The following is a 50,940-nucleotide window of genomic DNA, read 5'->3' on the forward strand; positions in this document are numbered from 1 at the left end:
CGAAACCCTAGCGGGCCGGTCCGCCGAGAGCGCGCAGCCGCGAGGTGTGGGCTGCGCGTAGGCTGTCCCGGTGGCTGATCTCCTCGTCTGGATCGACTGTGAGATGACTGGGTTGGACCTCGGCAGGGACAAACTGATCGAGGTTGCGGCACTGGTCACCGACCCCGACCTCAACGTGCTGGGTGACGGTGTCGACGTGGTCATCCACGCCGACGAGGCGGCACTGGAGGGGATGCCGGAGATCGTGCAGACCATGCACGCCAAGTCCGGCCTCACCGAGGAGGTCCGTCGTTCGGCGGTCACCCTCGCCGAGGCCGAGGACCTGGTCCTGGACTACGTCCGCACCTTCGTCAAGGACCCGCGTACGGCTCCGCTCTGCGGCAACTCGATCGCCACCGACCGTGGCTTCATCGCACGGGACATGCCCCGCCTCGACGCGCACCTGCACTACCGCATGATCGACGTGTCGTCGATCAAGGAACTCTGCCGCCGCTGGTACCCCCGGGTGTACTTCGGTCAGCCGCAGAAGGGTCTCGCGCACCGGGCACTGGCCGACATCCGGGAGAGCATCCGCGAGTTGGAGTACTACCGGCGCACCGTCTTCGTTCCGCTGCCCGGCCCGGATGTCGAGACCGCCAAGGCCATCGCCGCCGAACTCTGACCGCGGCCGCGCTGACCGGCAACCCGCTGGACGTGCCTGGCTGTGGTGTGGCTATTATTGGTCCGCACCCCGCCCGGAGCGATCGACCGGGCGACGGCGGCATGGTGGCTGTAGCTCAGTTGGCAGAGCACCGGGTTGTGGTCCCGGTTGTCGGGGGTTCAATTCCCCTCAGTCACCCAGTTGGTTTCACTGCTCAGGCCCCCTCCTCGGAGGGGGCCTGAGTCGTTGTGGGGGCGAAACCCTGGAGCACGCGAAAGCCCCCTCCGAGGAGGGGGCTTTCGTCGGCTGGCTCAGGCGGTCGGCGTGGGGGACGGGGTGACCGTCCCGTCCGGCGTCGGGGTGGTGGCGTCCGGGTCGGCCGGAGGCTCGTACGGAAGGGCGCTGCCCTTGACGTACGCGTCCCAGCTCATGTTCCAGTCGGTCCAGCCGTTGCCGTTCTGCAGCTTGCGCTCGGTGCCCTTGACCGTGATCGGGTCGCCGATCTGGGTGTTCTTGAAGAGCCAGTCGCCGTTGGCCATCGACACGTTCACGCAGCCGTGCGACACGTTCGTGGTGCCCTGCTGGCCCTCGGACCAGGGTGCCGCGTGGATGAACTCCCCGCCCCAGGTGAGGCGCTGAGCGAAGTCGATCTTGGTGCGGTAGCCCTCCTCCGGACCCAGCTCCTCGAACGTGTCGAAGACCGTCTTGCGCAGCTTCTCGATCACGACCATGGTGCCGCTGGACGACGGGGTGCTCTTCTTGCCCAGACTGACCGGGATGGTCTTGATCACAGAGCCGTTGCGGGTCACCGTCATCCGCTTGGTCTTGTTGTCCACCGTCATGACCACCGCCGCGCCGATCTTGACGTCCACCGAGAGGTCGGCGCGGCCGTACCAACCCGCGCCCATCGGCAGGCCGCCGGCCTGCACCCGGTAGGAGACCTTGCTGTCGGGCTTCCAGAATTCCTTCGGCCGGTACCGGATCTCGGTGGGGCTGACCCAGTGCCAGATCCCCTCCTGCGCCGGGGTCGAGGTGACGGTCATCCGGCGCTGCACGTCGTCGCGGTAGTCCTCCGGGATGGCGCGGCTGAACTTCACGATCAGCGGCATGCCCACCCCGACCACCTGGTTGTCGCCGAGGAAGCTGCTCACCCGTACCTGATTGCCGGGCTTGGCCATGGTGGTGAAGGTGCTCGTCGCGGTGGCCGGACGTCCGTCGTCGCCCTTGGCGGTCACGGTGGCCGTGTAGCTCGTGCCGTAGGCCAGCGCGCCGGTCGGCAGCCACGACTTGCCGTCCTTGGCGAGGGCGCCCTCGACCGCCTTGCCGGCGGCGTCCTTCAGCTCGACCGCGGTCTCCACGGCGTCCTTCGTGGTGAAGGTGATGCCGGTGGACGCCGGCACGTCCTTGGCGTCGGCTGCCGGCTCACTGATCGTCGCGGCGGCCTTCGGTGCCGGGTTCTCGCCGCCGCCGTGCCACGAGGACGGCTTGCCGCCGTTGCCGTCGGTGCAGGCCGAGGTGAAGGCCAGCGCCACGGCGAGAAGCCCCGCCGCGAACACGCGGCGTCGCCCACCGGGCCTGATCAGCTGGTCCTGGCTAGCTCGCATGAATTCCCTCACAGTTGTGGTCGCTGCCCCATCGTCTCTTACTGACGCGCCAGAGCCGGCCCCGGTTGCCGAGGGTGAACCGAAACACGCCATCAATAGTGGCCGGATCCTGCTAGCATCCGGCGTTTCGTGAGCCTGGTTCGTCTACATACCGGGATTGCGGGGGTCGCCGCGCTGTCATCGAGCGGCGGGAGTGCAAGGGTACGCCGGCCCGGCCAACGGCCGAGCCGGCGCAACGAGGTCGACGGCTCAGACCGCCGGGCCGGCCCCACCACTGGGCACCGGCAGCGCGCTGCCCTTGACGAACTCCGACCAGCTCACGCTCCACGCCGTCCAGCCGTTACCGGCGGCGATCCTGCGCTCGGTGCCCTTGATCGTGATCGGGTCACCGATCCGGGTCTTGTCGAACAACCACCTGGCGTTCGCCATCGACACGTTCACGCACCCGTGCGAGACGTTCTGCCGCCCCTGCACGTGCTCCGACCAGGGCGCGGCGTGGATGTACTCGCCACCCCAGGTGAGCCGCTGGGCGAACTGGATGTCGGTCACGTAGCGGTTGGCCGGATCCGGGTCGTCGCGGGTGTCGAAGACAGTGGCTTCCTTCTTCTCCATCACCACCATCGTGCCGCTCGACGACGGTGTGCTCTTCTTGCCCAGGCTCACCGGGATGGTGCGCACCGGCGCGCCGTTCTCGTACACCGTCATCTTCTTGTTGGCGTTGTCGACCTTCATCTCGAACGACCGGCCGATCTTGGCGGTGGCCTTGCGGTCGACGTCGCCGTACTTGCCGTTGCTCAGCGGCACCCCCGCCAGGGCGATCCGCACGGTGATGGTGGTGCCCGGCTTCCAGTACTCCGGGGCCCGGTAGTAGGCCTGGGTGCCATTGCTGACCCAGTGCCACGCGCCCGGCTGCGGCGGGTCGGTCCGGACGAACATCCGCTTCTGCACCGCCGCCCGGTCCTTCTTCGGGATACCCGGGTGGAACTCGGTGACCACCGGCATGGCCACCCCGTAACTCTTGTCGTCGAAGAGGTACAGGCCCGAACCGATCGTCGACTTCGGCTTGGCCATCGTGGTGAAGCTGCTGGTGCCCTGGCTGCTCGTGCCGTCCGACGCGCTCGCCGTCACCGTGGCCGTGTAGCGGGTGCCCCACTTCAGCGGAGCGGACGGCACCCAGGCCGAGCCATCGGTACGCAGCTTGCCCTCGACCGAGCCACCGCCGTCCGCCGTCAGGGTGACCGCCGAAACCTTCCCGCCGTCCGGGAGTTTCGCGCTGATCTCCGTGCTCACCGGCCGGCTCTTCGTGCCGTTGGCCGGGCTCAGTGTGAGCGGCGGCCCGCTCGGTGTGCTCGGCGTCGAAGGTGCGGCTGAGCCAGGGGTGGCGCTCGCGTCCGAGGACGCCCCGCCAACGAATTCCGGCTTCTTCTCGCCGCCGCCGCATCCGGTCAGTGCGAGCGACGCCGCCAGAGTCAGGGCGCCCACCACCGCCCCGGCTCGCGTGAACCGTGCCATGCCCACCTCTGTTCTCGCGTACCTGGCGGACATCGTGCCGTATCACCGCCCCAACCCACGCCCCGATCTTGGCGGCGGTGGCTGGTTTGGGGCTTTTTGCCGGCAAAGCTCGACCGAAGGGGGGACCCGGGTAACCGAATTGGAACGCGCCTTCCGGGGGTGCTAATGTTCTCTCCGTTGCCGACGAGCGCCGCTAGCTCAACTGGCAGAGCAGCGGACTCTTAATCCGCGGGTTCGGGGTTCGAGTCCCTGGCGGCGCACCAACGATGAAGGCCCTGACTGGCAGAGATCTGCCAGTCAGGGCCTTTTTCGCGTACGCCGGTGCGACGAGGTGCGGTGCCAGCGGCTAGAGGCGGAGTGCGGCTCGCACCAGATCAGCGACGGCTCGGGAACGGCTGTGCGGGGGCCAGGCGATGACCGTGGTGACTTCCGGCGCGTCCACGATCGGCACGGCGACGAGATCATCGTTCAACTGGGATCGGGCCGAGTCAGGCACGACCAGCAAGGTCCGGCCAAGCGCGATCAGCTGGAAAAGTTGTGAGTGGCTCCGTGCCTCAGGACCTGGGCCGTCGGGATAGGTGCCGTCATTCCCGGGCCAGCGCGGTAGAGGCAGGTCGGGCAGCTCGGTCACCTCGCTCAGCTGCAAACTCCTGCGAGTGGTGAGGGGATGGCCGGCCGGGAGGATGGCGACCTGGCCCTCGGTGAGCAGTTCCTCGGTGTCCAACCCTGTCAGGTCGTCGAACGGGTGGTGAAGGATCGCGACATCGGCACGGCCGGTCCGCAACAGCCGTTCTTGTTCGCCGGGGCCACACAGCGCCACGTCGACGTCGACCGATCCCGGTTCGGTGGCGTAGGCGTGTAGCAGCTTCGCGAGCAACTCGCTGGACGCTCCAGCCTTGGTCGCGAGGACGACGCTGGCGCGACCAGTGACGGCGAGAGCTGCGCGGCGGGTGCGATGTTCGGCAGCTTCCACAGCGTCCAGCGCTGCTCGTCCTTCGTGCAGCAGGACCGCACCGGCCTCGGTCAGGGTCACCGAGCGGCTGTCACGCTTCAGCAAGGCGGCACCCAGACGGCGTTCGAGCTGACTGATCGCCCGCGACAATGGCGGCTGGGCTATGCCCAGGCGTTGCGCCGCTCGGCCGAAGTGCAGCTCCTCGGCCACGGCGACGAAGTACCGCAGCTCCCGTGTCTCCACGTGTCGAGCCTAGCCGGGAACCGAGGCGCGACGATACCTTGAGGGTATCGCCCATGACTCAGGTGGTCTTGGACGGCTTGCGGGCCGTGACTCACAGTCGAAGACATGAGTGACACGAAGATCGCCCTGGTCACCGGGGCCAACAAGGGCATTGGGTACGAGATCGCGGCAGGCCTGGGTGCGCTGGGCTGGAGCGTGGGTGTCGGGGCCCGCGAGCAGATTCGGCGGGACGCGGCGGTGGCACGGCTGCGGGACGCCGGCGTCGACGCCTTCGGTGTTCCGTTGGATGTCACCGACGACAGCAGTGTCGCCGCCGCAGCCGATCTGATCGCCGAACGCGCCGGACGCCTCGATGCCCTGGTCAACAACGCCGGAATCACCGGCGGCGGGCCGCAGCAGCCGAGCAGCGTCGACGCTGCCGTCATCCGCACGGTGGTGGAAACCAACGTCATCGGCGTCATCAGGGTGACGAACGCCATGCTGCCGTTGCTTGGCAGGTCGGCCTCGCCGCGCATCGTGAACATGTCCAGCAGCGTCGGTTCTCTGGCCCGGCAGTCGGGCCCCGGTGGTGAGACCTCCACAGGTCCGGTCGCTGTGGCCTACGCGCCCTCCAAGTCGTTCCTGAACGCGGTGACCCTTCAGTACGTCCGGGAACTGGCAGACACGAACATCCTCATCAACTGCGCCTGCCCGGGCTTCGTCGCCACCGACCTCAACGGCTTCCGTGGCGTGCGTACTCCCCAGGAGGGCGCAGCAACCGCCATCCGCCTGGCCACACTGCCCGACGGGGGCCCCACCGGCGGATTCTTCGAGGACGCCGGTGTGGTGCCCTGGTGACGGCTCGCGGCTCGCGGCTCGCGGCTCTCGCGCCGGCCCGACGCCGCTCGGCGTCGGGCCGGTCGCGCCATTGGCGCTGCACCCACTCCTGCATCCGGAAGCCTCAGTAGTCGATATTGATGGCCGCGATCTGCCGGGTGCCGTTGGAGACGATGGCAGGGCCGGCGAAGCGCGAGCTGGAGTAGGTCAGTGCCGTCTTGTGACCGGGACTGTTGAACCAGGCCGCGATCATCTGCTCGGGTGTGGCGGTGCCCGAAGACGCGAAGAGGACCTCATGGCCGCAGTGCTCAAACGTGCCCGCATCAAGGTTCTGCTTCACGCAGGCTTCCCCGGCGCGTTGCTCCGTGGCGCGCAACGCGACCTCCGGCAGTCCGAGCGCGCGGCGTCGCTCGTTGAGCAGCACCAGCAGACGTTGTTCGGCGGCGGAGACACCGGATGCCGCATTGGCAGACTTGGGTGCCGACCTGGTCGGTGACGTGGTCGGCGCCGGCGACCTGGTCGGCTTCGCTGATCTGGTGGGCGTGGAGGTCGCCCGCGAGGTGGACGGCGACGCCTTGAGCGCCGTCGGGGAGGGCGACGCGAACGCGGGTTCGGTGGTCTCGTAGCCGGGTTCGATGATCGCGGTTGGGGGCTGGGCGCCGGTCGCGCTCGCCGGTCGTTGCGTCGGCCTGTCCGCGTAACTGGCGATGAGGAACCCGCCGCCTCCGATCAGGGCGACGGCCGCGAAGGCGCCGACCAGGGTCTTGGACAGAGACAGTGCCGTGACGCCGGCCTGATGCGACACGCCGCCGGTCTTCGCGGACGCGCCGGTCGGCGCGACGTCCCGCAACGCCCCGGCGGTCTTCACGGGGGCGCCGGCGGGCGCGACTCCCTGCGACGTGCCGGACACGGTGTACGCGTTCTGCGTGACGTCCGACGCGAGGCCGGCCGGGAGCGGTGTGAGCGCCAGGCCGGCCAGCAGCCGTTCGGCCGGAACCAGGTCCGACGTGGCGTTCGGGCACTGCGCGCAGGTGCGAATGTGCCGCGCCAATCGCTTGCGCCACACCTGCGCGGGCTGGCCGTCCCAATCGGACGCAGTGTCGATCAGGCCTGCGCAGCCGGGCCGGGCGGAGAGGGCTCGCACCACCAGCCGAGCGGTGTCCAACTGTGCCTTCATCCGGGCCACCCGGACGGTCACGTGGTGCGGGTCCAGCTGTAGGGCATCGACCAGGTCGGCGCGGGAAAGGTGACCGGCCTCGACCAGCCACCACAGGGACAGCAGGTGGCGGTGGTCGTCGTCCAGCCAGCGCGTGGCCAGGACCACCTCCCTGCGCTCATTGGACAGGCGAAGCTTGGTCAGGGTCAGGTCCTCGAAGTCGGAGCCCGGGACGACCAGATTGTCGATGTCCTCCGGCGGCGCCGGGGTGGTGTGCTGGTACTGCCGGTAGGCACGGATCTCGTTCATGGTGACGGCCACCAGCCACGACCGGAAGAGCCGCGGATCGCGTACGCCCGCCAGCCCGCGCACGACGCTCAACATCGTGTTTTGCACCACGTCGTCGACATCCGCCGACCGATTCAGTGCCCGGCCCACGATGTTGTACACCAGTGGCAGGTAATGCGAGACCAACGCGTCCATCGCCGCCTGGTCGCCGCGGCGTGCCGCGTCCACCGCCGCCGACATGTCGGTCCTGTTCGGGTACGCGTGCTCGGTCACGCTCACAACCTCATCTTCACGGGACATCTTCGTACACCGTGGAGATCGGTTGGCACCCGTCCAGGTCACACAAACTGACGTTGTCATCGTCCACCGCCGGTGACGACGTCCAGGCCGAAGTCCCCTCAGTGCGGTGCCGGCCAGCCTTCAGCTGAGAGACACCAACAGGCTCATCTGTTGCTGTTGAGGCGGACGATGGTGCCGTTGAGAACGGTGGCGAAGAGCGTCCATGCAGCGTACGGGGCCAGTGCGGCCGCCGCGACGCGGTCGGCCTGCGAGGCTCGGCGGAGCAGCACGAGGTTGGAGGCGTTGAGCGCGGCGATTTCGGCCAGCGCGATGGTGGGTCTGTGGGCCTTGAAGAACAGCGCGCTCCAACCAAAGTTGAGGGCCAGGTTGAGCCCGTAGGCACGGGTGAACGCGGCGCGGTCGGTTTCGCTGGTGCGGTCCAGCACGCGGGCACCGGCCACCGCGATCAGGGCGTACAGCGGCGTCCATACCAGCGGGAACGCCACGGGCGGGGGTTGCCAGGTCGGCTTGCGTAGCCGTTGGTACCAGCGTGAGGAGGCGTCGGTGGCCGTCGCCCCGGCGGCGGCGGTCGCGGTGACCGCCGCCGCGGTCTTGACCAAAGTTGGTACTCGCATGCTGTTCAGCTACCCGACCTGCGACGGATCAATCGCGCCCCGTTCACCGGTCGGCGGGCGGTGGAACGAGAGCGAAACGCTGTCGGAGTGTTCAGTTAGCCTCTGCGCCATGCCGATGATCACAATCGCCGATGAAGTGACCGGAGCGCCGAGTGGTCCTGAGTGGACAATGGACGTCTTCGAGGAAGAGGTACGCCTCGGCGAGTTGATTCGACGGCGTGTCTTTCTGGAGGTGGCGGAGTCCGGCGGGCACGTCGATCCGGAGGAGCGGACCCGGGCGACGCTCGAGGCGTTCGGCCGCAACGGCTTCGTGGTGCTGGTCGACGACCGGCAGGTGACGGCCCTGGACGACAAGGTCCACCTGCACGCGGGGTCCCGGATCACGTTCCTCAAGCTCGTCCCGCTGGTGGGTGGCTGATGAGCGACTCCGATCCGGAGCTGGCGCTACGCGAGGTGATCGCCACCGCCACCGGGTGGTGCGAGCAAGGCGACGGCACCATCTCGTGGTACGACCGTCGGGAGTACGCCAGGCAGGTGGCGGCGCTGTGTGCGTTGGCGCCAGCCGGCAGGGGCCCGGTGCTGCTCGCCGCGCTCAACGACCCGGACGGCCCGTACGATCTCGCACCCGCCCAGCGGGAGCTGCTGCCGGAGGCCACCGAACATGTCCAGGTGCTCGGCGCCGCCCTGGCAGACCTTGATGATGCCGACGCGGATCCGGATCGGTGGGTCGCCGCGGCGCTGACGCTGATCAAGTACCGGCCGCAACGGCCGTACATCGGCGAACCGTGGGACGGTGCCCGTCGGGAAACGTGGGCCCGGGCGGAGAAGTTCCTGGCCGGGCGGCCGGTGTCGGTGCGGCAGGCGGTGTTCGACGCGTTGACGGTGCCCGGGGAGGACAGCGACGGGCGGATCAAGCTGATCAAAATTGTGCTCTCGGGCGGCGGGCTGGACAGTGCCGGATGGCTCGACCGGCTGAGCGGTCAAGCGTGGCTGGGATTCAACTGGTGGAGCTGGCACCTCAACGACCTGACCTGGGAGTCCATCCAGGCCGAGGCGCGGGCCGGACGTACCCACCCGGCGGCACTGGCGACCTGGCGTCGGACGCGGATCGAGCGCAGCATGTCCGACCTGAGCGACGAAGGCGATCGGATGTGGCCGATCCCCAACGTCGGCGAGCGGTGGGCGGACCGCGCCGTCGCCGACATCGAGGCGATGCCGGAGGAGTGTCGGGCCGCCTGGCACGCGCTGTTGGTCCACTGCCCGCTCGGCGCGGACAAGGCCAAGCCGACGACCGCCTGGCGCAAGACCGCCCGGTCCCTGCTCGACGCGGTCGGCGGCGACGAGTTCACCGCGCGTCTCGACGACTGGCTCCCGCTGGTGGGTCAGGCGCGCACCCTGCCGCTGCGCATGACGACGTGTTGCCCAGGCCACCTGGCGGATGCCTCACCAAGGACGATCGACCGCTACAACGTCGGGCTGCTGTGGGGGCTGATCTGGATGCGGGCGATGCTCCCGCCCTCGGAGGAGACCCTGCGCAGCCTCGGCCACATCGCGGAACGGGCCGCCCGCAAGATTCCCGGGCACGGCCCGGCGAGCCCGAAGCTGGCGAACCTCGCCGCTGCGGCGCTCGTCGACACCGATCACCCCGCCGCCCTCGCGCAACTGGCTCGGCTGGCCTCGCGGTTGACCTACAAGAGCACGCTCCGCATCGTCGAGAAGGGCCTGACCAAGCACGCCGAGGCGCGCGGCATCGGCCGGGAGGACGTCGAGGAGATGGCGCTGCCCGGCTTCGGGCTGCCGCTCGCGGACAAGCTGGGTGACAGCTCGTACGAGGTCGAGGTGCGCGGCATCGATGCCACCGTGGTGTGGCGCAACTCCGACGGCAAGGTGGTCAAAGCTCCGCCGGCCCAGGTGCGCAAGGACCACGGCGAGGAGTTGAAGGAGCTGAAGGCGACAGTCGCGGACATCGGCGCGACGCTGATCGGGACCCGCGACCGCCTGGAAGGGCTGCTGCGGCGCGACCGCGCGTGGACCGTCGAGCAGTGGCGGGAGCGGTTCCTGGACCACCCGCTGGCCCGGACCCTGGCCCGACGGCTGATCTGGACCGTCGACGGCGTCGCCTGCTGCTGGGGCGGCGACGCCCTGCGGACCGTGGACGGCACGGTGTTCGAGCCCGCCGGCGACGCCACGGTACGGCTGTGGCACCCGGTCGACGATCCGGCGGCGGTCCCGGCCTGGCGGGACTTCCTGGCCCGGCACACGATCACCCAGCCGTTCAAGCAGGCGCACCGCGAGCAGTACCTGCTGACCGACGCGGAGCGGGCCACCGGCACGTACTCCAACCGGTTCGCCGCGCACATCGTGCGCCAGCACCGTCTCATCGCGCTGCTGTCCCGGCGGGGCTGGTCGCACGTTCGACACCGCAACGACGGCGCCACCTACCAGGACCCCCGGCTTGCCCTTCCGGACTGGGAGATGCGCGCCGTGCTGCACATCGCCGGGATCGAGGATCAGGGCGACGACCTGATGTTCGACACGATGGGGACCGACCAACTGGTGTTCCTCCGGGGGGAACGCACGCCGGTGCCGCTGGAGGAGGTTCCGGCTGTCGTGCTGAGCGAGGTGATGCGCGACGTCGACCTGTTTGTTGCCGCGTCCGGGGTGGGCAACGACCCGAACTGGTACGACGGTGGTCCCCAGGGCCGGTACCGCGACTACTGGTCGCAGAACAGCTTCGGCGACCTCAATCCGCCCGCCAGGACTCGTCGGGAGGTGCTGGCCGAGGTGATTCCCCGGCTGGCGATCGCCAGCCGGTGCACGTTCACCGACCGGTTCCTCGAAGTGCGGGGTGACCTGCACACGTACCGCATCCACTGCGGCTCGGGCAACATCCTGATCGCCCCGGACGACCGGTACCTGTGCATCATTCCCGACTCGGCCAAGGCGAAGGAGCCGGAGATGTACCTGCCCTTCGAGGGCGACAGCCGGCTCGGCGAAATCATCAGCAAGGCGTTGCTGCTGGCCGCCGACAAGAAGATCAAGGACTCGGTGATCCTGCGCCAACTGTAAGGCGCCGAGTGACGGCGCCGGGCTGAGGCCACGGCGCCGTCACCCGGCAGGTCAGCTGGAGGTCCGCCTCGGGAGCAGCAGCTCCTCGTGATCGAGTTCACGTTCCAGGACGCGGAGTTCCTCGTCCGGCAGTCGGCCGGAGTCGCGCCAGCGCACCAGTTCCTCGCGCTGCGCGTCGATGGCTGTCCGTCGGACCCGAAGCGCCGTCTCGTACGCCGGTGAGGTGGGCAGCTCGGATGAGCCGCTCTGCTCCAGAAGGTCCAGCCGCCCGCGGTAGCGCGCCAGTCGGGCCAGCAGTTGCGTACGGGTGGTGTTGACGGCCACCGCACTGTCCGGTTCCATGGCGGCGACCTCGTCGAGGCGGGCCAGGGCGGCCTCGACCGCCGCCGAGCGGGCCTCGTTGCGTACGCGGGCCTGGTCGGTTTCGTTGGCGCGCAGGCCCAGCATCCGCACGAGCGGCGCGAACGTCAGGCCCTGCCCGACGAGTGTCACCAGGACGACCACGAAGGTGCAGAACAGCAGGAGGTCACGGTCGGGAAAGGGTGCGCCGCTGTTGGTGGTCAGCGGCAGGGTGAAGATCGCGGCCAGGCTGATCACGCCACGGGTGCCGGACCAGCTCAGTGCCACCACTTCCCGGGATGTGAGTCGGCGGGCGTTGCGGTCAGCGCGCTCGATCTGCCGGGCACTCGCGGGTTCGTCGGGGTCGTCCTGCTCGGAAATGCCGCCCAGCCGGGTGTGCAGCGACCGGGGAAGGGACTGGGTCATCACCAGCCACGCGGGGCGCAGCAGGAGCACCACGCCGACCGATATGGCGACAGCGGTGACGATGGTCGACGTGTCGTACTGACGTAGGCCCTTGACGACTTCGGGAAGCTGCTGGCCGATGAGCAGGAAGACGAAGCCTTCGAGGAGGAAGTCGACCAGCCGCCACACCGCGCTGGTCTGCAGCCGGGCGGCCCCCGAGGTGAGCTGCGGCGTCTTGTGACCGACGATCAGCCCGGCGACCACCACGGCGAGCACCCCGGAGACGTGCAGTTCCTCGCCCAACAGGTAGGCCACGAACGGTGTCGCGAGCGAGATGGCATTCGACAACAGTGGGTCCGCGGTGAACGGTCGGGCCAGACGTACCAGCCAGGCCACGGCCGCTCCCACGGCGACCCCGCCGACCGCCGCCAGCACGAACTGGGCAACGGCGGACGGGAACGAGAACTCACCACCCACCGCGGCGGCCACCGCGACGCTGAGCATCGTCAGCGCGGTGGCGTCGTTGAGCAGCCCCTCGCCCTGAATGATCGTGACCATCTTCGGTGGCAGGTTCACCCGGCGGCCCACCGCCAGGGCGGCCACCGGGTCGGGCGGCGCGATGGCGGCGCCGACCGCGATCCCGGCAGCGAGCGTCGCCCCGGCGACGAACAGGTGGAAACCGATGCCGACCAGTACCCCGGTGAGGAGCACCAGCAGCACGGACAGGCTGACCACGATGCGGAGGTTCCGGCGGATGTCCAACAGCGAGGAGTCCAGTGCGGCGCTGTAGAGCAACGGCGGCAGCACGATCATGAGCACGAGGTCGGGATCAAGGCCGACGTTGGGGCCGGGTAGCAGCGCGTACACGATGCCGATGAGCGGCAGAAGCGCCGCGGCCGGCAGCCCGGTGCGGGCCGCCACCCACCGCACGACGACGATGACCGCGACAGCGGCGAGCACGAACAACAACATCGAGTGGGTGCTCACCTGGTTACTTCCCCCTGGAGCGGCGCGAGGTTCTTCGTTTCCGCTGCGGGCTCGCGGCCGAGCCGGCCATTCGGCGCCGTTGGCGCGGCATGCAGCGGTAACGAGCGTACCCGCTTGATCAACCGGACCTGGTCGACTGCTGGCCCGGCCAGCACCGGCGACGACCACCGGTACGTCAACGTCACGGACGGGACCGGTCCCCAGGCCCGGCCGGCCTGCTGCCGTGCCTGCCGGGCAAGCGGTCTCCCCTGGTGCGGATCATGCCGACCTCCGTCGACCCGCACCGCGACGGCGTGTCCCGGGACCGTGCTAACGTCTCGTCCCGTTGCCGACGAGCGCCGCTAGCTCAACTGGCAGAGCAGCGGACTCTTAATCCGCGGGTTCGGGGTTCGAGTCCCTGGCGGCGCACCAGCGATATTTCAGGGGGCATGGCCAACGGGCCACGCCCCCTGAATTGCGTTCTCCGTCGGGGCGACGCGGATCACGAGTGGACCACGACGTCCCAGCGCCCACACGATGAGCGCGAAGCAGCAGAGCGCCGTTCCCGCGGCCGAGGCCAGCAGCATGATCGGGACGAACCGGCGGCGGTCCAGGACGTCACCGAGCGGTACGAGCAGCAGCACGCCGACGGCGTACCCGAGTTGCGTCGCGGTGACCAGCCAGCCAGCCGGCCGTCGCGGTCGTGACGCGTAGATCGCCTGCGATGAAGCCGAGCAGTGGCTGGGCCCAGTACAGGTTGCCGACGGCCACACCCGCCGCCAACGCGAACAGGAACGTCAGCCGGCGGCTCATCCCTGACGGCGGTGCCATGCGGGGTGCTGCCACCCTGCCACGCTACGACGCGGGGGCAAAGCGTGCGCCTGAGCGTGCGGGACCGGTCCGATGCCCAGGTTCCCGGGGTCGAACTGCCGGGGGACTTCGGGGCCGCTGGTCTTCGTGGCGATCAGGAGCCGCCTGCCGAACGTGGCGCGTACATGATCAGGGCGACGCCGATCAGGCAGATGCCGGCGCCGATGATGTCCCACCGGTCGGGCCGGAACTTGTCGACGATCACGCCCCAGGCGAGGGATCCGGCGACGAACACGCCGCCGTAGGCGGCGAGGATGCGCCCGAAGTTCGGGTCGGGTTGGAAGGTGGCGACGAATCCGTACGCGCCGAGGGCGATGACGCCGGCGGCGATCCACCACAGGCCGCGGTGCTCGCGCCAGCCCTGCCAGATCAGCCACGCCCCGCCGATCTCGAACAGGGCGGCGACGACGAACAGCAGGATCGAGCGGACGACGGTCATCCGTGGACCGTACCGATCGTGGTGAAGGGGATGGGGCAGCATGGCTGCTCGGCGCACTCGACGAGGTCATCGCAGCCGGCCTTCACCGCGGCGCGCAGTGTGCCGGCGATGACCTGCAAATCGGCGATCTTCGCCTCGACCTCGGCGAGCTTTGCCTGGGCACGCACCCGCAGGCCGGCGTCGGGGTGGCGACCGTGACGGTGCTGGCCCGCGTCGAGGAGTTCGGCGACCTCGTCGAGGGTGAACCCGAGCCGCTGTGCCGCTTTGATCACCCTCAGCACGGTGACCGTTTCGGTTGGGTAGAGGCGGTGCCCGCCCAGGCTTCGGTCTGGTTCGGCGAGCAGTCCGCGGCGTTCGTAGTAGCGCAGCGTCTGAGGGTTCACCCCGGCTGCGGCGGCGACCTGGCCGCTGCGCAAACCGCTCATGCCGTCATCCCGGCGGCGGCCCGCAGCGCGAGCGCGTCGAGGACGTCGACGTGCGCGGCCGGCACCCGCACGTCCAGGCGCAGCGTGCCGGTGTCGGCGGCGAGGGTGAACGAGAAGAACGAGCAGCAGGAGCTTTCCCGGCCGATCAGGTCCCGTGCGGTCGCCTCGGCGGTCGGGTCGAGACGCCACAGCAGTTCGGTGGGGGACAGCCGCTGCTGCGCCAGCAGGGCGGTGGCGAACAGGTCGTCGAACTCGGCCAGCCGCAGCGGCCGTTGTCCGCTCGGCAAGGTGCACGACTCGGGCACCCACGCCTGGGAGTCAGTGGTCATACCGACGACGGTAAGCGTGTACCTGGGTACCGGATGCAAGTCCGACGGTCACGACAGACGGCGTTGCCGGCGCCCGAAGACGCCGGCAACGCCCCTGGGTCAGCTGGCGTGGGTCAGGCGGGTCGTGATGCGCAGGCCCAGAAGGGTGTCGTTCATCCACGGCACCCGCTCGCGGTGCAGACCGGCGGTCATCTGGTCCGCCCACACCTCGTACCGCTGCATGAGCGCGTTGGCGCGGGACCGCGCGCTGGTGATCAGGCAGTCGCCCAGTGGGTCACCGGGCAGGTTCGACGAGTCGACAGCGGGCTCGCAGGGCACCTTGAGGCTGACCTGGTCGCGCAGTGGGCGGCTGGGGTCGAGCGAGCACGGCGACGATCCGCAGGTCGCGTAGTTCCCGCTCGCCTTGGCGTAGGCATTACCGATCTTGGCGTCCGTCGGCATGTTCACCGGGATCTGGTACTGCCCGAACAGGTTCGCGGACAGCACGTCGTCCGAGTCGAGCGCGTTGGGCAGACCCAACCGGGTGTACGCCTGGAGCAGCCGCGCCGCCGTGTTCACCTTCTTCAGGGCGGTGGGCACCGGCCCGCTGACCTGGGTGCTCTGGTCCTGTACCCGGTCGTACATGGACTTCTGCCGGGCCTGGAGGAAGCTGCGCAGGGTCGGGGTCAGCGTGGCGTCCAGCGCCGTGTTGTTGGTGGCCGTCGCGCCGCTCGCGAAGGCGTACCGGCCGGACGGCCACTTCTGGGTCAGGCCCTGCTCGGGCGTGGTCTGGCTGTTACAGCTGAAGAACTCGCAGTAGACCTGGTAGACCTGCTCGTCCGGCCAGGTGTAGTCGGCGGTGCGCGAGTTCTGCCAGGCCGCGGACGAGTTCAGCCGGAACCGGCTGTGGATCTGCAACCGCAGCTTGCCGTAGGAGCGGATCACTCCACCGTTGTCCGTCAGCCGGGTGTGGACCCAACTCGGCGTGTAGCAGTAGCCGACCTCGGGCAACTCCCGTACGCCGGCCGGCGGCTCGTCGTGGCGCGGCGAGTACGTGTACTGGAGTGCCCGCACCATGTTCGACATCAGGTCGTAGCGGACGTTGCTGGGCCGGTCGATCTGCCTGCTGCCCTCACACGCGGGCACCGTCGCCTCGTCGGCCTTCGCCGGCGCCGGGGCGAGCGGCTTGTCGGTGTCCCAGAACAGGTCGTAGTTCTTGGGCACCTTCACCTGTACGCCGTTGGCGTCCGGCTCATAGCGAACCTGGACCTCGTTGGTCCGGAAGGCGGCCAGCGCGGTCGACAGCTCATTGGTGGCGGCGACGTACTCGTTGACCAGCCCGGTGATCAGGCTGTTGGCGTTGCCGTTGGCCGGTCGACCGAAGCTGGCCGCGAGGTCGGCGATGCGGGTGCCCTCCGCCTCGATCTGCGCGGCGCGGCCGGCGCTGACCTGGGCGGCGTACGTCGGGTTCTGCAGCATCAACATGGCGTACGCCTGCGCGCCGAGGTTCCACACCGTCGGGTTGCCGACCGGCGTCGACGGTTCGACCATCGACGGGTCACGTCCGTTGGCGACCCGGGCCAGGTAGTTGATCGACCGGGCTTCGCCGAAGCTGTTCAGCACGGTGGTCGGGTCGACCGCCGGGTTGTCGGCGTCGGTCCGGGGCACCACGAAGGCGGCGCCGCTGGCCAGCTGTGTCGAGGTCAGGTGGAACTCGTTCTCCGGACCGATGAACTCGCCGTACGTCGGGATCGGTTGACCAAAGTTCTCCCGGTAACCGATGTACTTGTTGATGTCGGCGCGGGCGTCGTGCAGGGTGACGTCGCCGATCGCGGCCAGCACGGTGGCGGCGATGTCCTCCAGGCGCAGGCCGAGCTGGGCGACCTGCTGCTGGACGAGGGTGATCTGCGCGGTGTTGCCGGCGATTGCGGCGTTCAACTTGTCGAACTGGGCCATCATGTTCGCGTACACCGTGTTGATCTGGGCCTCGACCCGCGCGAAGCTGGCGCGCATCTCGTCGCCGAGGGCCCGCACCTCGTCGCGCAACGCTTTGACCTGGGCCAGGATCTGTGCGTCCAGCGACGGTCCGCTGGTGCCGAAGAGCCCGACGACCGACATCACCGCACCGAAGACGTTGCCGGTCATCGCCAACGTCGCGGTGCTGAAGATCGAGCCCGCGAGGCCGCGGCCGGTGATCGCCGCCGCGTACTTGGAGATCGCGCTGATCGTGGTGAGGACCGCCTCCCCGATCACCTTGGACTTCTTGCCGGCGTCGGGGTCGGCGAACCCGATGATGGTGGAGACCATGCCCACCCCGGCCTTGACGTCGGAGAGCGTCTGCTGCCGAGCCTTGTCCCGGTCCTCGGCGGCCTTCTTGGCCGCCGCGGTGCACGCGGCGCTCGGCGGCCCTTCCGGCGGGCACTTCTGGTTGTTCTCGCCGATCTCGAGACGGATCTCCAGGCTCAGGCCGAGCAACTCCGCGTGCAGGGAGGCCAGCTGTTGCTTGGCCGCCGCGACGTACGCCACCGAGTCGTCCCGCAGGGCCAGGATCGCGTCGAGGTCGACATGCGAGAGTCCGGGATCCTGCCGGAGCTCCTCGTAGGTGTTGGTGACGTCCACCCCGATCGGCTCGCCGAGGACGGCGTTCCAGGCGGTGGCGACGGGCGCGCTGGCTGCCGCCGCCTGTCGGACCGCGGACCACACCGCGGCGAGAGCGTCGTCACGGCCGCGCAGCCACTGGGCGGTCCGCAGCGCGCCGGAGGCGAGTTCCTCGCGGGTGTCCCACGGCTCGACCGTCTTGCCGATCACGGCCCCGATCAGGCCGGTGATCTCCGGCGAGGTCGAGGTGTCGCCGCCGGGCGTGCCGAGCAGGATGTCGACGGACTTGAGCAGCAGGTCCTGTTCCGGCAGTAGGAGGTCGAACGTGGTCAGCGACTCGTTGAGCAGCTGCTGGCGCGCGGTGAGCTCGGTCTGTGCCTGTTCGGCCGTGGCGTTCGGGTGCAGCCGGTGCCACTGGACGAACTCGGCCGACAGCACGACGGTAGTGATCCGAGCGGCGCCCTGGAGATGGATCTCGGCGACCTGGCCGAAGGCCCGGTCGGTGAGCGCTGCCTGCGGGACGGGGACGGGGACGGGATCGGCTGACGCGGGCTCACCGAAGAGCACGCTCGCCGCGGTGACCGCGACCATCGCCAGCACGGCGGTCCCGCGCCTGGTGCGCGTGGAACGTGTGAATGTCATGCCGCGAACGTATTGAGCTGCCTGAAAGGGCGCTGAAACCGCGCTGACTCGCGCTCAGCCGCCGGCGGGTGACGCGGCAGGCGCGTCGAGGGCCGGTGCCACGACGGCGAACGCCTGGTCCATCAGCTCGGCGCAGGCAGCCGTCACATTCCGTTGCGCCAGATCGTCCAGGAGGCGAGCAAACACAACGGAGGAAAGAATGTTCGCTGCCTATGTCACTGTCACCATTCTCGCGTCGATCTTCACCGGCATCGCCGCCGTCACCTACCTGATCGGCCACGACTATCCCAAGGCCCAGGCGGACATGAAGCGCGTGCCACGGTCGTGGGTGCCGCGATTGGGCATGGCGCTGGCGGCCGGCTCGTTAGGGCTGCTGGCCGGCTTCGCCGTACCGGTGCTGGGCACCCTCGCCGCCGCCGGGCTGGTGCTGTATTTCATCGGCGCGCTCATCGCACACCTGCGCGTCGGCTCCCGCCAGTTGGTGGGATGGGCCGTGTTCTTCGTCGCCGTGGTGGCCGCACTGACAGTGAACGTGCTCTACCACTGGTGAATCGTCAGCTCCGACGTGAGAAGCGCCGTGGGCGTCGGCATCGCGAGGTGAGCCGGTATTGCCCTGTCATAGGCGGGCATCTATAGTTGCGCGGATCACAACAATCATGGCCGTGGTGACGCGGCCGGGTCGTCGAAGCGCTTCGACGATTCGTCGTTCAGGCCCGTCAGCCGGGTGTCGAGCCTGGTCACGCCGGTCTCGGCGCCCCGCTGGGCGTCTGTCGTACGACATGAGGAGAACCGCATGCGGAACTGGCGCCTTCGGCGCGGAATCACCGCGCTCGCGCTTGCCCTGCTAGCCCTACCGGCCGTTCCCGGCACCGCGCTCGCCGAACCCACCTACCCGTTCCGAGATCCCCACCTACCCGTGAACGTCCGGGTCGACGACCTGCTCGGCCGGCTCACCCAGGACGAGAAGATCTCCTGGCTGCACCAGTACCAGCCGGCCATTCCCCGACTGGGCATCGGTCTGTTCAAGACCGGCACCGAGGCGCTGCACGGGGTGGCCTGGTCCACGGACATCGACAACAACGGCGCGGTGGTCAAGGCTCGCGGCACCGTCTTCCCACAGCCGGTGGGCATGGCGAGCACCTGGAACACCGAGCTGATCCGGCAGGTCGGATCGGCCGTGGGCGACGAGGCACGGGGCTACCACGCGCAGAACCCCCGGGTCTGGGGGCTCAACCTGTGGGCGCCGGTGGTCAACCTGCTCCGCGACCCCCGGTGGGGCCGCAACGAGGAGGGCTACTCCGAGGACCCGCTGCTCACCGCCGAGATCTCCACCGCGTACGGGTCGGGGATGACCGGCGGTGACCCCAACCACCTGAAGAGCGCCCCGACCCTCAAGCACTACCTGGCCTACAACAACGAGGTCCGACGCGACGTGACCTCCTCGAACGTGCCGCCTCGGGTGCTCAACGAGTACGACCGCGCCGCTTTCAAGCCGGCCATCGCCGCCGACGCGGCGACCGGGATGATGGCCGCGTACAACCTGGTCAACGGCCGTCCGGCCACCGTGGACCCGGACCTGGCCACCGTGGTACGCGACTGGACCGACCAGCCGCTGATGAACGTCACGGACGCCTGGGCGCCGAACAACCTCGTCGCCTCGCAGGGGTACTACGCCACCCAGGCAGAGGGCAACGCCGCGATCATCAAGGCCGGCCTCAACAGCTTCATCACCGACGACACCAACGCCCAGCCCACCATCACCGCCATCAAGCAGGCGCTGGCGACCGACCTGCTCTCCGAGGCGGACATCGACGCCCGGATCCGCGAGATCCTGAACGTCCGGTTCCGGTTGGGTGAGTTCGACCCGGGCGGCGGCCCGTTCGGCGGCATCACCCCGGACGTCATCAACAGCCCGGAACACCAGCGACTGGCCCGGCAGGCCGCCGGCGAGGCGATGGTGCTGCTGAAGAACGAGCGGCAGGCGCTACCGCTGGACCCGGCCCGGACCCGCAAGGTGGCGGTGCTCGGCCCGCTGGCCGACACCCTCTACTCGGACTGGTACGGCGGCGACCTGCCGTACCAGGTGACGGCGCTCGGCGGCATCCGCGAACGGCTGGGCAGCTCGGCCAGTGTGAGCGGGCTCGACGGGGCGGACCGGATCGCGCTGAAGGACGTGTCGACCGGCCGGTATGTCTCGGCCACCGGCACCACCGACGCCGACCGCGTCCTCGGGACCGGCGCCACCCCGGCGCTGGTCGCCCAGTTCGACGTGGTCGACTGGGGGCAGGATGTGGTGACGCTGCGCAACGCCGCCAACGGCCGTTACCTCGGCTACAACTGGGGGCCGTTCCTCACCCGCGACGAGCAGCCGAACGGTTGGTACGTCCAGCAGCAGTTCAAGCTGGAGCCGCAGACCGACGGAACAGTGGTGCTGCGCTACGTCGGCTACGAGACCAAGGAGAGCTGGTTCGGCGCCGACACGTACGTGACCATCGGTGACGACGGCGCCCTCAAGCTCGGCGCATCGACCCCGGCCGCCGCGACCCACTTCAGTCGCGAGGTGATCAGCAGCGGAATCGACCGGGCCGTGGCGGCGGCCAAGGCGGCCGACACCGCCGTGCTTGTGGTCGGCAGCAACCCGTTCATCAACGGCCGCGAGGCGCACGACCGGACCTCAACGGCGCTGAGTGCCGGCCAGGAGGCGCTGGTCAAGGCCGTGGCCAGGGCCAACCCGCGGACCGTGCTCGTGCTCCAGACCAGCTACCCGGTCACCATCCGATGGGAGCAGGAACACGTTCCGGCCATCGTCTGGACCACCCACGCGGGCGCGGAGACCGGTCACGCCGTCGCCGACGTCCTCTTCGGTGACCGCAACCCGTCCGGCCGGCTCACCCAGACCTGGTACCGCTCGGACTCGCAACTACCGCCGGACCTGCTTGAATACGACATCATCTCGTCCGGGCAGACCTACCTGTACAGCCGCGCGAAGCCGCTCTACCCGTTCGGCCACGGGCTGTCGTACACCCGCTTCCGGTACGGCCAGCTGCGTGCCGGTGCGCAGTCGGTCGCGGCCGACGGCACCATCACGGCCAGTGTCGACGTGACAAACGTCGGCAGCCGGGCCGGGACCGAGGTCGTTCAGCTCTACACCCACCAGCGCACCTCGCGGGACACCACCCCGATCCGCCAGCTCAAGGCATTCCAGCAGGTGAAACTCGCGCCCGGGCAGACCCGTACGGTGACCTTGCGCCTGCCCGCCGCCGACCTGGCGCACTGGGACGTCACCCGCAGTCGGTGGGTGGTCGAGTCGTCCGTCCACGACCTGATGGTCGGGGCGTCCGTCGAGGACATCCGGGCCCGCGCCGCGGTCCGGGTCCGCGGTGAGACCATCCCGGCCCGCGACCTGTCCCGGCCCACCAGGGCGGAGAACTTCGACCGGTACGCGGGCGTCCGGCTCGTCGACGAGACGAAACCCAGCGGTACGGCGGTCGGTGCCACCGCCCCCGGTCAGTGGATCTCCTTCGACGGTTCCGCGCTGCGTGCCGGCGCGCGCACCTTCACCGCGAAGGTCGCCAAGGCCGGTGCGGGTGTCGGCACGATCCAGATCCGGATGGGGTCGCCCACCGGCCGGCTGCTCGGCACTGCCACCGTGCCCAGCACCGGTGACGACTACCGGTACGTCAGCACCCGCACCGAGTTGGCCCGGGCCGTCGGCACCCGCAACGTGTACCTGGTGTTCGACTCCCCGCTGCGGCTGGCGGAATTCTCCATCAGTTGACCGGAGCCCGGGCCGGGTCGATCGTCGACCCGGCCCGGGCCATTGGTGGGGTCAGCTCGCCGTGCAGGTCAGCGCCGGTGTACTGGGCGTGCCGCTCGACGAACCGAGGAACCCGAACGCAGTGCTCGCGCCGGCGCCCAGTGCCCCGTTGTAGGCGACGTTGCGGGCGGTGACCGCCGACCCCTGGCTCGTGACGGTCGCGTTCCAGGCCTGGGCGACGCTCTGGCCACCGGCGAAGGTCCACGTCACGGTCCAGTTGCTGATCGCCGAGGGGCCGGCGGTGACCCGTACCTCGCCCTGGAAGCCGCCGGTCCACTGGCTGGTCACCGCGTACGTCGCGGTGCAGCCGGCCGTCGGCGGCGGGGTGGTGGGCGGTGGCGTGGTGGGCGGTGGCGTGGTGGGCGGTGGGGTGGTGACGGAACCACCCCAGCCGGCGGTGGAGTCCAGCCAGGCGGCGCGTCGCAGCATCCAGTCCCGCATGACCTGGACCTGCCCCTGCCAGGTGGGCGAGGTCGGGGTGCGGAAGAAGCTGACCGTCGGTGCCGTGAGGTTGGGCCAGCGTTGGAAGTTGCGCTGGGCCGCGTTGGTCAGCGGGGTCGCGAGAGCATTGATCCGGGTCTGGAGCGCGGCGTCGGAGAGCAGGCCCCGTCGTAGCGTCTGCCAGCGCGATCGGGCCTGGTTGACGAACGCGGGGTCGCGCAGCAACTGGGCGAACCAGTCGTTGGCCGAGGGTTGCCGGGTCTGCTGGTGCTGCCAGCCCGACACCTGGTCGTTGGCGAAGAATCCACCGACGCCGAAGCTGAGGTCGAAGTCCCACAGCGGACCCGCGAAGATCTTGCTGTCCCGGTCCTTGTAGAAGTGCGAGCTGCGGACGTAGGCGTCCATCTCCCGGCTCAGCTCGTTGACGATCATGAGGTCGATGAAGGAGTCGACGTCGATGTACTTGCGGTATCCGGTGGTCGGGTCGGCGAAGTTCGACGAGTGCAGCACGTCGTTGAACTCCTGGAGGTGACCGCGCAGCCAGTCCCGTTGCTGCGGTTGCAGGGGCGACGGGTCGGCGACCTCAAGGTAGTTCCAGCAGGTGGCCGCCGGCCCGGTGCACGGCAACGTCGGCTCCTCGGCCGCCATCCACTCGAATTTCCAGATGTACCCGCCCTGGATCTTCGGCAGGGTCACGTCGTCGGAGTCCAACTGCTTGAGGTCGAGGCGGTCCTTGGAGTTCTTGATCGTCTCCATGAACATGTAGACGCCCATGTAGTCGCCGGCACCCACCGGTGCGGCGTCCGTGTTGAGGTAGAACTCGGCGAACGCGTAGCGCGGGGCGGGCAGCCCCATCTCGCGCCCGAGGTCGTAGACGAGCGCCTCACGGATCAGCGCCTTGTCGGGGAACGGGCCGCGCAACACCCAGTCGGAGTCGGCGGGCATGCCCAGCACCGGGTAGTCGGCGTCGTCGTTCTCGTTGTCCCAGAACTCGACGCGGAACGGCGTCTTCTCGAATGTCGCCGACGAGTTGCCGCGCAGCCGGAATCCGGCTCGGGTGCTGAGCGTCGGGGCGGCCGCCAACGATGTGGTACCGCCGCCCGTCGGTTCGAAGATCATGGTGGTGGCGTCGAAGTACTCACGGTCTGGCCGGCCGGCACCGTACGAGTCGATCAGTACCACCGGCAGGTCGTGGGCGGTGGTGACGTTCTGGGCGGCGTACATGGCGGTGCCGGGCGCACCCGTCGCTGTCTGGCCGACGAACGCCTGTGCCCGCAACTGGGTGGTGCGGGTGAAGCGCAGCGCCGAGCCCGAATAGAGCGACGACTGGGCGGTGGGCGGCTGGCCGTTGGTGGTGTAGCGGATCTGGGCACCGCTGACCGTGCTGCTCAGCGTCACCGCCACCTCCCCCTGGAAGGTGCCGCTGGGCACCGAGAAGGTGATGTCGCCGACCAGGTCTTCTGCCGCGGCCGGTGCTGCGGCGGCATCGGCGGCCGGGGTGCCGGCGAGGAGTTCGGTGACCGGTTGGGCGGTCTGGGCAGCGGCGACGGGTTCGGCGCCGGCCGGTGGCGAAGACACCACGAGGAGGCCTGCGACCAACACGGCGGTGGCGGCGATCCCGGCGGCACGAAGGGCCACCACCGGAAGACCGGTGTTGCGGGTGTTCATGCGCACGATGCCTCCTGTTCTGATCGGGTGGGAACGGGCAACTCCAGGAGCGCCGAGGACGGGTCGGCGCGGAAATGGCGGCGTAGCGTCCGACGCCACGGCACATCGGGAAGGTCCAGGCGGAGAGCCGCGAGACCGGTGGCGTACTTCGAGATGCGTACGGGCCGGGTGCCGCGCTGCCACAGCGCACGATCGACCAGCGAGGGGGCCGAGCTGGTCTTGGTCTCGACCACGGCGATGCCGGGCAGTCGCAGGGTTTGGTCACCGTCCTGCCAGGTGAGCCCGGTGTCGATGGTGACCCGGCTCGCGGTTGCGGGCAGCAGCAGAGTGGAGCGACGGTAGCTGGTGACCAGCACCGGCTCGAGCGGGCTGCCGCTGAGATTGGACAGGATCGACTCCCGGTCGAGCACATCGTCGACGAACCCTCGCCCGGACCGGACGGTGCGGCGGTCCTCGGCGAGATACGGCAGTCGGTGTTTGGTGACCCGTCCGCGCGCCCCGCTGATCTTCACTTCCAGCCAGCACTGCGCGGAGTCGAGGTAGGTCCGGGTCCGTACCTTGAAGCGCCTGCGCCGCCGGTACGCGGCGCAGTGGTAACTGGCCAGGCAGGGCGTGTCGAAGTACACGGACTCGTACCGGAAGCTGCGCTCACCATCGATGTCCAGCACCCGGGCGTACGGGGTGAGCTGGTCCAGCAGATGCGGCAACTCGTCCACCGTGATGACGTACTTGCGGTCCACCCTGCACTGCAGCGCTGCCCGGTCGATCACCTCGGCGAGTGCGATCGGCGCCAGGGTCGCCAGCGGTGGCGCGCTCATCGGAGCGCTCCGGCCCGTACCGCCTTGCCGGTGCCGGCCGCGGCGCTGCGCCGGGCGACCGAGTATCGGACGTCGACCACTGTGGTCTCGTTGACCATGTCGAGCCGCTGGACGATGGCGTTGTGCACCCGGGCGTTGAGCAGTTGCTCCAGCTGGGCGACGAGAGCGACGTGATCGGTGACGGCGGAGTCGAGCACCATGATCTGGTGCCGGTAGTGCCGGAGCAGCCGTCGGTGATCGCCGACGAACATCACCGCGACGATGAGTGCCATCAGGCCTCCGCTGAGCCAGACCGAGGTGGTGCTGAGTGCGCCGAGAATGCCCAGTGCGAGAGCGGAGAAGTAGTACGCGACCTCGTGCTGGTCGAGCTCCGTCGACCGGAGTCGGATGATGGAGAGCACTCCGAACAGCGCCAGCCCCAGCCCGAGCCCGGCCCCGACGTCGCTGGCGCTCAGCGCGCTCGCCACCGCGAGGACGCCGACGTTGACCCCCAGATAGGCGACGACCAGGTCGCGCCGACGGTGCCGGGGGAAGTAGAGCCCGAAGACGAGCAGCGCCACCGCGCAGATGTCGATCGCGAACAGGACGAGCTGCGACATCGCTGGGGTTCCTCCTGGTTCACGCCGGAGCGGACCGACGCCAGGCCGCAGTCGCTGCGTGGCGACCTGCGGAAGGTGGCCGGACCTCCAGGCTACTTTTCGGTAAACTTTCGGTATTTCGTTGGTGACTGTAAGCAGAACATCAATGTAAGTCAATGTGTGATCCGTGCGCGCAGGCAGGTCCCTGGGCCAGCTGGCGAGGTGCGGTGTGCTTGACGTGGGCATGCCCGGGACGCCACCTCGGCTCGCGTGACCGCCGAAACTTTCGGAGTCTTTCGGGCGTCACGGCGTCTCGATTGATCGGTCCTGGGGTCGGTTCCTGGGGCGGGATGATCGTCGGTCCGACCCGGGGTGGCCGCTGAGCCTCTCGTGCCCGTTGGCCGGTGGCGCCCGGTGGGGCGGGCACCGCCAGCGTCGGCGGGGTTCAGTGACTTCGGTGCCTATAGAGCTGATGCCGCAAACGAATCAGGCAAGGGAATCCGTGGCGGGTGTGTCGCGACGAACCGTGCTGGCGAACTGCCTGGTGGTGGGCGCGACGAACCGCGGGCGAACCGCCTGGCAGTGGGATCGCGACGACCGCGGGCGAACCGCCTGGCAGTGGGATCGCGACGAACCGGGCGGGCGAAACCGCCCCGCGGCGGGATCGCGGGGATCGCGCGGGGGACCGACTGGCGTCGCGGGGATCGCGAGGGGATCGCGCGGAGCGTCGCGTGAGGGCTTTGTCGCGGGGCGGTTCGAGGGGGCCGGCTGTCGGTGATGTCGTAGACGATTCAGCTCCAAAGGAAGGCCGGACCGCCGGCGGCCCCTGGCCTGGCGGTCCCTGGCCTGGCGGTCCCTGGCCTGGCGGTCCCTGGCCTGGCGGCGGGGCGCCCTCATGGCTCACGACGTTCAGCGCCGCGCTGCGGACCAAAGGTCTACGCCGCCGTTCAGCTGCCGATCGCCGAGGTGCGTGCGAGTGGTCGCGGGCAGCGACGACGAGCCCCGTGTCGTCGCTGTGGATTCGTCGGACGACGTCAGCAGGGACGCACGGTTGGCAGGGTTGATCTGCCCGATCCGAGGGCATTTCTGCATAGACGCCCTCCAATTGCCGGTTGCATTGGTCAGACGTGTGACCTACGCTCCCAGTAAGAATTTCGGGGCAGTTAACAAAGAGTGCGGTCGGGGCGACGGAAGTCCCCGCCGGCCCTTAGTGGCGTCGCTGTTCCGTACTCGTCGCTCGATACGCACTTTGGGCACCACATCGACGACCAGTGAGAGGAACAGACGTGAAGTCAGCCGTATCCACCGCTCGAATGTCAGTGTTGGCGGTGGCGGCGCTTGTCGCCGCCACACTGCCAGCAGTGCTGACAAACCAACTACCGGCCTCGGCCGCGGTCCAGGCGACCTACTATGTCGCCCCGGACGGTAACGACGCCAATCCGGGCACACTGCAGTCGCCATTCCGGACTCTGCAACGTGCCCGGGACATCGTTCGTACGGTGAACACGAACATGACCGGCGACGTGAACGTCTACCTCCGTGGTGGAACCTATCCGGTGAGCAGCACTGTCGAATTCGGGTCGAGCGACTCCGGCACCAACGGATTCCGGGTCAGCTACGCGGCCTACGCCAATGAGAAGCCAGTCCTCGACGGCGGCGTCCCGGTGACCGGGTGGAGCCAGCACAGCGGCAACATCTGGAAGGCGCCGCTCGACCGCGCCAACAAGCTGCGGGCGCTCTACGTCAATGACAAGCGCGCGTACATGGCGTCGAAGACGATCAGCTCGGCGGGCTGTTACGGGACGTACAACATCACGGCCAACCAGGCCTCGTGGGCCTGGGAGTCGGGCTCGCAGTGCGACGGCGCCAAGTACAGCCTGAACGATTTTCCCGCCGTTCCGCGCAACCAGGACGACATCGAGATCGAGACGGGTACGACCTGGACCACTGCCATCGTGGGCGTCCGCCAGGTGACCACGAGTTCCGACGGTGCGAACCGGGTCGCTCTCTTCCAGCAACCAGGCGCGGCCATCGCGCAGGGCGCGTTCAACGGCAACGCCCAGGTCGGCGGCACCCACAAACTCATGAACGCGTACGAGTTCCTGGACGCGCCCGGTGAATTCTATTTCGACAAGGGCGCCAAAACGGTCTACTACTACAAGGCCAGCGCCGAGAACATGTCGACCGCGACGGTCTACGCGCCGAACAACGTCACCACGGTGCTGCGGGTCGCCGGCACCTCGACGACCAGCCATGCCCGCAACATCACGTTCTCCGGTCTGACGGTGCGGCACTCGGACTGGAACCTGTTCAACGTCGCCGGTTCGTCCTTCAAGCAGGCGCAGCAGGGCAATCTCGGAGCGCAGGTGTACGCGAAGGGCAACTTCCACGTCTACTACTACCGCAACGTGGATGTCACCCCCGGCATCGTCCAGATCCAAAACGCCGACGGTCTCCTGCTGCAACGCAACCGGATCGAGCACACCGGCGCCGACGGAATCAACATGATCAATGATGTGCAGAGCACCCAGCTGATCGGAAACCACACCAACGACATCGCCGGGTCCGCCATCACCGTCGGTCATCCCCAGCACGTCTACATCGGGGACGGCACGTCGACCAACCGCGAGAAGTACTCCGCGTCGGTCGAGGGGCTACCGAAGAACATCGACATCAAGAACAACTACCTCTACGACAGCGCGGTGCTGTTCAACGGGCACAGCCCCATCTCCGCGTACTTCGCCGACACCCTCACCATCCAGCGCAACCGGATCGAGAAGGCCCCGTGGTCCGGCATCACGCTCGGCTGGGGCTGGTGGAACTTCGACGGATCGTCGGGCTCGATCGTGCCGAACCGGCCGACCACGACGGCGAGAAACAACACCATCAGCTACAACCACATCATCGACACGGTGCAGCGTCTCAGTGACACGGCTCCCATCTACACGCTCGGGAGCCAGCCCGGGACCACCATCACCAACAACTACCTCCAGGGCGTTCCGTCGGGCCACAAGTACGGACTGCACCCGGATGAGGGCTCGGCATTCATCACCTTCCGCGACAACGTCCTGAGTATCGACAAAAACGTCACCTGGATGATCAATTCGGATGACTTCGGGCGGAAGCACGATTTGAGCATCACGCAGATCTACGGGCCTATCAACAAGGTCTCGAACAAGAATCTGCCGAACAGTACTGTCGCCGACATCCTCGTCTCCTCCGACTATGTCTGGCCGGCGGCGGCGTACGGCATCGCCGCGAATTCCGGCCTTGAGGACGCGTACCGGGACATTATTCCGGCGAGCAATTTCTCCGCACCGAACTATGTGCTGCCGGCCAGCACTTTCGTCACCAGTGCCACCGCGTCGATCCCGATCCGGAGCATCGGCGACGCCACCAGGTCGGTCTGGTTGGCTCCGTACGGCACGACCACCTTCACCGCCGGGGCGACGATGACCAGGGCCGCCGGCACCGCCACGTCCATCGCCGTGCCGGCCACTCAGGGCGAGTACCGGCTGTACGTCGTCGACGCACAGGGCAACCGGTCGGCCGAGTCGACCTCGATCGTCCGGCAGCAGCAGGGCGGCGGCAGCGGTACGGGGGGCGGGCAACTCGTGGGTGGCCAGTCCGGTCGCTGTGTCGAGGTGCCCAACTCCTCGACCACCAACGGCACCCAGACCCAGCTCTGGGACTGCTCCACCGGCACCAACCAGCAGTGGACCCACACCGCCAGCAAGCAGTTGACCGTGTACGGCAACAAGTGCCTGGACGCCTCCGGGGCGGGCACGGCCAACGGCACCGCGGTCATCATCTGGGACTGCCACGGCGGGCTCAACCAGCAGTGGAACGTCAACACCAACGGCACCGTGACGAACGCCCAGTCGGGGCTCTGTCTCGATGCCAACGGCGCCGCCACCGCCAACGGCACCAAGCTCATCCTCTGGTCCTGCAACGGCGGCACGAACCAGCGGTGGACGCTGCGTAGCTGACCCGACCAGACCCCGGGGCCAGGCCGACACGGGCCTGGCCCCGGCTACTTCTGGGTCGGCGCTGCCGACGTCGCTAGCTGGCGGCCTCCGGCGTGGCCTCGGTCGGCTGGGCGGCCTCGTCGTCCTTGGCGGGCTCCTCCTCGTTCGCCACCTTGACGCGCGTGGGCTCGGTCCAGGAGAACTCGATTTCGACGGACACCTCCGTCTCGTTCTCCCGCTCGATCTCCAGCTCGCACCGCACCGTGTCCGCGACCGTCACCGCGCCCGCCGCGCCGTAGAAGAGCCGTCCGTCAGACTCCAGCTGGTTCGCCAGTTGGCGCAGCCAGGCGGCCAGGTCGGAGCGTGACACCGTACGGGAGTCCTCATAGATATCCATGTCGACCATGCTCGCACTCCACAAAGGACGACGTGTGCAGGGCTTCGGCCTCGACCCGGGGTGTCGGCATGATATGGATCTTGCCGGTGGCGTTGGTCCGGAAAATGTCGGCTTCGGAGGTGCTGCCGGACAGCGCGCGGGTAATGCTGGGCGATGAAATCCACCTGGAAGCCCCATGAGAAGCACGGTGGCCTGTCGGACAAGGACAAGCGCGAGCTGCCGGAAACCGTCTTCGCGTTCCCCGGCAAACGCAAGGAACCGATGACCGATGCCAGCCACGTCCGCAACGCCGTTGCCCGGTTCGACCAGGTGCAGGGCGTCACCGACGCGGACCGCGACCTGGCCTTCGAGAACATCCTCGTCGCCGCCAAGCACTACGATGTCGATGTCGCCGAGACGAACTGGCGCCAACTGGGCAAGCTCCCGCACACCCCGAATCCCGCTCACTGACCGGGCAACCGCACGATTCGGCCCACTCGCCGGATAGTTTCGGCTCCGCCGGGTAAACGGCGCGGATGCCCGCCAAGCAGGAGCCGGCAGCTGACAACGACCCGCCCCGGCACCGGGTGTCCCGGGTCGATCGAATCTGGGCCGGCCTGCGCGAGCGGGTGCGGCACGGGCTGCGCGTCCGCGCTTGGCGGTTGCGCCTCTTCGGGCTGCTCGCCGTGCAGGCCGGCATCGCGGCGTCGATCGCCTGGTTCGTGGGGTATCAGTTCCTGGGCAATCCCGCCCCGGTGCTCGCGCCCACCACCGCGGTCGGCATCGTGGCCGCATCGATGGGCACGCGCCTGCGGCGCACCGTCGAGCTGCTGGTCGGGGTGGTCCTGGGCCTCGCCGTCGGTGACACGCTCATGCCGCTGTTCGGCATCGGGGCCTGGCAGACCGGTGTGGTCGTCGTACTGGCGATCATCGTCGCGGTGCTGCTCAAGGGGGGTGGATCGCTGCTCACCCAGGCCGGCGGCACCGCGGTGCTCATCGCCACCCTGGAACCGCCCGTGCGTGACCTGTCCATCCCTCGCTTCGTCGACGCGGCGGTCGGTGGGTTGGTCGGGTTGGCGGTCGGACTGTTGCTGGTGCCCATCCACCCGCAGCGGACCGTGCGGCGGCTGGCCGAACCCGTCATTGATCCGGCCGTCAGGGCCCTGCACGACCTGGCCGCTGCGCTGCGCCTTCGGGATCTTGATGGCGCGCAGCGGAGCCTGGGGGCGTTACGTCTCCTCGGCCCTCGGTTGGTCGCACTGGATGATGGGCTCAACGCTGCACAGGAGGTGGTGCGACTGGCGCCGCTGCGCTGGCACGAACGCCCGTCCCTGCTCTACTACACCGACGCAGTCCGACATATGGAGCGCAGCCTCTACAGCTTTCGCGGGATGGCGAGGCGGCTCACGAGGGCCGTCCTCGACGACGAGCCGCTGCCGGAGGAGTTCCCGTCGGCCATTGACCTGCTGGCCGCCAGTGTGCAGAGCCTGAGATGCGCGATCCGTACGCAGGCGGAGCCGCTGGAGGCGCGCCAGCAGATTCTGGCCGCCATTGAGCTGGTTGGGAAGGCGCAGGGAGATGTCACATCGGATCTCACCCGCCCGCACACCCACCGGTTGGGCTACTCGGGCATGATCGCCGCTGGTGACTGCTACACCTCGGCGCACGACCTGCTCATGGCCAGCGGACTGGACGCCCGCGAAGCGGCGGCGCTGGTGCGACGGGCGGCAGAACCGGACGAGTGGGACTGAGCTGCCCGGCATCTCTGTCGCGACTGCTCAGCCGCCAGCGCGCCCGTCGGGCACGTTGAGCGCGCTCACGTCAGGTCGCCTTCAGCGCGGCGAGGACGTCGAGGTAGTGCGGGTTCTTCATGACCCCCAGCACGTTGCCGAACGGGTCGACGACCGCCGCGGTGATGAACCCTTCGTCCCCGTGTGGAGTGATTGGCTGGTACTCCGTGGCACCCAACGCCAGCAGCCGCTCGACGGTCGCGTCGAGGTCGTCGACGTACCAGTGCATGATCACGCCGCCGGGCCCGGTCGCCGCCCCGGCCGGTGCGTACCTGCGGTCGATGATGCCCAGCTCGGCCTGGTAGTCCCCGATGCGGAACTCGGTGTAGGCCGGGCGTCCGTCGGGGCCGGGGCGCATGAAGTACGCCTCGATGCCGAGAAAGTCCGCATACCAGGCCGTGGCCGCCGTCACGTCGTCCGCCCAGATGTTCAGGGTGGCGAATCCTCGCAGGCTCATCGGGTGTCCTCTCGTCGATGTGGTTGGTGTCGACGCTATCGACGATTGCGGAAGGTTTGCTTCCGCAATGAGCGGTAGGTCTCGACCGTGTCCAGCCGCGGACCGCATTTTTCGTCGGCTCCCGGGTAGTCGCCGCCATTGCCAGTACGAGTGGCGGGGGACAGCGTGGACAGCTACCCGGCAGTCGAGGACCACGGTCTGATCGGTGATCTACAGACCGCGGCGCTGATCACCAAGGACGGTACGGTCGACTGGTTCTGTGCGCCCCGCTTCGACTCACCGAGCATCTTCGGCGCGCTGTTGGACCGCCGCAAGGGTGGCCACTTCCAGCTGTCGCCAGACGGCATCGACTACGCGAGCAAGCAGCTCTACCTGCCCGGTACACCGATCCTCATCACCCGCTTCCACAGCGCCGACGGTGTCGGTGAGCTGTTGGACTTCATGCCCGTCACGGGTGAACGGGCCACCAACCGGCACCGGTTGATCCGGCTGGTTCGCATGATCCGGGGCAGCATGCCGTTCCGCTTCGACTGTCAGCCCCGGTTCAACTACGGACGCGATCCGTTTGAGCTTGAGGTGCACCCCGAGGGTGACGTCTTCCGAAGCCAGACGCTGACCTTCACCCTCACCCTCTTCAAGGATGCGAAAGGGCTGGTCGACGCGGGGGCCATCATCCGCGACGCGCAGGGGGTATCGGCTCGGTTCACGCTGCAAGCAGGTGACATCGGCGGGGTGGTCCTGGAGACGGCCTGCCCGCACGCGCCCCGCGCACTCAGCACCGACGAGGCGTGCGAACTACTAGCCGGCACCCGCGACTTCTGGCGGCGATGGCTGGACCGTTCCCGCTATCGGGGTCGTTGGAGGGAGGCGGTCGAGCGGTCGGCGATGACCCTCAAGCTGATGACGTACGCACCGACCGGTGCCCTTGTCGCCGCGCCCACCGCGGGGCTACCCGAGCAGATCGGCGGGCAGCGGAACTGGGACTACCGCTACACCTGGATCCGGGACGCGTCCTTCTCCGTGCACGCGCTGCTGAAGCTCGGCTTCACCGACGAGGCCGAGAAGTATCTGCTCTGGTTGGACGCGCGCATCCGGGAAGCACGGGACCCCGATCTGCCCCTCCAGATCATGTACAGGGTTGACGGCTCGCCGGACCTGCCCGAGGAGGTGCTCAGCCACCTGGAGGGATACCGCGGGTCGGCACCGGTGCGCATTGGCAACGGCGCGTCGGGCCAACTGCAACTCGACATCCACGGCGAGGCGCTCAACTCCCTGGAACTCGCCGACCGGGATGGCCTGATCGCGCCGTACGAAGGGTGGCGGAAGACGGCAGAGCTGATGGACTGGCTCTGCGAGCACTGGGACCAGCCCGAGGACGGCATCTGGGAGACCCGGTCCGGGCGGCAGGACTTCACGTACGGACGGATGATGTCCTGGGTGGCGCTGGACCGCGCCATCCGCCTCGCGCAGCGCCGCGGGCGCCCCGGTGACACCACCCGTTGGACGACCGAACGCAACACCATCTACGAGCAGGTCATGACACGTGGCTTCCACCCGGGCCGCCAAGCTTTCGTGCAGCACTACCGCACGGACATCCTGGACGCCTCGCTGCTTGCCATGCCCGGCCTCGGCTTCATCTCGCCGATGGACCCGATGTGGGAGTCGACGCTGCGAGCGATAGACAGCGAACTGGTCTCCGACAGCCTCGTCTACCGCTACGACCCGAACGCCTCGCCGGACGGCCTGGCCGGCACCGAGGGCACCTTCAGCATGTGCACCTTCTGGTATGTGCAGGCCCTCGCCCAGGCCGGCCGGCTCGACGACGCCCGGTTGACCTTCGAGAAGATGCTCACCTACAGCAACCCGCTCGGCCTCTACTCTGAGGAGATCGCGCCGACCGGTGAGCAGATCGGCAACTTCCCGCAGGCGTTCAGTCACCTCTCGCTGATCAGCACGGCGACTCACCTCGACGACCTGCTCGATCAGCAGCGCTGACCGTCCATGTCAGAACAGCGTCAGCGGCTCGACCGGGATCGGCTCGGGCAACGCGTCGAGCCCGGGTACGCGTGCCCGGACCTCGTCGTGGAACCGGCGGGCGAGCGCCGGCGCTTCGGCGTTGTCCGGGGTGTGGATGAACATCGTCGGCGAGCGCCCCTCGCGTAGCCAGGTGACTGTCACGTCGATCCAGCGTTGCCACCCCTCGACAGTGCGCGTCGAGTCGTCGCGACCGAGGTAGCGGACAATCGGCCGGTCGGTCAGCGCGACAGTCCGGAGCGGCACGCGGGGCTTCTTGGTCCAGGCGTCCCGCTCCGCGTCGCTGGTCGGCGGGCTCACGAAGAAGGCGGTCGTGTCGAAGGGGATCCATTCGGCGCGGGCGGCGGCGAGGGTCGCCCCGAGCAGTCGGGCCGCGCGGGCGTCGGTGAAGAACGCGGGATGGCGGACCTCCACCGCGTACCGGTGGGACTGCGGAAGCTGCTCCAGGAAACGGCCCAGGGCCGGGACGTCGGCGGGCGCGAACGAGCCGGGCAGTTGGATCCAGAGGGCGTGGGCGCGTGGGCCGAGCGGTTCGATGGCGTCCAGAAAGAAGCGCAGCGGTTCGTCGACGTTGGTGAGCCGGCGTTCGTGCGTGATGACCTTGGGAAGTTTGAGGACGAACCGGAAGTCGGGATCCGTCTGGGCGGCCCACGAGGCCACGGTGTCCCGGGCCGGGGTCGCGTAGAACGTGGTGTTGCCCTCCACGGCGTCGCACCAACTGGCGTAGTGCCGCAGGCGCTCGGTGGGCGGCAGCCGGTGGCCCGGCCACGACCGGTGACTCCACATCGCGCACCCCACGTGCAGACGCATGACCGCCCTTCCCGCCGGTGAACGCGCTCGACCGGAGCCCACCGTATACGGGCCGGCGGACCCGGCCGGGCCCACCGTGCGGCAGGTAGGGTCCGACGCCATGCGTGTGCTGTTCGCCAGTCTTGCGTCCGTCGGTCATACCTACCCGCTGATCCCGCTGGCGATCGCCGCCCGGGACGCCGGGCACGAGGTCCACTTCGCCGCCGGTCCGGAGGTGCACGCGCCGCTCGCTGCGCACGGCCTGCGGCCGTTCCGTCCCGGCGACGCCTTCTACGAGATGTACGCCGAGGATCTCGCACCGGAGCTGGCGCGGCTGCGGCCCGACCTTGTGGTGCACGAGTGGGGGCTGCCGGGGGCGGCCGTGGCGGCTCATCGGGCCGGGATCCCGGGCCTGTGGCACGGGTTCGGCCGGATGTTTCCCGAGGGCATCGGCCTGGAACTGCCGACCAGGAACGCCGAGGTCGTCGGCCGGCCGCACCTGGACATCTGGCCGCCCTCGCTGCAGGACAAGGACTTTCTCGCCACCGAACGTCGGATCGAGCTGCGCCCGGTGGCCTTCTCCACACCGGCCCCGCTGCCCGAACGGGTGAGCCGTCGCACGTCCCGACCGTTGATCTATCTGACCCTCGGCACCGCGTTCGGCACGCCGGAGCTGCTGCGCACCGCCATCGCCGGCCTGGCGGCGCTGGACGCCGAGGTGGTGGTCGCGGCCGGTCGGGTGCCAATGGAACAACTGGGCGAGATCCCTGACCACGTCAGCGTGCACCAGTGGGTGTCGCAGGCGGAGTTGCTGCCGCTCGTCGACCTGGTGGTGCACCACGGAGGTAGCGGCACCACCCTCGGCGCGCTCGCGGCCGGCGTACCGCAGTTGCTGCTGCCGCAGGGCGCCGACCAGTTCGCCAACGCCGACACGCTCGCCGCCGCCGGTGTCGCCCTGCGGCTCCTTTCCGGCGAGGTGGACGCGGTTGCCATCGCCGAACAGGCTCACCGCCTACTGCCGCAGCGCGGCAACGTCGAGCAGCGCGACGCGGCCCGCGCTGTCGCCGAGGAGATCGCCGCCATGCCCTCGCCAGCGGCCGTCGCTGGACTCCTGCCGGAGTACACCGCCTGACTGCACGCAACATCGTCAACCATAGGTTGACGAAACGCATGCGTCAACCTATGGTTGACGCATGACAGATCCTCTCCAGATGGGTAACACCGTCAAGCTCGACGACCTGATCCAGGCGATCAAGACGGCGCACACGGACGCGCTCGACCAGCTCACCGACGCGGTCATCGCCGCCGATCACCTCGGCGAGGTCGCCGATCACCTGATCGGGCACTTCGTCGACCAGGCCCGGCGATCGGGTGCCTCCTGGACCGACATCGGCCGCAGCATGGGTGTCACCAAGCAGGCCGCCCAGAAGCGCTTCGTGCCGAAGGCGACCGAGGCGGCCGCGCTCGACCCCAACGCCGGCTTCGGCCGGTTCACCCCTCGCGCCCGCAACGTGGTGATGGCCTCGCAGGAGGAGGCCCGCGCCAGCGGCAACGCCGAGATCGGCCCCGAGCACCTGGTGCTGGCCCTGCTGGCCGAGCCGGACGGGCTGGCTGCCAGGGTGATGGCTGGTCGCGGCGCCACCCCCGAGGTGGTACGGGAGGCGGTCGGTGCCGTCCTCCCGCCACGGGCCGAGCAGGTTCCGGACCTCATCCCATACGACGCGCGCGGCAAGAAGGCGCTGGAGTTGACCTTCCGGGAGGCGCTGCGGCTCGGGCACAACTACATCGGCACCGAGCACATGCTGCTCGCCCTGCTCGAGCAGGAGGACGGCGCCGGGGTGCTCACCAACCTCGGCCTGGACAAGGCGACGGTCGAGGCCGACCTGGCCGCCGCCCTCGCCGCCGCCGTCGGAAAGAAGTGAGAACCCGAGGTCAGGACACCTCAGGAAAGCCGTAACGCAGGGCGTGCTCCGGATCGGCCGGGTCGATCTGGCGTACGCCCGCGTCGGCGAGGCGCTTGTTGACCTCGTCGAGTTGCTCGCGCACCAGGCGGGCCTCCTCCTCGGTGACCCGGCCCCGGTGGGGCTTGCCGGCGTGCTCCAGCGTGCCGTAGTCGATCTTCTCGGTGGTCTTGCGGGCCTTGGGCGGGCGAACCCGCTCGGCCGTCTTCAACAGCTGCGCCATCGGCACGTCGGTGGCCATCGCGTCGAACTCGCTGGCGGTCAACACCACTCGGCGCGGCTCGCCGCCACCGTGCCGATCGTGGATCTCCACCACCGCCACGTCCAGCGCGGCGTCGTCGATGTTCTCCACCTCGCCCGGGGTGGCGTCCAACTGCACGGGCCCGGCGACCAGGTCCGGGTGCTCCAGCACGACGACGCGGACCACCTCGTCGTCCTGCTGCAGAACCGTGCCGGTGAAGTCGGAGACGTGGATCGTCTTCTTGCCCATGCGCGGAGCTTCTCCTGTCGTAGGCCGGGATGGCGGACCACAAGAAATTACCCGACAGGTGTGCGAAAGCCGCCGCTGGACCTCCTCCGGTGTGTCGCCCCGAACGTCAGAGGCTGCCCGTCGGGACAACCGACCGATGGCGCCTCAGTGGGAGTTCAGGCGGTGCCGACTGGAGCTGCCGACGGGCAGCTTGTTCAGCCCGGCCCATGACAGGGCACCGCCGCCGATCGTCCGAGGGTTCCGGTAGCGCGGCTGGGGCGGATTGCCTCCGACGGCCTCCGCCGCCTGCCAGAGTCGCTCGGGGTCCTGCTGGTAGTGGTCGCTCGGCTGAATCGGCATGCGTTCACCGTCCCAAACAAAGGTGTCCAGATATGGAAATACATATGACGGTCGATTCGGACGCCCGGTTCCCGCACCCCTTTCCCGCTCGGCCCTGACGTATCCTGCGCCCGGCCCTGCCGTCCGGCGTACGGTGATCCACGACGGGTCGGGTGACGGGGAGGTGCGCATGCTCGACCGGCGACTTCACCTGCACCTGGCCACCTGGCTCGGCCAGTGGCCGGCCGGGCCGGGGTTGCACGTGGTCGCCTCGCATCGGCGGGCCGAACCGGCCTGGGACGGTCGGCTGCGCCCCGCGCTCGCCGTGGACACCGGGCAGAGCGCCGTGCTCTCCGTGCCGCCGGACCGTGTGGCGGCGATCCGCGCGTTGGTTCGCCATACGCCGGCTCGCTTGCTCGCCGCGCTGCCAGAGGCCGTCGGCCGGCCCGAATTCTGCGTACACGACGGCCCCTTCCGGTGGAGTGTGGCGCCCGCCCCGCTGCCCGACGTGGGGGAGTGGAGCGAGCCGACCGCCGCCGGGCTGCCGCCGTGGCTGCGGCTCTTCGACCGGCCGGTGCTTGTGGTCCGTGACCCGGACGGCGCTTATCTGGCCGGTGCCGGGATCAAGCGGCACGACGCGTACGGGCACGAGTTGGCCGTCGGCACCGTGCCGGCTGCCCAGGGGCGCGGCCTCGCCCGTCGGCTGGTGGCCCAGGCGGCGCGGCGGGTGCTCGACGAGGGGGCTGTCCCCACCTACCTGCACGAGCGGGACAATCACGCCTCGGCCCGGGTCGCCGAGGCGGCCGGTTTTCCGGACCGGGGCTGGCGCGCGTACGGGGTCTATCCGCGCTGAGCGGGCATCGGGCGCGGACCGTGGATCCCGGGCCGGATCCACGGTCCGCAACCTCCCCCCAGGCCCCGGTTCCGGGTGTAACGGCCGCCGCTGTGGGTGAGCCGCTACGTGTCGATCACGCTACGTATCGAATCGGCTCGGGGCAAGGTTGAAGCTGTCGGTTCGGAGTGTCGAAAAGTGGACTTGACCTGCTGCTTCGCCGGCCGAAGGAGGTCGGCCGGATCAGTGACGGAGCGTGCGAATCAGGTCGAGCACCTGTCGGGTCACCGGCCGCAGCACCCGGAGCCGGGACAGCGCCACGAGCCGGTCGATCAGTGGTACCGCCCCGTCGATGAGCTGACGGGTCTTGGTCTGGCCCGGTGATCGGTCGTGCACCCAGTAGAGGATCACGCCCATGTACGCGAGCCAGAGCAGCTCGGGCAGCTGTGGGCGCAGCTCGGCGTCGACCTTGGCCGTCGAGCCGGTCAACACCTCGCCGAAGAGGTCGATGGCCGCCTGTCGGGGGCCGGAGGACTCCGCGGAGAAGGGGCTCAGCGGGGAGGTGGGCTCCGCCGCTGTCTTGAAGAAGGTCGCGGCGAATCCGTGTGAGGGCGTCAGCACGTCGATCCCTGCGTGCAGCACCCCGGCGAGCCGGGGACCGAACGCCTCCTCCCGATCGAGCACGGGCTGCGCGGCGGCCCTGTGCTCGACCTGGGACTGGGCGTAGAACTCCTGAATCAGGTGGTCCTTGGAACCGAAGTAGTAGTAGGCGTTGCCGACCGCCACGCCGGCCTCCTGCGCGATCGCCCGCATTGTGGTCTGGGCGTACCCGCGTTCGCGGAACAGCCGCATGGCGGTGTCCCGGATCAGCTGCCGGGTCTGCTCGCCTCGCGCGGTGGCAGGGTCACCCGCAGTGGTCGTCTGCGCAGGCTGCTCGGTCATCGGGGCCACCGTATCCCGCCGGTTCGTCGGTCGGCTCGGCCCACGGGTCGCGGATCCGCTCGCGGATCGCCGAGGCGGCGGCCACCGTCTGCCGGGCGAGGGGCAGCAGGTGCGGTCGGGCCAGCCGCTCGGCCGTGGATCGATGGTCGGTCAGCGCCCAGAGGCAGGCGAACCAGGCGCCGTCGCCCGCGTACACCTCGCCGGTGTCGGCGATCACGGTGAGGTCGCGCAGTGTCGCGTCGTGGTCCAGGCCCGGGAAGCGCCGCCGGGCCTCGGCGGACCCGGCCGGCACGAACTCCAGGGGTACGAGCTGGGCGCGGGACGACAACCAGCGGCGGGCGGCGCGGCAGAGTGGGCAGGCCGCGTCGAACAGGACGCTGAACCCCCGGATCCCACCGCCGGAGTGAGCGGTGGGATCCGGGAGCCGACCGACGCCGTCGGTCGGGGGCACGGTCATCGGGTCGGTGGGTTGTTCGTCGGGCCGACGCCCGGTTGCGGACCAGCGGGCTGGGGTCCGGCCGGGTGCGCGCCGGTCGGCTGCGGTCCGCCCGGGTACGCGCCGACCATGTGCGATCCGGGTGGGGTGGACGGCATGGGGAGTCGGCCGATCGGGGCGAGCGGGGGATGGGTGGCGAGCTGGCGGAGTCGGTTCCGGCGGTAGCGGCCGAGCGCGAAGACGTTGAAGAAGTGCAGCGCGCCGAGCACCAGCAGCACCAAGCCGATCTTGAGGGACAGTTCCTCCATTGCCTGGCTGGTCGAGTCCACCGGGTCGGGGTGCTTCATCGCCACCGTGACGTAGCCGAGGTTGAGCAGGTAGAAGCCGACCACCAGGAGGCTGTTGACCGCTCGGGCGAGCCGTTCCTCGGCGAACACCTCCTCCAGGAAGACCTGCCCGTTGCGGGAGAGTGCTCGCGCCACCCAGATGGTCAGGCCGACGCTGACCGCGAGGTAGATCACGTACATCCAGACCTTGATGTCCATGTGGACGCCCTTCTTGAACGTGTTCAACTACCGACGTCATCAGACTAGGGTCGATGTTGAACATGTTCAAGAAGTGGCGACCAGTGACTGTGGACACTCCGGTGCGGTGCTGGAGCGCGCCATCCGGCCGAGCGCCTCAGCCCGGCCGGATGGCGCCGTGGCTCAGCCGGCCAGGCCGAGCACCTCGGCCGCCGCGCGACCGTTGGCGTGGCTCGCCCCGTAGGTGGTGACGAAGGCGCGGACGCCCGCGGGCCGCCACTGTGCCGGCCAGCCCATCTCCACCACGGTCACCGGGTGCGCAGCCGCCAGGTCGGCGATCAGCTCCGGGCCGCCAGGCAGCCGGTGCAGGTGTCGTCCGACCAGGACGATGGGACGGTCGCCCGCCAATCCGCGCAGCGTGGCCGCGTCGGTCTCGGCGGCGATCACCCGGATCTCCGGCACCCCGTCCAGGTGCGGGCCGAGGCCCCACGGCACCCGCCCCTCGGCGATCGTCGACTCGGTGTGCAGTTGCACCACCAGTGGCTGGTCCAGGCCGGTGAGCAGGCCATCCACCCGGACAGCTCGGCGCGCTGCCGCGTACCCCAGCTCGGGGTCGCCGGTGGTCGGCGACCCGCTGGCGGCCCGGGTCCAGGCGGCGAGGTCGGCGGCGCGGCCGGCCGCCTCCTCGACCCGGGCCCTCGCCAGCCGGCCGTCGGCGAGCGCGTCGACGATCTCGGCGGCCACCCGCTCGACCAGTTCGGCGTCGACCTTCGCACCGATGCAGAGCAGGTCGGCACCCGCGCCGAGGGCCCGGACCGCAGCTGGCCCGACCCCGCCGGCGGCCACCGCGGCACCCTTCATCTCCAGCGCGTCGGTGATGACGGTGCCGGTGAAGCCGTACTCGGTGCGGAGCAGGTCGACCAGGACGGCTCGGCTGAAGGTGGCCGGGTCGGCGCCGGTGAGCGCCGGCATCCGGATGTGCGCTGTCATCACGGCGCGCGCCCCGGCGGCGACGATGGCCGCGAACGGCGGTAGGTCCCGCTGGCGGAGCAGGCTCAGCGGAGCGTCCACGGTGGGCAGTTCGTGGTGGGAGTCGGTGACGGTGGCGCCGTGCCCGGGGAAGTGCTTGGCGCAGGCGGCCACGCCGGCGGCCTGCAACCCGGCCACGGCGGCGGCCGAGTGGGCGGCCACCCGTACCGGATCCGCGCCGAAGGACCGGGTGCCGATCACCGGGTTGTCGTCGGCGGTGTTGACGTCGACCGTGGGGGCGAGGTTGACGGTGATGCCGAGCGCGGCCAGTTCGGCGCCGATCGACTGGTAGACCCGTCGGGTGAGGGCCACGTCGCCGATCGCACCCAGGGCGGCGTTGCCGGGGTACGGGCTGCCGGTGGCGTGCGCCAGCCGGGTCACGTCGCCACCCTCCTCGTCGATGGCGATCAGCGCGTCCGGCCGACCGGTGCGCAGCGCGGCGGTGCTCGCCGCCACCTGCGCGGGGTCGTGCACGTTGGTGCCGAACAGGGTGTGCCCGGCCAGCCCGTCGGCCAGCAGGTCGACCGCCCAGTCCGGCGGGACCGGTCCCGGGTACGCGGCCAGCAGCGTGCCCAGCGCCAGCCGGCGCAGTCCTGGATCCAACCCCACGTGATCTTCCCCCTTCGCTGCCCCGCGGGTACGAGACGTCGTACCGGTGGTGGTCCTGGCCCTGCCGACTCGGCGGAGCGTCCCACCGTCGAGCGGCCGTTACGCTACGGCTACCCGTTCGCAGGTCGGTTTACAGTTAGCAAAGTTTACTAAAACTAGAGGACGTGTCATGAGTGCGACCCGGCTGCCCGGCACCCCCCGTCTGTTGCGGGCGCTCAACGACCGTGCCGCGCTGGAACTGCTCCTCGAACGCGGCCCGCTGACCCGAGCACGACTCGGCGAGCTGACCGGCCTGTCGAAGGTCACCGCCTCGCAACTGGTCGAGCGGCTGGAGGAGCGCGGCCTCGTCGCGCGGGTCGGCGAGCAGGCCGGCGGGCGAGGGCCGAACGCCCAGCTCTACGCCGTCCGCCCGGGCAGCGCGCACGTGGTCGGCGTGGACGTCGGGCCGGACCGGGTGGTGGCCGCCTGCGCCGACATCACCGGTGCGGTCATCGGCCGGGTGGAGCAGTCGACCCGGGACACCGACGACCCGGTGGGCGTGGTGCACAACGCCGTCGTGCAGGCGGCGAGCAGCGCCCAGGCGCAGCTGAGCAGCGTACGACGGATCGTGCTCGGCACGCCGGGCCTGGTCGACCCCGGCACCGGCGACATCACCTTCGCGTTCAACCTGCCGCGCTGGCACAGCGGTCTGCTCGCCGCGTTGCGGGACGACCTGCACACTCCGGTGGTCTTCGAGAACGACGTCAACCTGGCCGCGGTGGCCGAGGCGCAGTCCGGCGCAGCGCAGGGGCTGTCGGACTTCGTGCTGGTCTGGGTGGGCGCCGGCGTCGGCCTGGCGATCATGCTGGGCGGGCGGTTGCACCACGGCAGCAGCGGTGCGGCCGGCGAGATCGGCTACCTGCCGGTGCCCGGCGCGCCCATTCCGCGCGACGTCTCCCGTCGCGCCAAGCCGGCCTTCCAGCAGCTGATCGGTGCGGACTCGGTGCGCGCGGTGGCCCGCGAGCACGGCTTCCCGGACGCCGCCGCCGCCGAGGCTGTCGGCGCGGCCGTCGCGGCCGGCGCCGACGGCGGCCCGATGCTCGACGAGTTGGCCCGTCGGCTCGCGCTCGGCGTGGCCAGCACCTGCGTGGTGCTGGACCCGCCGCTGGTCGTGCTCGCCGGTGAGGTGGGCCAGGCCGGTGGTGCGGCGCTCGCCGACCGGGTGCAGCAGGAGGTCGCGGCGATCACCCTGGTCCAGCCGCGAGTGGTGCCGACCGGGCTGACCGAGGAGCCGATCCTCCAGGGCGCGCTGCGCACCGCCCTGGACGCCGTACGCGACGAGGTGTTCGGCTCCACCGTCGGCTGAGCCCGCTGCGGCGGTCATGTGAAGGAATATTTCACCGCGCGTCCGCAGGGTGCAAGCTCTTGCCGCCCGCTGGTCGGGCTCGGCCCACCGGGCCGCCCATCCAAAATGGGCAGCCCGGTGAAAGCCTCAGATCAGGTCGCGGCGACGGAACACGGCAAATGCCGCCGCGGTCAGCCCGCCAGTGAGCACGAGCAGCACCAGCAGCGCGGTCGGCCAGTTCAGGCTGTAGAAGCTCTCGCAGTAGCCGGTGCCCGTGCTGCCCGCGCAGACCTGAGGGTCGTAGAACCGCGTCCTACCGCTGAGCCACGTCGCGACGTGACTGGAGAGCATCAGCTGATCGGGCCGCCGGGCATCGACGATCTCCAGCACCAGCCGGCCGCCCAACTCCCACAGCACCGCGTACGCGGCGGCCGCCCCCAGCGCCGCCGAGGTGTGCCGACCCAGCGTGGCGATCGCGAAGCCCAGGGCAGAAGCCAGCAGCACCAGCACCAGACCACGGCCGTGCACCGCACCGAGTGAACGCCAGAAGTCACCATCCAGCTGGCCCGGCAACCCGGCGTTCTGCCCGATCACCCAGAACGTGGCGAGGTAGGCCACCGACGCCAGCAGGGCCAGCACCAGCACCGTACCGAGCAGCGTGCCCAACTTGGCCGCGAGCACCGTCAACCGGCGCGGCCGCCAGAGCAGCAGATTCACCACACCGCCGGAGTTCAGGTCCGCGCCGATGTAGGAGGCGCCCACCAAGAATCCGAACAGCACCAGGAACGCGATGAGGAAATAGAGCAGCGGCAGTGCCTGCCCAGCGAAGCTGAACACACCCGGCAGGTAGTCGGCGGGGATCGGCAGCCGATCCTGTCGGATCGGATCGATCGACGAGCACTCCTCCGGGAAGTACTGGCCCATCTCGCTCTGCGGAAGTGTGCCGTTCTGTCGCGACAGGCACTGCTGGAAGGCGACCTCCATCCCCTGCCGTGCCTCGGCGGCCTGCGCCCGCGCCGAGTTCATCTCGTCCGCGGTCGGCTTGTGGGAACCGGCGAGCGTCGTCGCCGCCGTGACGGCGAACGCCAACACCAACAGGAGGACCATGAGCTGCACGAAGCGACGCGCGGACAGTCGCTCCAACTCGGCACGCACCAGGTTCACGCGTCCACTCCCCGATCGAGGTCGATCACAGCTTCGCCCTGCGGCAGCGACGAGTCGCCGACCTGCCGCGGCACCGACGAATGCTCGTACGCGCCGGTCAGCTCCAGGAAGACGCTCTCCAGATCCGGCCGCAGCGGCGTCAGCTCGCCCACCCACAGACCCTGCTCACCGAGCACCCGGCTGACCGCCGTCGGGTCGCTCACCCCGCTCACCACCAACGCTCCGCCGTCCACGACCGCCGTCAGCTCGGCCGCGTGCAGCAGCTCGACGGCCCGCTCCGGCTCGGCCACCCGGACCAGGAACTCGTGCCGGTCGTGACCAGCCAGTACCTCGTCCACCCGACCGGTCGCGACCCGCCGCCCCCGAGAGATGATCGTGACGTGGTCGCAGATCAGCTGGATCTCGCCCAGGATGTGACTGGACACCAGCACTGTCACCCCGTTGGCCGCCAGCGATCGCATCAGGTCCCGCATCTCCCGGATGCCCGCCGGATCCAGCCCGTTCGCCGGCTCGTCCAGGATGAGCAGACGCGGGTCCTTCAACAGCGCGGACGCCACCGCCAGACGCTGCTTCATGCCCAGCGAGTAGCCCTTCACCCGCTCATCGCCCCGGTCGTGCAGGCCCACCAGATCCAGTACCTCGTCCACCCGCGAGACCGGCACACCACCGGCGCGGGCCAACAACCGCAGCGTCCGGTAGCCGGTGAAGTTGCCGAAGAACTGAGGGCTCTCCACGATGGCGCCGACCTGGCCCGCCACCCGGGGCAGCAGCTCCGGCGACGGTTCGCCGAGCACTGTCATCCGGCCGCTGTCGGCGCGTACCAGCCCGAGCAGGGCCCGCAGCGTGGTGGTCTTGCCCGAGCCGTTGGGGCCCAGGAAACCGTGGACCTGGCCCGCCTCGACCAACAGGTCGAACCCGTCCACCGCCACCCGTCGGCCGCTGCGCAGGCTGCGGAAGGTCTTGCGCAGACCCTCGATCTCGATGACCGCGCTCATCCGCGCGGCTCCGTACGTCGGCGGGGCATGGGCCGTCCTTCGGGCTTGGTGATCAACGACACGGCGCTTCACCCTATGGCCGAGGTGCCGCCCGTGGGGGGCACCTCGGCGCTGCGTGGTTGGATGGTGTGGTGACTGGTGACCTGATCCCCGGCGCTGCCGGCGCCGCGCCTGCCGCCGCTTTCGTGGACCCGGATCTGGTGGTCAGCCTCGACGGCGTCGGCGTACGCCGCTCTGGCACCGCCCTCCTCCAGGACCTGACCTGGCGCGTCGAACTCGACGAGCGGTGGGTCGTGCTCGGCTCGAACGGTGCCGGCAAAACCACACTGCTCAACCTCGCCGCCGGTCGGCTGCACCCCACCACGGGTGTCGCGCACGTGCTCGGCGAGCGGATCGGCCGCACCGACGTCAACGAGCTGCGTACCCGGATCGGGCTCACCACCGCCGCGGTCGCCGAGCGGCTCCCCGCCGACGAGCGGGTCAGCGACGTGGTGGTGACCGCCGCCTGGTCGGTGGTCGGCCGCTGGCGGGAGAACTACGACCGTGGCGACGAGGCGCGGGCGCGGGCACTGCTGAGTCAACTCGGCGTCGGTGGCCTCGCCGAACGCCGCTACGGCACCCTCTCCGAGGGTGAGCGCAAGCGGGTGCAGATCGCCCGTGCCCTGATGACCGACCCGGAGCTGCTGCTGCTCGACGAGCCCGCCGCCGGGCTCGACCTGGGCGGTCGGGAAGACCTGGTCGCGCGACTGGCCGAGCTTGCCCACGACCCGGACGCCCCGGCGATGGTGCTGGTCACCCACCACGTCGAGGAGATCCCGCCCGGGTTCACCCACGCGATGCTTCTGCGCGAGGGTGGGGTGGTCGCCCAGGGTCTGCTCACCGAGACGCTGACCGGTGACAACCTCTCCAAGACGTTCGGGCTGCCACTGGTGGTCGAGCGGTCCGGCGACCGCTTCACGGCTCGCGCCGCCTGAGCGTCGGAGAGGCGGAGACGGCCGTGCCGCAGACCCGGGTCGCCGTGGTGGGCAGCGCCAACATGGACCTGGTCGCGATGGCACCCGCGCTGCCTCGACAGGGCGAGACCATGCTCGGCACCGACTTCGTGATGGTGCCCGGCGGCAAGGGCGCCAACCAGGCCGTGGCCGCGGTCCGGGCCGGTGCCTCCTGCGCCTTCCTCGGCGCGATCGGCTCGGACGCCTTCGGCGTCACCCTCAAGGCCCGCATCACCGCGGCCGGCGTGGACACCAGTCAGCTTCGCGTGGTCTACGGCGCCTCCGGAGTGGCGCTGGTCATGGTCAACGCCCAGGGGGAGAACGCCATCGTCGTCACCCCCGGCGCGAACGAGGCCTTGGTCGACCTCACCGAGGAGGAGCTGACCACGGTGCGCGCGGCGGACGTCCTGGTCGCCCAACTGGAGATCCCGGTGCAGACCGTGACCGCCGCCGCGGTGGCCGCCCGCGAGGCCGGTACGAGGGTCATCCTGAACGCCGCCCCGGCGCGGGACCTCCCACCCGAGCTGCTCACCGCCGTGGACCTGCTGGTCGTCAACGAGGGCGAGGCGCAGGCGCTCGCCGGCCGGGGTCGGGAGGAGCCGCGCGCGCTGCTCGAGCTGACCCCCCGGGCCGTGCTCACTCTCGGCGGTGAGGGCGCCTGGTACGTCGACCGGGACGGCACCGAGGTGCACGTGCCGGCGGTTCGGGTCGACGTGGTCGACTCCACCGCCGCCGGTGACGCCTTCACCGCAGCGCTGGCCGTCGGCTGGGGCGAGGGGCGCGACCTGATCGACGCAGTGCGCTGGGCGTCGGCGGCCGGCGCTGCCTGCGTCCGCAAGCTCGGCGCCTCGGTGGCGCTACCGCGACGCGCCGAGATCGACGAGCTGTACGTACCGGCCTGAGCGCGTTCCGCGCTGACCCGGCTGAGCGCGTCGGCGGGTTACGCCCGCTGGCCCGCACCGGTGCGGAAGGCCCGGCGGTACGCCGAGGGTGAGGTCAGCATGACCCGCCCGAAGTGGTGCCGATAGCTCACCGGTGTGTCGAAGCCCACCGCGCGCGCGACCTGCTCGACCGAGGCGTCGGTCTCCTCCAGCAGGGTCAGGCTGGCGCGGATCCGCTGGTCGATCAGCCAACGGATCGGGCTGGTCCCGGTGGCGCGGGCGAAGTGCCGCAGGTAGGTGCGGGACGACATGTGCGCCTGCCCGGCGAGCTGGGCCACGCTCAGCGGCTCGGCGAGATGGGCGAGAGCCCAGTCGATGCTGCCCGCGATCCGGTCGTCGTCCGGGTCGGCGGCTACCGGTGCCTCGACGAACTGGGCCTGCCCGCCGTCGCGGTGCGGGGGGATCACCAGCCGTCGGGCGACCGCGTTGGCGATCGCCGCGCCGTGGTCGCGTCGGATCACGTGCACGCAGAGGTCCAGCCCGGCCGCACTGCCGGCACTGGTGAGGAGGTCACCGTCATCGAGGTAGAGCACGTCCGCGTCCACCTCGACCCGCGGGTAGCGCCGCGCCAGCAGTTCCGCGTACCGCCAGTGGGTAGTGGCCCGTCGACCGTCCAGCAGACCCGCCCCGGCCAGCGCGAACGCGCCCGAGCAGATCGACATGATCCGGGCACCGCATCGGTGTGCCTGGCGCAGCGCGGTGATCAGCTCGGGCGACGGGTCAGCGGTCACGTCCGGCACACCGGGCACGATCACCGTCCGGGCCGTGGCCAGCTCGGCCAGACCGTACGGGGTGTGCAGGCTGGCCCCGCCGACCACCGGTACCGGCCCCGGTTGCTCGGCGCAGAGCACCAGGTCGTACCAGTCGACGTCGAACTCCGGCCGGGCCAGCCCGAAGACCTCGGTGACGATGCCGGTCTCGAACACCGACATCCCCGGGTACGCGAGCACGGCGACCCGGTGCGCCGCCGCCGGTCGTCGGGGCGCTGGCAGCGGGCGCGGGCCGGTTGTCGTGGCCGGAATCGGCATGGCGGGATGTTAGCGCAGGACGTCGTTCGCGCCACTCGTTCCGAGGTGGCCTGCCGGCGAGGATCGGTGCATGACTTTCACCTTCGCCGTTCCGCCGGCCGATCCGGCCACCGCCGCCGCCTACTTCCGCAATCGGCTCAGCGTCGAGACCGACGTCAGTGACGTGCACGCCGACCTGTCGGCCGGTACCCCGGGTCTGGTGGTCGTCGACTCCCGGGGCGCGGCTGCCTGGGCACAGGGGCACCTCCCCGGCGCGGTGCACCTGCCCACCGCCGAGATCGCGACCCGGGCGGCTGACCTGATCCCGCCGGGCACGGCGGTGGTGACCTACTGCTGGGGTCCGGGCTGCAACGGCGCGACCCGGGCGGCGCTGGAGTTCGCCCGTCTCGGTCATCCGGTGAAGGAGATGCTCGGCGGGTTCGAGTACTGGGCGCGGGAGGGGCTGCCGGTGGTGACGGAGGCCGGGGTGACCCGGCGACCGGTCGACGACCTCACCGCGCCCACCACGACGATCACCTGCGACTGCTGAGCCGGGACGCAGGCCTGCGAGGGTTCAGCCGACGGGCTCGTCGGTGAGCTTCTCGCCGCGTCGGCGCAGCATGCCCAGCCCGGGGATGCCGGCCACGGCGAGCTTGAGGTCGCGGGTCACGTCCAGCAGGTCGTGCAGGTCCGGCCCGACCCGGTCCAGTGTTGCCAGTATCGGCAGGATGTCCGCCGTCAGGTGTTCCTTGAGCTTCGGCAGCTCGTCGATCAGGTGAATCGCCGCGCTGATCTCCTCGTGGCTCAGCTCCTCGACGAACCGGCCGGCCATCGGCGCGGCCCGGCGCAGCGCCGGCTCGTACGCCGCCAGCAGCTCTGCCGCCGTCGCGGCGGCCTCCGTCGCGGTACCCACTGTGGTGGCGGCGCGGTTCGCGACCCGGTCGGCCGCGGCGACCACCACGGCGGCGGCGGAGGCCACCTCGGTGGCCGTGTCGATGGCGGTGGTCGCGGCGGCGCTGATGACGGCCACCTCGCGAACGGCGGCCTCGGCGTCGGTGAGCACCTGGTCGGTCCGGTCCAGGGTCGTCTCGATCCGGTCGACCACGCCGTTGATCCGGGCCAGCAGCGCCTCCACCCCGTCCAGCACCGCGAACGCGCGGGCGGGCACGGCTGCCATCGAGGCGGCCGAGCCGAGCGCCTGGTCGAGAGCGGAGCGGGTCAGGCCGACCACGGCGGCCGGGGTGGGGAGGGGAATCGCCATGGGATCAAGTGTGCGTCGGCCGTGCCACAACCGCCCGTCGGAGCCGGTCAGTGGGGCCGTCGACCGACGGTGTCGGCGCGGGCCACCCGCAGCGCCCACCAGATCAGCGGCACCTGCAACGGCACCCGGCCGTACGCGATGGCCCGCTTCGTCGGGCGTCGGTGCCGCCAGTCCACGGCCATCTTCACGTTCGCCGGCAGGACGGCGACGAAGAGCGCGGCTGCGGCCCGACCGCCGGCCCGCCGGGTGGTCGGGTGCGCCACGGCCGCCGCCACCGCCAACTCGGCCACCCCGCTGGCGTACGTCCAGAAGCGGGCCGGCCCGGGCAGCGCGCCTGGCACGATCGGGTCGTACACGCCAGGTCGCAGAAGGTGGGTGACGCCGGCCGCGGCGAGCAGCCCGGCCAGCGCGACGGCCTCGCCGCGGCGGGTGGTCATCGATGGTCCCCCTGCTGTTCGACGGCGCGCTGCACGGCCCGGTAGATCTGCCCGAACCGTAGCGCGTCCGGGGTGCGCACCAGCAGGTCCTCCCGACCGTGGTGCTGCACCCACAACTCGTGCACATGGTTGCCGCGCTCGTAGGAGCGGTCCAGCCAACCCAACGGGATCTCCAGGAACGGCATCAACGCCAGCGCCCCCACCGCGCAGGCGGCGAGGATGATCAGCGCCAATTGCCAGTTGCCCCGGTCCTGCGCGGACCAGGCCAGCGACAGCACGCAGACCACCGCGACCAGCGGCGGCAGCGAGAGCAGCAGGACCAGGACACCGCGACCCAGGACCCGGCCGCGTACGGCGAGGGTCTTCTGCCCGCGCGCGTGCCACACGAACGTCACGTCGGACAGGGCGATCACGTGACCGCCCGCCCGGATCGACTCGGAGGTCACCTGCACCGCGTCGTCCCGGTAATAGAGGGTCATCACTAAGCCTAACCACCGCCAGGCAAACCTCGCCTCGCTCGGACCTTGGCACTTGGCCTTCTTCGTAGAGGATCGGCCCTTCCTCACGGGGGACTCGACGGAGGCCCTCCGGCGGGTAGAGGTGATGTTGCGGTGGTCCTTTGGAGCTGAATCGTCTGCGATATCACGCGCCTAGTTGCCGCGCCGCGCCGCGCCGCGCCGCGCCGCGCCGCGCCGCGCCGCGCCGCGCCGCGCCGCGCCGCGCCGCGCCGCGCCGCGCCGCGCCGCGCCGCGCCGC

The 50,940-nt window shown here is 69.9% G+C and carries 47 protein-coding genes and 3 tRNA genes; 20 read left to right on the top strand and 30 right to left on the bottom strand.

What is annotated here, in order from left to right; translation table 11 throughout:
* Window positions 1-70: 70 nt before the first annotated feature.
* Both orn and ACFYP0_RS31755 read left to right on the top strand, forming a co-directional pair.
* A complete protein-coding gene (orn, locus tag ACFYP0_RS31750; protein ID WP_091393455.1) occupies window positions 71-661 on the top strand; it encodes an oligoribonuclease in 591 nt (196 codons plus the stop codon).
* Window positions 662-765: 104 nt separating this feature from the next.
* Window positions 766-838 (top strand) — tRNA-His (locus ACFYP0_RS31755).
* Between the two features lie 113 nt (window positions 839-951).
* Here ACFYP0_RS31755 and ACFYP0_RS31760 read toward each other — a convergent pair.
* Both ACFYP0_RS31760 and ACFYP0_RS31765 read right to left on the bottom strand, forming a co-directional pair.
* Window positions 952-2,244, bottom strand: coding sequence for a L,D-transpeptidase (locus tag ACFYP0_RS31760; protein ID WP_386998450.1), 1,293 nt, complete (start codon window positions 2,242-2,244; stop codon window positions 952-954).
* A 249-nt stretch (window positions 2,245-2,493) separates the two neighbouring features.
* The gene (locus ACFYP0_RS31765) at window positions 2,494-3,756 is read right to left on the bottom strand and encodes a L,D-transpeptidase (RefSeq protein ID WP_386998451.1); all 1,263 of its coding nucleotides are present in this window, start codon (window positions 3,754-3,756) and stop codon (window positions 2,494-2,496) included.
* A gap of 187 nt (window positions 3,757-3,943) precedes the next feature.
* On the opposite strand from ACFYP0_RS31765, the gene ACFYP0_RS31770 reads away from it, so the two are divergent.
* A tRNA-Lys gene (locus tag ACFYP0_RS31770) sits at window positions 3,944-4,019 on the top strand.
* 83 nt (window positions 4,020-4,102) lie between these two features.
* On the opposite strand, the gene ACFYP0_RS31775 is transcribed toward ACFYP0_RS31770, so the two are convergent.
* On the bottom strand, window positions 4,103-4,951 hold the full coding sequence (locus tag ACFYP0_RS31775) for a LysR family transcriptional regulator (protein WP_357003938.1): 849 nt from the start codon (window positions 4,949-4,951) through the stop codon (window positions 4,103-4,105).
* Between the two features lie 105 nt (window positions 4,952-5,056).
* Here ACFYP0_RS31775 and ACFYP0_RS31780 point away from each other — a divergent pair, with 105 nt between their 5' ends.
* Entirely contained in the window at window positions 5,057-5,788 is a 732-nt protein-coding gene (locus ACFYP0_RS31780; protein ID WP_356976132.1) for an SDR family oxidoreductase, read from the top strand.
* A gap of 103 nt (window positions 5,789-5,891) precedes the next feature.
* On the opposite strand, the gene ACFYP0_RS31785 is transcribed toward ACFYP0_RS31780, so the two are convergent.
* The gene (locus ACFYP0_RS31785) at window positions 5,892-7,484 is read right to left on the bottom strand and encodes a sigma-70 family RNA polymerase sigma factor (RefSeq protein ID WP_357003944.1); all 1,593 of its coding nucleotides are present in this window, start codon (window positions 7,482-7,484) and stop codon (window positions 5,892-5,894) included.
* A 170-nt stretch (window positions 7,485-7,654) separates the two neighbouring features.
* Window positions 7,655-8,125 carry a TspO/MBR family protein gene (locus ACFYP0_RS31790; protein WP_357003947.1) on the bottom strand — a complete coding sequence of 157 codons (471 nt, stop codon included), beginning with the start codon at window positions 8,123-8,125 and terminating at the stop codon, window positions 7,655-7,657.
* Between the two features lie 109 nt (window positions 8,126-8,234).
* On the opposite strand from ACFYP0_RS31790, the gene ACFYP0_RS31795 reads away from it, so the two are divergent.
* Together ACFYP0_RS31795 and ACFYP0_RS31800 are read left to right on the top strand one after the other, a co-directional pair.
* Window positions 8,235-8,543 (top strand): hypothetical protein, encoded by a 309-nt coding sequence (locus tag ACFYP0_RS31795; protein WP_124855192.1) that lies wholly within the window; start codon window positions 8,235-8,237, stop codon window positions 8,541-8,543.
* Window positions 8,543-11,194, top strand: coding sequence for a DUF4132 domain-containing protein (locus tag ACFYP0_RS31800; protein ID WP_386998452.1), 2,652 nt, complete (start codon window positions 8,543-8,545; stop codon window positions 11,192-11,194). Before ACFYP0_RS31795 ends, ACFYP0_RS31800 begins: the two co-directional genes overlap by 1 nt.
* Window positions 11,195-11,245: 51 nt before the next feature.
* Here ACFYP0_RS31800 and ACFYP0_RS31805 read toward each other — a convergent pair whose 3' ends face one another.
* Complete coding sequence (locus ACFYP0_RS31805) at window positions 11,246-12,925, bottom strand: Na+/H+ antiporter (RefSeq protein ID WP_386998453.1); 1,680 nt, start codon at window positions 12,923-12,925, stop codon at window positions 11,246-11,248.
* A 335-nt stretch (window positions 12,926-13,260) separates the two neighbouring features.
* Here ACFYP0_RS31805 and ACFYP0_RS31810 point away from each other — a divergent pair.
* A tRNA-Lys gene (locus tag ACFYP0_RS31810) sits at window positions 13,261-13,336 on the top strand.
* Between the two features lie 8 nt (window positions 13,337-13,344).
* Here ACFYP0_RS31810 and ACFYP0_RS31815 read toward each other — a convergent pair.
* From ACFYP0_RS31815 to ACFYP0_RS31840, 6 genes are all read right to left on the bottom strand, one after another.
* Window positions 13,345-13,548, bottom strand: coding sequence for a hypothetical protein (locus ACFYP0_RS31815; RefSeq protein ID WP_386998454.1), 204 nt, complete (start codon window positions 13,546-13,548; stop codon window positions 13,345-13,347).
* On the bottom strand, window positions 13,523-13,750 hold the full coding sequence (locus ACFYP0_RS31820) for a hypothetical protein (RefSeq protein WP_386998455.1): 228 nt from the start codon (window positions 13,748-13,750) through the stop codon (window positions 13,523-13,525). The genes ACFYP0_RS31815 and ACFYP0_RS31820 overlap by 26 nt, the downstream gene beginning before the upstream one ends.
* A 118-nt stretch (window positions 13,751-13,868) precedes the next feature.
* Window positions 13,869-14,213: a YnfA family protein gene (locus ACFYP0_RS31825; protein WP_355498685.1), complete on the bottom strand. Its 345-nt coding sequence runs from the start codon at window positions 14,211-14,213 to the stop codon at window positions 13,869-13,871.
* Window positions 14,210-14,638 (bottom strand): MerR family transcriptional regulator, encoded by a 429-nt coding sequence (locus ACFYP0_RS31830; RefSeq protein ID WP_386998456.1) that lies wholly within the window; start codon window positions 14,636-14,638, stop codon window positions 14,210-14,212. Before ACFYP0_RS31830 ends, ACFYP0_RS31825 begins: the two co-directional genes overlap by 4 nt.
* A complete protein-coding gene (locus ACFYP0_RS31835; protein WP_355498680.1) occupies window positions 14,635-14,967 on the bottom strand; it encodes a hypothetical protein in 333 nt (110 codons plus the stop codon). The genes ACFYP0_RS31830 and ACFYP0_RS31835 overlap by 4 nt, the downstream gene beginning before the upstream one ends.
* Window positions 14,968-15,066: 99 nt before the next feature.
* Window positions 15,067-18,186, bottom strand: coding sequence for a hypothetical protein (locus ACFYP0_RS31840; RefSeq protein WP_386998457.1), 3,120 nt, complete (start codon window positions 18,184-18,186; stop codon window positions 15,067-15,069).
* A gap of 199 nt (window positions 18,187-18,385) precedes the next feature.
* On the opposite strand from ACFYP0_RS31840, the gene ACFYP0_RS31845 reads away from it, so the two are divergent.
* Entirely contained in the window at window positions 18,386-18,736 is a 351-nt protein-coding gene (locus ACFYP0_RS31845; protein WP_386998458.1) for a DoxX family protein, read from the top strand.
* 243 nt (window positions 18,737-18,979) lie between these two features.
* Window positions 18,980-21,964 carry a glycoside hydrolase family 3 protein gene (locus ACFYP0_RS31850; protein ID WP_386998459.1) on the top strand — a complete coding sequence of 995 codons (2,985 nt, stop codon included), beginning with the start codon at window positions 18,980-18,982 and terminating at the stop codon, window positions 21,962-21,964.
* A 51-nt stretch (window positions 21,965-22,015) separates the two neighbouring features.
* Here the strand turns inward: ACFYP0_RS31850 and ACFYP0_RS31855 are convergent, their stop codons facing one another.
* The 3 genes from ACFYP0_RS31855 to ACFYP0_RS31865 are packed head-to-tail and all read right to left on the bottom strand — an operon-like array spanning window position 22,016 to window position 25,529.
* Window positions 22,016-24,112 (bottom strand): CotH kinase family protein, encoded by a 2,097-nt coding sequence (locus ACFYP0_RS31855; RefSeq protein ID WP_386998464.1) that lies wholly within the window; start codon window positions 24,110-24,112, stop codon window positions 22,016-22,018.
* Complete coding sequence (locus ACFYP0_RS31860; protein WP_356976162.1) at window positions 24,109-24,930, bottom strand: polyphosphate polymerase domain-containing protein; 822 nt, start codon at window positions 24,928-24,930, stop codon at window positions 24,109-24,111. The genes ACFYP0_RS31855 and ACFYP0_RS31860 overlap by 4 nt, the downstream gene beginning before the upstream one ends.
* Window positions 24,927-25,529, bottom strand: coding sequence for a DUF4956 domain-containing protein (locus ACFYP0_RS31865; protein WP_356976164.1), 603 nt, complete (start codon window positions 25,527-25,529; stop codon window positions 24,927-24,929). The genes ACFYP0_RS31860 and ACFYP0_RS31865 overlap by 4 nt, the downstream gene beginning before the upstream one ends.
* A 1,292-nt stretch (window positions 25,530-26,821) precedes the next feature.
* Here ACFYP0_RS31865 and ACFYP0_RS31870 point away from each other — a divergent pair.
* On the top strand, window positions 26,822-29,497 hold the full coding sequence (locus tag ACFYP0_RS31870) for an RICIN domain-containing protein (RefSeq protein ID WP_386998460.1): 2,676 nt from the start codon (window positions 26,822-26,824) through the stop codon (window positions 29,495-29,497).
* Window positions 29,498-29,570: 73 nt separating this feature from the next.
* Here the strand turns inward: ACFYP0_RS31870 and ACFYP0_RS31875 are convergent, their stop codons facing one another.
* Window positions 29,571-29,873, bottom strand: coding sequence for an amphi-Trp domain-containing protein (locus ACFYP0_RS31875; RefSeq protein ID WP_355498668.1), 303 nt, complete (start codon window positions 29,871-29,873; stop codon window positions 29,571-29,573).
* Between the two features lie 153 nt (window positions 29,874-30,026).
* On the opposite strand from ACFYP0_RS31875, the gene ACFYP0_RS31880 reads away from it, so the two are divergent.
* Window positions 30,027-30,323, top strand: coding sequence for a DUF6582 domain-containing protein (locus ACFYP0_RS31880; RefSeq protein ID WP_355498665.1), 297 nt, complete (start codon window positions 30,027-30,029; stop codon window positions 30,321-30,323).
* Between the two features lie 65 nt (window positions 30,324-30,388).
* Window positions 30,389-31,603, top strand: a complete 1,215-nt coding sequence (locus tag ACFYP0_RS31885) for an FUSC family protein (protein ID WP_355498662.1) — start codon at window positions 30,389-30,391, stop codon at window positions 31,601-31,603.
* A gap of 70 nt (window positions 31,604-31,673) precedes the next feature.
* Here the strand turns inward: ACFYP0_RS31885 and ACFYP0_RS31890 are convergent, their stop codons facing one another.
* Window positions 31,674-32,099, bottom strand: a complete 426-nt coding sequence (locus ACFYP0_RS31890; protein WP_355498659.1) for a VOC family protein — start codon at window positions 32,097-32,099, stop codon at window positions 31,674-31,676.
* 165 nt (window positions 32,100-32,264) lie between these two features.
* Here ACFYP0_RS31890 and ACFYP0_RS31895 point away from each other — a divergent pair, with 165 nt between their 5' ends.
* A complete protein-coding gene (locus tag ACFYP0_RS31895) occupies window positions 32,265-34,094 on the top strand; it encodes a glycoside hydrolase family 15 protein (protein ID WP_386998461.1) in 1,830 nt (609 codons plus the stop codon).
* A 9-nt stretch (window positions 34,095-34,103) separates the two neighbouring features.
* On the opposite strand, the gene ACFYP0_RS31900 is transcribed toward ACFYP0_RS31895, so the two are convergent.
* Entirely contained in the window at window positions 34,104-34,919 is an 816-nt protein-coding gene (locus ACFYP0_RS31900; protein WP_356976339.1) for a DUF72 domain-containing protein, read from the bottom strand.
* 124 nt (window positions 34,920-35,043) lie between these two features.
* Here ACFYP0_RS31900 and ACFYP0_RS31905 point away from each other — a divergent pair, with 124 nt between their 5' ends.
* Both ACFYP0_RS31905 and ACFYP0_RS31910 read left to right on the top strand, forming a co-directional pair.
* On the top strand, window positions 35,044-36,054 hold the full coding sequence (locus ACFYP0_RS31905) for a glycosyltransferase (RefSeq protein WP_356976171.1): 1,011 nt from the start codon (window positions 35,044-35,046) through the stop codon (window positions 36,052-36,054).
* Window positions 36,055-36,115: 61 nt separating this feature from the next.
* Entirely contained in the window at window positions 36,116-36,844 is a 729-nt protein-coding gene (locus ACFYP0_RS31910; protein WP_356976173.1) for a Clp protease N-terminal domain-containing protein, read from the top strand.
* Window positions 36,845-36,854: 10 nt separating this feature from the next.
* Here the strand turns inward: ACFYP0_RS31910 and ACFYP0_RS31915 are convergent, their stop codons facing one another.
* Both ACFYP0_RS31915 and ACFYP0_RS31920 read right to left on the bottom strand, forming a co-directional pair.
* On the bottom strand, window positions 36,855-37,373 hold the full coding sequence (locus ACFYP0_RS31915; RefSeq protein WP_091393365.1) for a hypothetical protein: 519 nt from the start codon (window positions 37,371-37,373) through the stop codon (window positions 36,855-36,857).
* A gap of 144 nt (window positions 37,374-37,517) precedes the next feature.
* Window positions 37,518-37,712, bottom strand: a complete 195-nt coding sequence (locus tag ACFYP0_RS31920; RefSeq protein WP_124855120.1) for a DNA repair protein — start codon at window positions 37,710-37,712, stop codon at window positions 37,518-37,520.
* A 169-nt stretch (window positions 37,713-37,881) separates the two neighbouring features.
* On the opposite strand from ACFYP0_RS31920, the gene ACFYP0_RS31925 reads away from it, so the two are divergent.
* Window positions 37,882-38,544, top strand: a complete 663-nt coding sequence (locus tag ACFYP0_RS31925) for a GNAT family N-acetyltransferase (protein WP_356976176.1) — start codon at window positions 37,882-37,884, stop codon at window positions 38,542-38,544.
* 222 nt (window positions 38,545-38,766) lie between these two features.
* On the opposite strand, the gene ACFYP0_RS31930 is transcribed toward ACFYP0_RS31925, so the two are convergent.
* From ACFYP0_RS31930 to ACFYP0_RS31945, 4 genes are all read right to left on the bottom strand, one after another.
* Window positions 38,767-39,465, bottom strand: a complete 699-nt coding sequence (locus ACFYP0_RS31930) for a TetR/AcrR family transcriptional regulator (RefSeq protein WP_112582130.1) — start codon at window positions 39,463-39,465, stop codon at window positions 38,767-38,769.
* Window positions 39,428-39,922, bottom strand: a complete 495-nt coding sequence (locus ACFYP0_RS31935) for a thiol-disulfide oxidoreductase DCC family protein (protein ID WP_356976178.1) — start codon at window positions 39,920-39,922, stop codon at window positions 39,428-39,430. The genes ACFYP0_RS31930 and ACFYP0_RS31935 overlap by 38 nt, the downstream gene beginning before the upstream one ends.
* Window positions 39,919-40,473: a hypothetical protein gene (locus ACFYP0_RS31940; protein WP_355498639.1), complete on the bottom strand. Its 555-nt coding sequence runs from the start codon at window positions 40,471-40,473 to the stop codon at window positions 39,919-39,921. Before ACFYP0_RS31940 ends, ACFYP0_RS31935 begins: the two co-directional genes overlap by 4 nt.
* 135 nt (window positions 40,474-40,608) lie before the next feature.
* Window positions 40,609-42,063: a glycoside hydrolase family 3 N-terminal domain-containing protein gene (locus tag ACFYP0_RS31945; RefSeq protein ID WP_355498636.1), complete on the bottom strand. Its 1,455-nt coding sequence runs from the start codon at window positions 42,061-42,063 to the stop codon at window positions 40,609-40,611.
* A 169-nt stretch (window positions 42,064-42,232) separates the two neighbouring features.
* On the opposite strand from ACFYP0_RS31945, the gene ACFYP0_RS31950 reads away from it, so the two are divergent.
* On the top strand, window positions 42,233-43,408 hold the full coding sequence (locus tag ACFYP0_RS31950) for an ROK family transcriptional regulator (RefSeq protein ID WP_355498634.1): 1,176 nt from the start codon (window positions 42,233-42,235) through the stop codon (window positions 43,406-43,408).
* Window positions 43,409-43,534: 126 nt separating this feature from the next.
* On the opposite strand, the gene ACFYP0_RS31955 is transcribed toward ACFYP0_RS31950, so the two are convergent.
* Both ACFYP0_RS31955 and ACFYP0_RS31960 read right to left on the bottom strand, forming a co-directional pair.
* Complete coding sequence (locus tag ACFYP0_RS31955) at window positions 43,535-44,551, bottom strand: ABC transporter permease subunit (protein ID WP_355498631.1); 1,017 nt, start codon at window positions 44,549-44,551, stop codon at window positions 43,535-43,537.
* A complete protein-coding gene (locus ACFYP0_RS31960; RefSeq protein WP_355498628.1) occupies window positions 44,548-45,546 on the bottom strand; it encodes an ABC transporter ATP-binding protein in 999 nt (332 codons plus the stop codon). The genes ACFYP0_RS31955 and ACFYP0_RS31960 overlap by 4 nt, the downstream gene beginning before the upstream one ends.
* Window positions 45,547-45,677: 131 nt before the next feature.
* Here ACFYP0_RS31960 and ACFYP0_RS31965 point away from each other — a divergent pair, with 131 nt between their 5' ends.
* Together ACFYP0_RS31965 and ACFYP0_RS31970 are read left to right on the top strand one after the other, a co-directional pair.
* Window positions 45,678-46,520 (top strand): ABC transporter ATP-binding protein, encoded by an 843-nt coding sequence (locus ACFYP0_RS31965; protein ID WP_124855106.1) that lies wholly within the window; start codon window positions 45,678-45,680, stop codon window positions 46,518-46,520.
* Between the two features lie 23 nt (window positions 46,521-46,543).
* Entirely contained in the window at window positions 46,544-47,440 is an 897-nt protein-coding gene (locus ACFYP0_RS31970) for a ribokinase (RefSeq protein WP_355498624.1), read from the top strand.
* 38 nt (window positions 47,441-47,478) lie between these two features.
* On the opposite strand, the gene ftrA is transcribed toward ACFYP0_RS31970, so the two are convergent.
* The gene (gene ftrA, locus ACFYP0_RS31975; RefSeq protein WP_355498621.1) at window positions 47,479-48,507 is read right to left on the bottom strand and encodes a transcriptional regulator FtrA; all 1,029 of its coding nucleotides are present in this window, start codon (window positions 48,505-48,507) and stop codon (window positions 47,479-47,481) included.
* 70 nt (window positions 48,508-48,577) lie between these two features.
* On the opposite strand from ftrA, the gene ACFYP0_RS31980 reads away from it, so the two are divergent.
* Window positions 48,578-49,036 carry a rhodanese-like domain-containing protein gene (locus ACFYP0_RS31980; RefSeq protein WP_355498618.1) on the top strand — a complete coding sequence of 153 codons (459 nt, stop codon included), beginning with the start codon at window positions 48,578-48,580 and terminating at the stop codon, window positions 49,034-49,036.
* Between the two features lie 24 nt (window positions 49,037-49,060).
* On the opposite strand, the gene ACFYP0_RS31985 is transcribed toward ACFYP0_RS31980, so the two are convergent.
* The 3 genes from ACFYP0_RS31985 to ACFYP0_RS31995 are packed head-to-tail and all read right to left on the bottom strand — an operon-like array spanning window position 49,061 to window position 50,663.
* Window positions 49,061-49,747 (bottom strand): hypothetical protein, encoded by a 687-nt coding sequence (locus ACFYP0_RS31985; protein ID WP_355498615.1) that lies wholly within the window; start codon window positions 49,745-49,747, stop codon window positions 49,061-49,063.
* Between the two features lie 47 nt (window positions 49,748-49,794).
* Window positions 49,795-50,184, bottom strand: coding sequence for a hypothetical protein (locus tag ACFYP0_RS31990; protein WP_355498612.1), 390 nt, complete (start codon window positions 50,182-50,184; stop codon window positions 49,795-49,797).
* The gene (locus ACFYP0_RS31995; protein WP_124855094.1) at window positions 50,181-50,663 is read right to left on the bottom strand and encodes a DUF6232 family protein; all 483 of its coding nucleotides are present in this window, start codon (window positions 50,661-50,663) and stop codon (window positions 50,181-50,183) included. The genes ACFYP0_RS31990 and ACFYP0_RS31995 overlap by 4 nt, the downstream gene beginning before the upstream one ends.
* Window positions 50,664-50,940 lie beyond the last annotated feature (277 nt).

Origin of the sequence: Micromonospora arida (assembly GCF_042873195.1) — a bacterium.
GTDB lineage: Bacteria > Actinomycetota > Actinomycetes > Mycobacteriales > Micromonosporaceae > Micromonospora > Micromonospora arida.

Bases quoted from the DNA above. Each gene is read 5' to 3' on its own strand.
- ACFYP0_RS31760 (WP_386998450.1), bottom strand. From the start codon at position 2,244: ATGCGAGCTAGCCAGGACCAGCTGATCAGGCCCGGTGGGCGACGCCGC.
- ACFYP0_RS31765 (WP_386998451.1), bottom strand. From the start codon at position 3,756: ATGGCACGGTTCACGCGAGCCGGGGCGGTGGTGGGCGCCCTGACTCTG.
- ACFYP0_RS31780 (WP_356976132.1), top strand. From the start codon at position 5,057: ATGAGTGACACGAAGATCGCCCTGGTCACCGGGGCCAACAAGGGCATT.
- ACFYP0_RS31790 (WP_357003947.1), bottom strand. From the start codon at position 8,125: ATGCGAGTACCAACTTTGGTCAAGACCGCGGCGGCGGTCACCGCGACC.
- ACFYP0_RS31795 (WP_124855192.1), top strand. From the start codon at position 8,235: ATGCCGATGATCACAATCGCCGATGAAGTGACCGGAGCGCCGAGTGGT.
- ACFYP0_RS31800 (WP_386998452.1), top strand. From the start codon at position 8,543: ATGAGCGACTCCGATCCGGAGCTGGCGCTACGCGAGGTGATCGCCACC.
- ACFYP0_RS31825 (WP_355498685.1), bottom strand. From the start codon at position 14,213: ATGACCGTCGTCCGCTCGATCCTGCTGTTCGTCGTCGCCGCCCTGTTC.
- ACFYP0_RS31830 (WP_386998456.1), bottom strand. From the start codon at position 14,638: ATGAGCGGTTTGCGCAGCGGCCAGGTCGCCGCCGCAGCCGGGGTGAAC.
- ACFYP0_RS31835 (WP_355498680.1), bottom strand. From the start codon at position 14,967: ATGACCACTGACTCCCAGGCGTGGGTGCCCGAGTCGTGCACCTTGCCG.
- ACFYP0_RS31840 (WP_386998457.1), bottom strand. From the start codon at position 18,186: ATGACATTCACACGTTCCACGCGCACCAGGCGCGGGACCGCCGTGCTG.
- ACFYP0_RS31845 (WP_386998458.1), top strand. From the start codon at position 18,386: ATGTTCGCTGCCTATGTCACTGTCACCATTCTCGCGTCGATCTTCACC.
- ACFYP0_RS31850 (WP_386998459.1), top strand. From the start codon at position 18,980: ATGCGGAACTGGCGCCTTCGGCGCGGAATCACCGCGCTCGCGCTTGCC.
- ACFYP0_RS31855 (WP_386998464.1), bottom strand. From the start codon at position 24,112: ATGAACACCCGCAACACCGGTCTTCCGGTGGTGGCCCTTCGTGCCGCC.
- ACFYP0_RS31860 (WP_356976162.1), bottom strand. From the start codon at position 24,930: ATGAGCGCGCCACCGCTGGCGACCCTGGCGCCGATCGCACTCGCCGAG.
- ACFYP0_RS31865 (WP_356976164.1), bottom strand. From the start codon at position 25,529: ATGTCGCAGCTCGTCCTGTTCGCGATCGACATCTGCGCGGTGGCGCTG.
- ACFYP0_RS31870 (WP_386998460.1), top strand. From the start codon at position 26,822: ATGTCAGTGTTGGCGGTGGCGGCGCTTGTCGCCGCCACACTGCCAGCA.
- ACFYP0_RS31875 (WP_355498668.1), bottom strand. From the start codon at position 29,873: ATGGATATCTATGAGGACTCCCGTACGGTGTCACGCTCCGACCTGGCC.
- ACFYP0_RS31880 (WP_355498665.1), top strand. From the start codon at position 30,027: ATGAAATCCACCTGGAAGCCCCATGAGAAGCACGGTGGCCTGTCGGAC.
- ACFYP0_RS31885 (WP_355498662.1), top strand. From the start codon at position 30,389: ATGCCCGCCAAGCAGGAGCCGGCAGCTGACAACGACCCGCCCCGGCAC.
- ACFYP0_RS31890 (WP_355498659.1), bottom strand. From the start codon at position 32,099: ATGAGCCTGCGAGGATTCGCCACCCTGAACATCTGGGCGGACGACGTG.
- ACFYP0_RS31900 (WP_356976339.1), bottom strand. From the start codon at position 34,919: ATGTGGAGTCACCGGTCGTGGCCGGGCCACCGGCTGCCGCCCACCGAG.
- ACFYP0_RS31905 (WP_356976171.1), top strand. From the start codon at position 35,044: ATGCGTGTGCTGTTCGCCAGTCTTGCGTCCGTCGGTCATACCTACCCG.
- ACFYP0_RS31910 (WP_356976173.1), top strand. From the start codon at position 36,116: ATGACAGATCCTCTCCAGATGGGTAACACCGTCAAGCTCGACGACCTG.
- ACFYP0_RS31915 (WP_091393365.1), bottom strand. From the start codon at position 37,373: ATGGGCAAGAAGACGATCCACGTCTCCGACTTCACCGGCACGGTTCTG.
- ACFYP0_RS31920 (WP_124855120.1), bottom strand. From the start codon at position 37,712: ATGCCGATTCAGCCGAGCGACCACTACCAGCAGGACCCCGAGCGACTC.
- ACFYP0_RS31925 (WP_356976176.1), top strand. From the start codon at position 37,882: ATGCTCGACCGGCGACTTCACCTGCACCTGGCCACCTGGCTCGGCCAG.
- ACFYP0_RS31930 (WP_112582130.1), bottom strand. From the start codon at position 39,465: ATGACCGAGCAGCCTGCGCAGACGACCACTGCGGGTGACCCTGCCACC.
- ACFYP0_RS31935 (WP_356976178.1), bottom strand. From the start codon at position 39,922: ATGACCGTGCCCCCGACCGACGGCGTCGGTCGGCTCCCGGATCCCACC.
- ACFYP0_RS31950 (WP_355498634.1), top strand. From the start codon at position 42,233: ATGAGTGCGACCCGGCTGCCCGGCACCCCCCGTCTGTTGCGGGCGCTC.
- ACFYP0_RS31960 (WP_355498628.1), bottom strand. From the start codon at position 45,546: ATGAGCGCGGTCATCGAGATCGAGGGTCTGCGCAAGACCTTCCGCAGC.
- ftrA (WP_355498621.1), bottom strand. From the start codon at position 48,507: ATGCCGATTCCGGCCACGACAACCGGCCCGCGCCCGCTGCCAGCGCCC.
- ACFYP0_RS31980 (WP_355498618.1), top strand. From the start codon at position 48,578: ATGACTTTCACCTTCGCCGTTCCGCCGGCCGATCCGGCCACCGCCGCC.
- ACFYP0_RS31985 (WP_355498615.1), bottom strand. From the start codon at position 49,747: ATGGCGATTCCCCTCCCCACCCCGGCCGCCGTGGTCGGCCTGACCCGC.
- ACFYP0_RS31990 (WP_355498612.1), bottom strand. From the start codon at position 50,184: ATGACCACCCGCCGCGGCGAGGCCGTCGCGCTGGCCGGGCTGCTCGCC.
- ACFYP0_RS31995 (WP_124855094.1), bottom strand. From the start codon at position 50,663: ATGACCCTCTATTACCGGGACGACGCGGTGCAGGTGACCTCCGAGTCG.